This window comes from Shewanella decolorationis, from assembly GCF_004354305.1.
Classification (GTDB): Bacteria; Pseudomonadota; Gammaproteobacteria; order Enterobacterales; family Shewanellaceae; genus Shewanella; species Shewanella decolorationis.
Window position 1 is genome coordinate 2,136,542 of sequence record NZ_CP037898.1, and the last position, 57,671, is coordinate 2,194,212.

General features: G+C 47.9%; 51 protein-coding genes, 1 other RNA gene and 1 riboswitch (2 of these 53 running past the window's edge). Of the genes, 29 read left to right on the forward strand and 23 right to left on the reverse strand.

Annotation, left to right across the window (positions count from 1 at the left end):
• Positions 1-32, reverse strand: partial view of a hypothetical protein gene (locus tag EYR25_RS09780; RefSeq protein ID WP_039978732.1) — the 5' end (the start) only. The gene continues 388 nt to the left of window position 1, outside the view; only the first 32 of its 420 coding nucleotides appear in the window; it begins with the start codon at positions 30-32; its stop codon lies off the left edge, out of view.
• Positions 33-249: 217 nt separating this feature from the next.
• On the opposite strand from EYR25_RS09780, the gene EYR25_RS09785 reads away from it, so the two are divergent.
• The 5 genes from EYR25_RS09785 (at position 250) to EYR25_RS09805 (ending at position 6,996) form a co-directional block, all read left to right on the forward strand.
• On the forward strand, positions 250-1,257 hold the full coding sequence (locus EYR25_RS09785; RefSeq protein WP_133179685.1) for a Fe(3+) ABC transporter substrate-binding protein: 1,008 nt from the start codon (positions 250-252) through the stop codon (positions 1,255-1,257).
• Between the two features lie 58 nt (positions 1,258-1,315).
• Positions 1,316-2,950 carry an ABC transporter permease gene (locus EYR25_RS09790; protein WP_133179687.1) on the forward strand — a complete coding sequence of 545 codons (1,635 nt, stop codon included), beginning with the start codon at positions 1,316-1,318 and terminating at the stop codon, positions 2,948-2,950.
• Positions 2,947-3,996, forward strand: a complete 1,050-nt coding sequence (locus EYR25_RS09795) for an ABC transporter ATP-binding protein (protein ID WP_133179690.1) — start codon at positions 2,947-2,949, stop codon at positions 3,994-3,996. Before EYR25_RS09790 ends, EYR25_RS09795 begins: the two co-directional genes overlap by 4 nt.
• Positions 3,997-4,135: 139 nt before the next feature.
• Positions 4,136-5,848, forward strand: a complete 1,713-nt coding sequence (gene ggt / locus EYR25_RS09800) for a gamma-glutamyltransferase (RefSeq protein WP_133179730.1) — start codon at positions 4,136-4,138, stop codon at positions 5,846-5,848.
• Positions 5,849-6,054: 206 nt separating this feature from the next.
• A complete protein-coding gene (locus tag EYR25_RS09805) occupies positions 6,055-6,996 on the forward strand; it encodes a Dyp-type peroxidase (RefSeq protein ID WP_011624076.1) in 942 nt (313 codons plus the stop codon).
• Between the two features lie 64 nt (positions 6,997-7,060).
• Here the strand turns inward: EYR25_RS09805 and EYR25_RS09810 are convergent, their stop codons facing one another.
• Positions 7,061-7,963: a LysR family transcriptional regulator gene (locus tag EYR25_RS09810; protein WP_023268640.1), complete on the reverse strand. Its 903-nt coding sequence runs from the start codon at positions 7,961-7,963 to the stop codon at positions 7,061-7,063.
• 103 nt (positions 7,964-8,066) lie between these two features.
• Here EYR25_RS09810 and EYR25_RS09815 point away from each other — a divergent pair, with 103 nt between their 5' ends.
• Positions 8,067-8,699 (forward strand): NAD(P)-dependent oxidoreductase, encoded by a 633-nt coding sequence (locus EYR25_RS09815; RefSeq protein WP_133179732.1) that lies wholly within the window; start codon positions 8,067-8,069, stop codon positions 8,697-8,699.
• 183 nt (positions 8,700-8,882) lie between these two features.
• On the opposite strand, the gene argR is transcribed toward EYR25_RS09815, so the two are convergent.
• Positions 8,883-9,353, reverse strand: coding sequence for a transcriptional regulator ArgR (gene argR / locus EYR25_RS09820; protein WP_011624073.1), 471 nt, complete (start codon positions 9,351-9,353; stop codon positions 8,883-8,885).
• 290 nt (positions 9,354-9,643) lie between these two features.
• Here argR and mdh point away from each other — a divergent pair, with 290 nt between their 5' ends.
• Positions 9,644-10,579: a malate dehydrogenase gene (mdh, locus tag EYR25_RS09825; protein ID WP_133179735.1), complete on the forward strand. Its 936-nt coding sequence runs from the start codon at positions 9,644-9,646 to the stop codon at positions 10,577-10,579.
• 359 nt (positions 10,580-10,938) lie between these two features.
• Here mdh and EYR25_RS09830 read toward each other — a convergent pair whose 3' ends face one another.
• Complete coding sequence (locus EYR25_RS09830; RefSeq protein ID WP_133179737.1) at positions 10,939-11,328, reverse strand: thiol-disulfide oxidoreductase DCC family protein; 390 nt, start codon at positions 11,326-11,328, stop codon at positions 10,939-10,941.
• A 210-nt stretch (positions 11,329-11,538) separates the two neighbouring features.
• Between EYR25_RS09830 and folM the strand changes: the two genes are divergently transcribed.
• Entirely contained in the window at positions 11,539-12,258 is a 720-nt protein-coding gene (folM, locus tag EYR25_RS09835; RefSeq protein WP_133179739.1) for a dihydromonapterin reductase, read from the forward strand.
• Between the two features lie 145 nt (positions 12,259-12,403).
• Here folM and EYR25_RS09840 read toward each other — a convergent pair whose 3' ends face one another.
• The 3 genes from EYR25_RS09840 to EYR25_RS09850 form a co-directional block, all read right to left on the reverse strand.
• Positions 12,404-13,090: a 5-formyltetrahydrofolate cyclo-ligase gene (locus EYR25_RS09840; protein ID WP_133179741.1), complete on the reverse strand. Its 687-nt coding sequence runs from the start codon at positions 13,088-13,090 to the stop codon at positions 12,404-12,406.
• A gap of 7 nt (positions 13,091-13,097) precedes the next feature.
• Positions 13,098-13,278: non-coding RNA, 6S RNA (gene ssrS, locus EYR25_RS09845), on the reverse strand.
• Positions 13,279-13,393: 115 nt separating this feature from the next.
• Entirely contained in the window at positions 13,394-13,696 is a 303-nt protein-coding gene (locus EYR25_RS09850) for a cell division protein ZapA (protein WP_011718292.1), read from the reverse strand.
• A 225-nt stretch (positions 13,697-13,921) separates the two neighbouring features.
• Between EYR25_RS09850 and EYR25_RS09855 the strand changes: the two genes are divergently transcribed.
• From EYR25_RS09855 to gcvP, 6 genes are all read left to right on the forward strand, one after another.
• Entirely contained in the window at positions 13,922-14,497 is a 576-nt protein-coding gene (locus EYR25_RS09855) for a UPF0149 family protein (protein WP_011718291.1), read from the forward strand.
• A 104-nt stretch (positions 14,498-14,601) separates the two neighbouring features.
• Complete coding sequence (gene ubiH / locus EYR25_RS09860) at positions 14,602-15,825, forward strand: 2-octaprenyl-6-methoxyphenyl hydroxylase (protein WP_133179743.1); 1,224 nt, start codon at positions 14,602-14,604, stop codon at positions 15,823-15,825.
• Positions 15,826-15,858: 33 nt separating this feature from the next.
• Positions 15,859-17,076, forward strand: coding sequence for an FAD-dependent oxidoreductase (locus tag EYR25_RS09865; RefSeq protein WP_133179745.1), 1,218 nt, complete (start codon positions 15,859-15,861; stop codon positions 17,074-17,076).
• A gap of 400 nt (positions 17,077-17,476) precedes the next feature.
• Positions 17,477-18,571 (forward strand): glycine cleavage system aminomethyltransferase GcvT, encoded by a 1,095-nt coding sequence (gene gcvT, locus EYR25_RS09870; RefSeq protein WP_133179747.1) that lies wholly within the window; start codon positions 17,477-17,479, stop codon positions 18,569-18,571.
• Between the two features lie 25 nt (positions 18,572-18,596).
• Positions 18,597-18,986: a glycine cleavage system protein GcvH gene (gene gcvH, locus EYR25_RS09875; RefSeq protein WP_011071083.1), complete on the forward strand. Its 390-nt coding sequence runs from the start codon at positions 18,597-18,599 to the stop codon at positions 18,984-18,986.
• A 122-nt stretch (positions 18,987-19,108) separates the two neighbouring features.
• Complete coding sequence (gcvP, locus tag EYR25_RS09880) at positions 19,109-21,997, forward strand: aminomethyl-transferring glycine dehydrogenase (protein ID WP_133179750.1); 2,889 nt, start codon at positions 19,109-19,111, stop codon at positions 21,995-21,997.
• A 309-nt stretch (positions 21,998-22,306) separates the two neighbouring features.
• On the opposite strand, the gene EYR25_RS09885 is transcribed toward gcvP, so the two are convergent.
• The 5 genes from EYR25_RS09885 to EYR25_RS09905 form a co-directional block, all read right to left on the reverse strand.
• Positions 22,307-24,583: a DEAD/DEAH box helicase gene (locus EYR25_RS09885; protein WP_133179752.1), complete on the reverse strand. Its 2,277-nt coding sequence runs from the start codon at positions 24,581-24,583 to the stop codon at positions 22,307-22,309.
• Complete coding sequence (locus EYR25_RS09890; RefSeq protein ID WP_133179754.1) at positions 24,577-25,290, reverse strand: hypothetical protein; 714 nt, start codon at positions 25,288-25,290, stop codon at positions 24,577-24,579. The genes EYR25_RS09885 and EYR25_RS09890 overlap by 7 nt, the downstream gene beginning before the upstream one ends.
• A gap of 78 nt (positions 25,291-25,368) precedes the next feature.
• A complete protein-coding gene (locus tag EYR25_RS21285) occupies positions 25,369-26,295 on the reverse strand; it encodes a nuclease-related domain-containing protein (protein WP_207953684.1) in 927 nt (308 codons plus the stop codon).
• 362 nt (positions 26,296-26,657) lie between these two features.
• A complete protein-coding gene (locus EYR25_RS09900) occupies positions 26,658-26,903 on the reverse strand; it encodes a DUF3297 family protein (RefSeq protein WP_133179756.1) in 246 nt (81 codons plus the stop codon).
• A gap of 84 nt (positions 26,904-26,987) precedes the next feature.
• The gene (locus EYR25_RS09905) at positions 26,988-27,608 is read right to left on the reverse strand and encodes a short chain dehydrogenase (RefSeq protein ID WP_133179758.1); all 621 of its coding nucleotides are present in this window, start codon (positions 27,606-27,608) and stop codon (positions 26,988-26,990) included.
• Between the two features lie 99 nt (positions 27,609-27,707).
• Between EYR25_RS09905 and EYR25_RS09910 the strand changes: the two genes are divergently transcribed.
• From EYR25_RS09910 to EYR25_RS09925, 4 genes are all read left to right on the forward strand, one after another.
• On the forward strand, positions 27,708-28,601 hold the full coding sequence (locus EYR25_RS09910; RefSeq protein ID WP_133179760.1) for a LysR family transcriptional regulator: 894 nt from the start codon (positions 27,708-27,710) through the stop codon (positions 28,599-28,601).
• A gap of 205 nt (positions 28,602-28,806) precedes the next feature.
• On the forward strand, positions 28,807-29,196 hold the full coding sequence (locus EYR25_RS09915) for a ribosome recycling factor family protein (RefSeq protein WP_133179762.1): 390 nt from the start codon (positions 28,807-28,809) through the stop codon (positions 29,194-29,196).
• Between the two features lie 102 nt (positions 29,197-29,298).
• A complete protein-coding gene (locus EYR25_RS09920; RefSeq protein WP_133179764.1) occupies positions 29,299-29,538 on the forward strand; it encodes a hypothetical protein in 240 nt (79 codons plus the stop codon).
• Between the two features lie 214 nt (positions 29,539-29,752).
• A complete protein-coding gene (locus tag EYR25_RS09925; protein ID WP_133179766.1) occupies positions 29,753-31,939 on the forward strand; it encodes an OsmC domain/YcaO domain-containing protein in 2,187 nt (728 codons plus the stop codon).
• A gap of 84 nt (positions 31,940-32,023) precedes the next feature.
• Here the strand turns inward: EYR25_RS09925 and EYR25_RS09930 are convergent, their stop codons facing one another.
• The 3 genes from EYR25_RS09930 to EYR25_RS09940 all read right to left on the reverse strand — a co-directional run bounded on the left by EYR25_RS09930 (position 32,024) and on the right by EYR25_RS09940 (position 35,924).
• Positions 32,024-32,932, reverse strand: coding sequence for a GGDEF domain-containing protein (locus EYR25_RS09930; protein WP_133179768.1), 909 nt, complete (start codon positions 32,930-32,932; stop codon positions 32,024-32,026).
• Positions 32,933-33,300: 368 nt separating this feature from the next.
• Positions 33,301-33,762: a TlpA family protein disulfide reductase gene (locus EYR25_RS09935; RefSeq protein WP_133179770.1), complete on the reverse strand. Its 462-nt coding sequence runs from the start codon at positions 33,760-33,762 to the stop codon at positions 33,301-33,303.
• Complete coding sequence (locus EYR25_RS09940; protein ID WP_133179772.1) at positions 33,762-35,924, reverse strand: TonB-dependent receptor plug domain-containing protein; 2,163 nt, start codon at positions 35,922-35,924, stop codon at positions 33,762-33,764. Before EYR25_RS09940 ends, EYR25_RS09935 begins: the two co-directional genes overlap by 1 nt.
• Before the next feature lie 148 nt (positions 35,925-36,072).
• On the opposite strand from EYR25_RS09940, the gene EYR25_RS09945 reads away from it, so the two are divergent.
• Positions 36,073-36,555 carry a cupin domain-containing protein gene (locus tag EYR25_RS09945; RefSeq protein WP_133179774.1) on the forward strand — a complete coding sequence of 161 codons (483 nt, stop codon included), beginning with the start codon at positions 36,073-36,075 and terminating at the stop codon, positions 36,553-36,555.
• Positions 36,556-36,648: 93 nt separating this feature from the next.
• Here the strand turns inward: EYR25_RS09945 and EYR25_RS09950 are convergent, their stop codons facing one another.
• Positions 36,649-37,563, reverse strand: a complete 915-nt coding sequence (locus EYR25_RS09950) for an alpha/beta hydrolase (RefSeq protein WP_133179776.1) — start codon at positions 37,561-37,563, stop codon at positions 36,649-36,651.
• 327 nt (positions 37,564-37,890) lie between these two features.
• On the opposite strand from EYR25_RS09950, the gene EYR25_RS09955 reads away from it, so the two are divergent.
• A complete protein-coding gene (locus EYR25_RS09955) occupies positions 37,891-39,252 on the forward strand; it encodes an MATE family efflux transporter (protein WP_133179778.1) in 1,362 nt (453 codons plus the stop codon).
• A gap of 17 nt (positions 39,253-39,269) precedes the next feature.
• Here the strand turns inward: EYR25_RS09955 and EYR25_RS09960 are convergent, their stop codons facing one another.
• Both EYR25_RS09960 and EYR25_RS09965 read right to left on the reverse strand, forming a co-directional pair.
• Positions 39,270-39,875 carry a DUF4274 domain-containing protein gene (locus EYR25_RS09960; RefSeq protein ID WP_133179780.1) on the reverse strand — a complete coding sequence of 202 codons (606 nt, stop codon included), beginning with the start codon at positions 39,873-39,875 and terminating at the stop codon, positions 39,270-39,272.
• 81 nt (positions 39,876-39,956) lie between these two features.
• Entirely contained in the window at positions 39,957-40,382 is a 426-nt protein-coding gene (locus tag EYR25_RS09965) for a CBS domain-containing protein (protein ID WP_037414382.1), read from the reverse strand.
• Between the two features lie 270 nt (positions 40,383-40,652).
• Between EYR25_RS09965 and EYR25_RS09970 the strand changes: the two genes are divergently transcribed.
• Together EYR25_RS09970 and EYR25_RS09975 are read left to right on the forward strand one after the other, a co-directional pair.
• Positions 40,653-42,419, forward strand: coding sequence for an alkaline phosphatase D family protein (locus EYR25_RS09970; RefSeq protein WP_133179782.1), 1,767 nt, complete (start codon positions 40,653-40,655; stop codon positions 42,417-42,419).
• Between the two features lie 312 nt (positions 42,420-42,731).
• Complete coding sequence (locus tag EYR25_RS09975) at positions 42,732-43,298, forward strand: phosphoribosyltransferase (protein ID WP_011624046.1); 567 nt, start codon at positions 42,732-42,734, stop codon at positions 43,296-43,298.
• Between the two features lie 83 nt (positions 43,299-43,381).
• Here EYR25_RS09975 and EYR25_RS09980 read toward each other — a convergent pair whose 3' ends face one another.
• A complete protein-coding gene (locus EYR25_RS09980; protein WP_133179784.1) occupies positions 43,382-44,647 on the reverse strand; it encodes a glycerophosphodiester phosphodiesterase family protein in 1,266 nt (421 codons plus the stop codon).
• Between the two features lie 352 nt (positions 44,648-44,999).
• Between EYR25_RS09980 and EYR25_RS09985 the strand changes: the two genes are divergently transcribed.
• Positions 45,000-45,305 carry a DUF3622 domain-containing protein gene (locus EYR25_RS09985; RefSeq protein ID WP_133179786.1) on the forward strand — a complete coding sequence of 102 codons (306 nt, stop codon included), beginning with the start codon at positions 45,000-45,002 and terminating at the stop codon, positions 45,303-45,305.
• A 143-nt stretch (positions 45,306-45,448) separates the two neighbouring features.
• On the opposite strand, the gene azu is transcribed toward EYR25_RS09985, so the two are convergent.
• The 3 genes from azu to rihA all read right to left on the reverse strand — a co-directional run bounded on the left by azu (position 45,449) and on the right by rihA (position 47,981).
• The gene (azu, locus tag EYR25_RS09990) at positions 45,449-45,925 is read right to left on the reverse strand and encodes an azurin (RefSeq protein ID WP_023268608.1); all 477 of its coding nucleotides are present in this window, start codon (positions 45,923-45,925) and stop codon (positions 45,449-45,451) included.
• A 168-nt stretch (positions 45,926-46,093) separates the two neighbouring features.
• Positions 46,094-47,005, reverse strand: coding sequence for a ribokinase (rbsK, locus tag EYR25_RS09995; protein WP_133179789.1), 912 nt, complete (start codon positions 47,003-47,005; stop codon positions 46,094-46,096).
• Positions 47,006-47,024: 19 nt separating this feature from the next.
• Positions 47,025-47,981: a pyrimidine-specific ribonucleoside hydrolase RihA gene (gene rihA / locus EYR25_RS10000; RefSeq protein WP_133179791.1), complete on the reverse strand. Its 957-nt coding sequence runs from the start codon at positions 47,979-47,981 to the stop codon at positions 47,025-47,027.
• Between the two features lie 207 nt (positions 47,982-48,188).
• Between rihA and EYR25_RS10005 the strand changes: the two genes are divergently transcribed.
• The 5 genes from EYR25_RS10005 to EYR25_RS10025 all read left to right on the forward strand — a co-directional run bounded on the left by EYR25_RS10005 (position 48,189) and on the right by EYR25_RS10025 (position 55,396).
• Positions 48,189-49,550 (forward strand): hypothetical protein, encoded by a 1,362-nt coding sequence (locus EYR25_RS10005; RefSeq protein ID WP_243729966.1) that lies wholly within the window; start codon positions 48,189-48,191, stop codon positions 49,548-49,550.
• Positions 49,551-49,553: 3 nt separating this feature from the next.
• The gene (locus tag EYR25_RS10010) at positions 49,554-50,990 is read left to right on the forward strand and encodes an RCC1 domain-containing protein (RefSeq protein WP_133179795.1); all 1,437 of its coding nucleotides are present in this window, start codon (positions 49,554-49,556) and stop codon (positions 50,988-50,990) included.
• Positions 50,991-51,283: 293 nt separating this feature from the next.
• The gene (locus tag EYR25_RS10015; protein ID WP_039978718.1) at positions 51,284-51,952 is read left to right on the forward strand and encodes a hypothetical protein; all 669 of its coding nucleotides are present in this window, start codon (positions 51,284-51,286) and stop codon (positions 51,950-51,952) included.
• A 126-nt stretch (positions 51,953-52,078) separates the two neighbouring features.
• Positions 52,079-52,308: riboswitch (cobalamin riboswitch) on the forward strand.
• A gap of 109 nt (positions 52,309-52,417) precedes the next feature.
• On the forward strand, positions 52,418-54,376 hold the full coding sequence (locus EYR25_RS10020) for a TonB-dependent receptor (protein ID WP_133179797.1): 1,959 nt from the start codon (positions 52,418-52,420) through the stop codon (positions 54,374-54,376).
• A 291-nt stretch (positions 54,377-54,667) separates the two neighbouring features.
• Positions 54,668-55,396 carry an HDOD domain-containing protein gene (locus tag EYR25_RS10025; RefSeq protein ID WP_023268601.1) on the forward strand — a complete coding sequence of 243 codons (729 nt, stop codon included), beginning with the start codon at positions 54,668-54,670 and terminating at the stop codon, positions 55,394-55,396.
• 57 nt (positions 55,397-55,453) lie between these two features.
• On the opposite strand, the gene EYR25_RS10030 is transcribed toward EYR25_RS10025, so the two are convergent.
• Positions 55,454-56,359 (reverse strand): LysR family transcriptional regulator, encoded by a 906-nt coding sequence (locus tag EYR25_RS10030; RefSeq protein ID WP_133179799.1) that lies wholly within the window; start codon positions 56,357-56,359, stop codon positions 55,454-55,456.
• A 200-nt stretch (positions 56,360-56,559) separates the two neighbouring features.
• Here EYR25_RS10030 and metE point away from each other — a divergent pair, with 200 nt between their 5' ends.
• Positions 56,560-57,671, forward strand: partial view of a 5-methyltetrahydropteroyltriglutamate--homocysteine S-methyltransferase gene (gene metE, locus EYR25_RS10035; RefSeq protein WP_133179801.1) — the beginning only. 1,159 nt of this gene lie beyond the right edge of the window; the window shows 1,112 of its 2,271 coding nt (coding positions 1-1,112); the start codon lies at positions 56,560-56,562; its stop codon lies off the right edge, out of view.

The following is a 57,671-nucleotide window of genomic DNA, read 5'->3' on the forward strand; positions in this document are numbered from 1 at the left end:
ACGACAATTGCCAGTACAAGCATGCTAAACATAATGCCTCCAATCAATTTTTTAAAAATTAAGATTCAGTTTAGTTTGGTTTGAGATAATCACCAGTTTTAAGTTTAATTTCATTAAAAACAAAAAGTTAATCAATCTATTGCCCTAGTTCATTTGATCTATTACTCTTGCGCAACTGATAACTATTATCATTAATGGTCTTAAGAATTGACTCACGCTTGATGTCATCATTTTGAGGAGAAATCGCTAATGAAATGGGTAACTTGTGCCGCTTTACTTGGGTTAATGTCGGTTGCGCAGTCTGCACATGCGGATGAAAAATTAACGGTTTATTCCTATCGCCAAGCGTTTTTGGTGGAGCCTATTCTGAAGCGTTTCACCGATGAAACTGGCATTGCTGTGAATGTGGTATTTGCGAAAGACGGTATTGCCGAGCGGATCGCCCGTGAAGGACGCTTATCCCCTGCGGATTTAGTGTTAACTTCAGATTTCTCTCGCTTGGTCGAATTAGTCGACAAAGACCTGACTTCTCCCGTGAAAAGTGAGCAGCTCAATAGCAATATCCCCGCGCAATACCGCGATCCCGATGGACAATGGTATGCCTTAACGATGCGTGTGCGTAATCTCTATACGGCAAAAGATCGCCTCGGCCCACAAGCCATCAGCTACGAAGAACTGGCCGATCCTAAATACAAAGGTAAGATTTGTACGCGCAGCGGTAAGCATCCTTACAATATCGCGTTAGTCGCTTCGATGATTGCCCACCACGGTGAAGCTGATACTAAAACTTGGCTACAAGGTGTGAAAACTAACCTTGCACGCAAACCTCAAGGTAACGATCGTGGACAGGTTCAAGCGGTTAAAGAAGGCTTGTGTGATATCGCCATCGGCAATAGCTACTACTACGGCAATATGCTGCAAGATCCAGAGCAAAAGAGCTGGGCTGAAGCCGTGGTAATTAATTTCCCGAATCAGGCTGACCGTGGTGCTCATGTCAACGTTTCTGGTATGGTACTGACCCGCCATGCACCCAATAAAGACAATGCTATCAAACTGATGGAATTCCTCTCTGGTGATGTGGCGCAAAAAGCCTACGCTGAGGTGAATATGGAATACCCTGTTAAAGCCGATGTTGCGCCATCAACCTTAGTGGCTTCTTGGGGCGAGTTTAAATCCGACCAATTACCGATTTTCAAGCTGGCGGAATACCACCAAGCGGCGGTGAAATTGTTAGACGAAGTTCAGTTTGATCTATAGTTACGCAGTTAAATCGATAAGTGCGCCTTAATAGGCGCACTTGCTTTAAAGGATCCACATGATTTTAGGATTAGCCAGAAGCTGGTCGCTTACTGGTTATGCCATAGCCGTGCTACTGGTGTTACCCCTCTTTGCGTTACTTCTTCAAGCGGCTCAGCCCGATGAGGCCGTCTTTGGTCATCTGCTCTCCACCGTACTACCCACCTATATCTCCAACAGCCTATGGTTGATCCTGTGGGTGAGTATTGGCTCACTCTTGTTGGCACTGCCCTGCGCTTGGTTGATGGCGCGTTGTGAGTTTGTCGCTAGGCGTTATCTGCAATGGGCCTTATTGCTGCCCTTGGCCATGCCAGCCTACATAGTCGCCTACGTGTATACCGATTTACTCGATTATGCTGGCCCAGTACAAAGGAGTTTGCGCGCGCTCTTTGGTTGGAGCTCACCGCAGGATTACTTTTTTCCCGATATTCGCACCTTAGGCGGCGCGGCATGCGTGTTGTCGCTGGTGCTCTTTCCCTATATTTATCTGTTAGCGCGCACCGCGTTTATGGAGCAATCCCTAAGCTTGGCCCACGCTTCGAGGATTATGGGGTGTACACCGTGGCAGAGTTTTTGGCGTTTATCCTTACCTATGGCAAGGCCCGCCTTGGCTGTGGGCGTGGCACTAGTGGCGATGGAGACTGCGGCGGATTTTGCCACGGTCAACTACTTTGCCGTACCCACCCTGACCACTGCCGTGTACGACACTTGGCTGGGTTATGGCAATTTGACGGCGGCGGCTAAGCTTTCGGCCATTATCCTCTTGGTGGTGTTTAGCTTGATTGGAATGGAACGCTTTGCTCGCCGTAAACAGCAGTTATTCCAAAAGCAGTCCCGTATTCAAGCGAGCGATTTATATCGGCTCTCACCAATGCAAACCCTGTTTGCCCTCGGCTATTGCATCACCTTGTTATTGCTGGCCTTTATACTACCAAGCGGCATTTTGCTCTCCTATGCCATCGATTATTTTGAGCAGAGCTGGGATCCGATTTTCTGGCAATTGAGTGTGAATAGCTTGAGCCTTGCGCTTATTACTAGCCTAGTGTGCTGCGCGGTTGCATTGATATTGATGTTTATCCGCCGAGTAAGCCCAAGGTCGAGCGATGCGCTGCCATCACGCTTGGCATCGACTGGCTATGCCTTGCCTGGCACTGTGCTGGCGATTGGCGTACTGGTGCCGTTAACCCTGCTCGATTTTGCGATTAACGACATCGCCGATTGGTTGGGAATGACAGGCCCTGGGCTGTTGCTTACGGGCAGTACGGCCGCACTGGTTTTTGCCTTTTGTGTGCGCTTTGTGGCTATCGCTATCGGCAGTGTTGAGACCAGCTATAAACGCATTTCGCCGTCACTGGACATGGTGAGTCTGACTCTGGGGCAGAGCCCAAGACGACTATTGCAAAGAGTGCATTTACCGCTACTCACCAAAGGCTTATTTGCTGGGGCGTTGTTGGTATTTATCGAAAGCATGAAAGAATTACCGGCGGCATTGTTGTTGCGTCCCATAGGGTTTGAGAATCTTGCGACCCATGTCTTCCAGTTTGTCTCAGACGAAAAGCTTGAACATGGCGCCTTGCCCGCTATTGTGATTGTGCTCGTGGGCTTAGTCCCGCTGATTTATTTAAACCGTTCCTTGGAGCAAGATAGCCGATGACCAGCACCCTCAATCTTCATCAAGTCCATAGTGATTATCAGGGCCAACAGGTACTCAAAGGCTTAGATTTAACCCTAGCTCAGGGGGAAATCCTTGCGCTGTTAGGCCCAAGTGGCTGCGGCAAAACCACCTTGCTCAGGGCGGTAGCAGGATTGCAGGCTATCAGCCAAGGTGAGATCCAAATTAATGGCAAGACGGTCAGCGGCGCAGGTCAATTTGTGCCGAGTGAGCAGCGGGGGATCGGGATGATTTTCCAAGACTACGCCTTGTTCCCCCATTTGACCGTTGCCGAGAATATTCTCTTTGGCGTAGCAAAATTAACGGCTACGCAGCGCAAGGCGCGCTTGGATGACATGCTCGCCCTAGTGAAACTCGAAGGCTTAGCCAAGCGTTATCCCCATGAGTTGTCCGGCGGGCAGCAGCAGCGGGTGTCTATTGCCCGCGCGCTTGCCTATGAGCCGCAATTACTGCTACTCGATGAGCCTTTTTCAAATATCGATGCCCAAGTGCGCCACAGCATGATGGCGGAGATCCGCAGCATTCTCAAACAGCGTAATGTCAGCGCGGTATTTGTGACTCACAGTAAGGACGAGGCCTTCGTCTTTGCCGATACCTTGGCCATTTTTAACCAAGGTGTAATAGTGCAGCATGGCCGCGCCGAAGACTTATATTCCGCGCCCAATAGCCGCTATGTGGCTGATTTTCTTGGCAGTGGCAATTACTTACCTGCGGAAGTGCTCGATGGTCATAGTGTTGCCACTCCGATTGGTGAGCTGCGCAGCCTGACGCCCTTATCGCAATCCCACGCCTTTAATGGCCAAGTGTTTTTACGGCCACAACAATTGGCGCTCAGTGCCGATGATGCGGGCGTAGGGATGATTACCGAGCGGCGCTTCCTCGGGGCATTTTGCCATTATTGGGTGAAAGTCGAGGCGGCGTCCCACGCCCATTATGTCGAAGTGCGTAGCCAAATTATGCAGTTGAATGTCGGTCAGCGGGTGGGATTAAGCACAGAGCCACATTCCCTAGTGCTATTTGAATCTTAAGCAGGCCGAACAGTATATGTCATTGCATCAGCATAAAGTACGACATCTTTGCTTACGTTTAACTTGGGCAAAAAAACGCTAGATTGCTGATATTTTCAGCCTTCCTTGTTACCTTAATTCCTCCGGAGTGGGAGGAATTATGATAAAAACAATAAAATCAATTTGTACCTTAGTCACAGTGGCGACAGCAATGTCGTCATCGGGAGTGTTGGCCATGGATAGGATCACGGGTAAAGCCTTTGCGACGCGCTCAGAAGTGTATGCCACCCATGGGATGGCGGCGACCAGCCAACCGCTAGCGACACAGGTGGCGATTGATGTATTAAAACAGGGCGGCAGTGCCGTGGATGCGGCGATTGCCGCCAATGCCATGCTGGGCTTAGTCGAGCCTACTGGTGCTGGGGTTGGTGGCGATTTATTTGCCATCGTCTGGAGTGCTAAAGATAAAAAGCTCTATGGCCTCAATGCATCGGGTCGTAGCCCCAAATCCTTAACCCTAGAGAAGCTTAAATCCCTCGGATTAGATTATTTACCGCCTTTTGGGCCGCTGCCCGTGTCGGTTCCCGGCGCGGTGGATGGATGGTATGAGCTCCACGATAAGTTCGGCAAACTGCCTATGGCCGATAATTTAGCCCCTGCGATTCGTTATGCCCGCGAAGGTTTCCCCGTTTCTGAGCTGATTGCCTATTACCTTAATGGCAGTGGTAAAAAACTCGGTCAATTCCCCGGTTTTAAAGAAACCTATATGCCCAATGGCAAAATGCCTGCGGTAGGGGAAATATTTAAAAATCCTGCATTAGCAAACACCTATGAGAAAATTGCCAAGGGCGGTCGCGATGCATTTTATAAGGGCGATATCGCCAAGAGCATAGATAAATACATGAAGGCGCAAGGCGGTTACCTCAGTTATGAAGACCTCGCCAGCCATACTAGCGACTGGGTTGAACCCGTATCGGCCAACTACCGTGGCTACGATGTGTGGGAGTTGCCGCCCAACGGGCAGGGGATTGCTGCGTTACAGATCTTAAAAACCATGGAGCCCTTCGATGTTGCGGCCATGGGCTTTAACAGCCCCGAATACGTGCATTTATTCGTAGAGGCCAAAAAACTGGCCTTTGCCGACCGCGCGAAATTCTATGCCGATATGGCTTTTAACAAAGTGCCAGTGAAGGAATTGATTTCGCAAAAATACAATTACGATCGCGCCAAACTTATTGACTTAAACAAGGCGGCTAAGAGTGTCGATGCGGGGAATCCTGCGCTGCAACATGGGGATACTGTGTATCTCACTACTGCTGATAAAGACGGCAATATGGTGTCGCTGATCCAGAGTAACTATCGCGGCATGGGCTCAGGTATGACACCGCCGGATCTCGGCTTTGTATTGCAGGATCGCGGGCAGATGTTCGATCTCACCGAAGGTCGTTTCAACACCTACGCGCCGGGTAAGCGTCCCTTCCATACCATTATTCCCGCCTTTGTGACCAAAGACGGTAAACCTTGGTTGAGTTTTGGCGTGATGGGCGGTGCAACGCAGCCGCAAATGCACGCGCAGATCATTGTTAATCTGATTGATTTTAAAATGAACTTGCAAGAAGCGGGCGATGCCCCCAGAATTTTGCACACAGGTTCGACCGAGCCTACGGGCGAGGTGATGAATGACGGTGGCTATGTGAGCTTAGAATCAGGCTTCCCCGTTGAAACTCGCCGTGAGCTAATTAAGAAAGGCCATGTGCTACGAGATGGGCTCGGCGATTTTGGTGGATATCAAGCCATTGGTTTTAATGCCGAAACGGGCGTTTACCGCGGCGCCTCCGAGAGCCGTAAAGATGGTTATGCGGCAGGTTACTAAGGCATAATTCGCCTTTGGCCTAATGAGCGCCGAAGCTTGCGTAAGACGAATTGACGAGGCGTAATGGCCTCGTCAATTTTTATATTCCAGTCTACAAACGTGTTTACATTACAAAGACGGACAAACTGTGCGTTACTTAATGTCATTTTCAGGTAAAGTTGCGGATAATATTGCCGAAAATGAATCGACAAAAGGGTGATAACCAGATGGATATTCAAAATATGCCGCGTGAACAGTTGGGTGTGTGTGCAGAGGGAAACTTACATAGCGTCTATTTGATGTTTAATGCGAGCGACAACGATAACGTTGAATCGCAATTGCGTCCCTGTATTGCCAACGTTGCGCAGTATATTTATGAGTTGACGGATCAATACTCCGACAGCGCATTCAATGGTTTTGTGGGCATAGGCGCCAACTATTGGGACAGCCTCTATCCCGATGCTCGCCCCGAAATGCTCAAACCATTCCCAGCGATGCAAGCGGGTAACCGTGAGGCGCCTGCGATCGAATACGATCTGTTTGTGCATATTCGCTGCGACCGTTATGACATTTTGCATTTAGTCGCCAATGAAATCAGCCAAATGTTCGAAGACTTAGTCGAGTTAGTCGAAGAGGAACGCGGCTTTAGATTTATGGATAGCCGCGATTTAACGGGCTTTGTCGATGGCACAGAAAATCCGAAAGGGCGTCATCGTCAAGAGGTCGCCTTAGTCGGGGATGAAGACCCTGAATTTAAGGGCGGCAGCTATATTCACGTACAAAAGTACGCCCACAACTTGAGTAAATGGCATAGATTACCGCTTAAAAAGCAAGAAGATATTATCGGTCGTACCAAGCAAGACAACATCGAATACGAGTCGGAAGATAAGCCATTAACCAGCCATATCAAGCGGGTAAACCTCAAGGATGACAACGGCAAGTCGATTGAGATTTTGCGCCAGAGCATGCCTTACGGTTCGCTCAAGGAGCAAGGACTGATGTTTATTTCAACCTGCCGCACCCCAGAGCACTTCGAGAAGATGCTCCACAGCATGGTATTTGGCGATGGCGCGGGTAACCACGATCACTTGATGCACTTTACCAGTGCCTTGACGGGGTCTTCTTTCTTTGCCCCAAGCTTAGATTTTTTGATGCAGTTCGATAATTAAGCCTTAGTAAACCGCGACTCAACGCACTGAGCCTTAAAGCCTCAGTGCGTTTTTGTTTGTGGGCTTAACTCGCCGTCGTCCACTTGCTGAGATCCTGCTGCCATTGCTGGGCGGTAAAATCGATAAAGGCGCGCACCAGCGCTTGTTGATAACTGCGGGAGAGATACACAGCCCAAAGGGTTTGCCCTGGCGCCGTGTATTCGGGGAGCACTTCTTGTAGTTGGCCGCTGGCCAGATAGGGATTGGCTAAGTCGCAGGGCAAGTAGGCAATGCCATGCCCGCGCAATGCGGCGCTGACAAGCACTCCCATTTCATTCGCCATCAGATTCCCCATAGGTTTAATCAGCTCACTCTGTTGCTCCTTGAGTAGCTGCCAATGTTGCTGTGAGCTATGGATAAGGCAATTATGGCTGAGCAGATCGTTAGGGACGGTTAGTGGCTCGGCTTGAGCCAAGTAACTGGGCGCGGCGCACAGCACGGCATCAATGCTCATCAGTTTGCGGGCAATCAAATTCTCATCGGGCTGCTCGGTATAGCGCAGTGCCACGTCCACCCGCTCATCCACCAACTGGGCAAAACTGTCCGACATTAACAGCTGAATATTGACCTTAGGGTGCAATTTTATAAAGCGATCGACCACATCAAACAGACTGTGCTGCCCAAGCCCGACGGGCGTGGCAATCCGAATACTGCCAACTAATTCGGTGTTATGACTATGGGCGCGGCTTTCCATTGCGGCGACCTCGCTCAGCACCCGCTGACAATATTGCAGGGCTTCTTCCCCCTGCAGTGTGAGGCTGACGCTGCGGGTCGTGCGGTGCAATAAACGTAAACTCAGCCATTGCTCAATTTCTTGAATATGACGTGATACCTGTAGCCGACTGAGATCGAGGTGTTCTGCGGCCTTGGTAAAGCTGCCACAGTTGGCCACTTCGATAAAGCTACGCATGGCGGCAATTCTATCCATTAGTATCTCAATCTGAAACAATCATGCTCATTTATCGATATTTATCACGTGAAGTGTCGCAAGTAAACTGGTCTCAATTTAAATCAGTAGCGAGACTTATCAAATGAAAATTGCAGTATTAGGTGCATCAGGTTGGATTGGCGGAACCATTTTTAACGAGGCGCTGAGCCGTGGTCATGAAGTGGTTGCCTTAGTGCGTGATCCAAGCAAGCTTGGCGAAACCGTGGCAGAAGTGCGTAGTGTTGACCTGACTCAGCCGTTGGAAGCCGACACCTTTGCTGGTGTGGATGTGTTAATCGCTTCTGTCGGTGGTCGCGCCGAGCAGAATCACGGCTTAGTGGCAAAAACGGTCAATAATCTATTAGCCGTGTTGCCACAGGCAAAAGTCCCTCGTCTGCTTTGGGTTGGTGGTGCAGGTAGTTTAGAAGTGGCACCGGGAGTGACCTTGGTTTCAAGTCCAGATTTCCCGCCTGCCTATAAGGATGAAGCTCTGGCTCAAGGTGAAGCATTAAAGGCATTTCGCGCCGCCAATACTATGGTTAACTGGACTTTTGTTAGCCCAGCAGCAGAAATTTACCCAGGTGCCAGCGAAGGTCCTTACCGTTTAGGCGGCGATAGCTTCTTTACCGATACAAATGGTCATAGCAAGATTTCAGTGGCCGACTACGCCAAAGCCATGCTGGATGAAGCAGAAAACGCGGCGCATCCTAATCAAAGGATCAGTGTGGCTTACTAAGGCTGACGAACTAAGGTTTGTGAGCTCGGGGTGACGAGTCTTTGTCCTAGGTGTGCGTTATCCAAGCCAACAGATAGGTCTTGTGCTGTAACGTAATCGGGACACTAGCCCTGAAACAAGGGCAATGTTGGACTGAAAAGGGTACAGATAAAAGAGAACAGGTCAGCAAGCTGACCTGTTTTTTTATTCTGCGTAGTTGAATAAAGATTTGATGGTTTCCAAGGTATCGGCGATATCTTGGATGCTGGATGGACAAATAAAGATAGTGTCGTCTCCGGCAATGGTCCCCAAAATCCCTTCAGGCTTACCGATGGAATCCAATAAACGGGCAATTAATTGCGCTGCGCCTGGGCTGGTGCGGACGACAATCATCGCTTGGTTATGGTCAACATCGAGTACTAAGTTCTTTAACGGGCTGCCTGCGGTAGGCACGCCTAGTTCAGCGGGCAAGCAATAAACCATCTCCTGCTTAGCGTTGCGGGTGCGTACAGCACCGAACTTGCTGAGCATCCGAGACACTTTCGATTGGTTAATATTGCTAAAGCCTTCTGCTTGTAAAGCGGCGACAATTTCACTCTGGGAGCCAAAACGCTCCTCTTTTAAAATCGCCTTAAAAATTCTAACAAGGTCATCCTGATTCTTGGTCGTTTGCATAGTCTTATTCTTTATTCAAAAAATCAGGCGTATTTTGAATAGTTTTGGTCAAACTGTCAACAAATAACCATTATGACTGAATAAAAATGCAATTTACGGATGGCTAGATAGCCGTATTGTCAGTATTGATATTTGACTAGAGTAAATATTCAACATTGGAATGCTCTGTTTTGCTAAATCTTTGTCTCCACGACTAAGGGATAATTGAAATTAACGTGACATTCCAGTAATGTGACGCCAACGGAAATTAGATCCATGTCACACATATCCGAGAAATAACGGAGATAACTATGAAAGTTGCTGTACTTGGTGCTGCTGGTGGTATCGGCCAGGCTCTCGCCCTACTGTTAAAAACTCAATTACCTGCGGGTTCTCAACTGTCTCTATACGATATCGCACCGGTTACTCCGGGTGTTGCGGTTGACTTGAGCCACATCCCAACTGCGGTTGAAATCAAAGGTTTTGCTGGTGAAGATCCAACGCCTGCACTGGAAGGTGCTGACGTTGTTCTAATTTCTGCTGGTGTTGCGCGTAAGCCTGGTATGGATCGTTCAGATCTGTTCAACATCAACGCAGGTATCGTTCGTAACCTGATCGAAAAAGTGGCAGTGACTTGCCCTAAAGCCTTAGTGGGTATCATCACTAACCCAGTAAACACCACTGTTGCTATCGCGGCAGAAGTGTTGAAGAAAGCCGGTGTTTACGACAAGAACCGTCTGTTCGGTGTGACGACTCTCGACGTTATCCGTTCTGAAACCTTTATCGCTGAATTAAAAGGCTTAAACGTTGCTGACGTTAAAGTGAACGTCATTGGCGGCCACAGCGGCGTGACTATTCTGCCATTACTGTCTCAAGTTGAAGGCGTGACTTTCTCTGATGAAGAAGTCGCTTCTCTGACCAAGCGTATCCAAAACGCGGGTACTGAAGTGGTTGAAGCTAAAGCCGGTGGCGGAAGCGCGACCCTGTCTATGGGTCAAGCGGCTTGCCGTTTCGGTATGTCTCTGGTTCGTGGTCTGCAAGGCGAAGCTAACATCGTTGAATGTGCTTATGTTGACGGCGGCAGCGAGCACGCTGAATTCTTCGCTCAACCAGTGCTGTTAGGCAAAAACGGTATCGAAAAAGTACTGCCTTACGGTGAAGTGAGCGCATTCGAAGCTAACGCCCGTGATTCTATGTTAGATACGCTGAAAGGCGATATCAAACTAGGCGTTGATTTCGTTAAGTAATCCATCTGGATTATGAGAGAACGGAGCCTAATGGCTCCGTTTTTTTATGCGCTAAAATTGAGTCCTTACTTGAGGCTAATACCAATCACATTAAATATCTAATCAGTTCAGAGCCTCACAGGCATTTCAATCCAAGGCGCATTGACGCAGAAATGGTCATTCCCTTTTAAGTCAATGCAACACCGGAGTGGGATGCCTGTGAGGCTCCCGAAGGGCGGCTGATGTTCACTGCATGGCAACGCGCTTTATACTGCGTTTAAGGCTTTCGACAGAGCACCACTATGCCTTCAAGCCTTCGCCTTGTCTCAAGCGCGTTGAACTCCCGCTGAATGAACAGATATTTAATACGATTGGTATAACTACTTAGGCAGTTGGCATTGATTGTCACAGCGCGCCTTGCCCGTCAGTAAGTAAGAGATGCGGTATCTGTGCTTGGCGAATCTCAGGTAGCACCAATCCGCGATAGGTTTGATAAGCGGTAAGCGTAGCACTTGTACCCAAGGGCGAGTGCCAGTTAGTGCCCATGCTTTGCAGGTGACATCGAGCCCTAGCAGCACTTGGCCAGAGGCGGTTTCGCCATGGAGAATGGTATTGGCGTAGTCTTTATCGATATAGCTGAATCTTGAGCTGAAATTTTCAGCATTAAGATCCACAAGTTCGATGCGATCATCGGGATCGCGCGCTTTAAGTTGGCGTATTTCAGCGCTACATAAAGGGCAATTACCGTCGTAAAAAATCCGCAGTTCCATTAGGTCTACCTCTTACTGTCTGTCCCTGAGTATACGCAGATGCTAGGCATTTAGATCGACATGTTTACGGTTTTAATTGTTATACACTCTTGGCTAGAGGTATTAAGCTATTGCGATTAGTGACGTGATTGTGTGATTACGTGATTGTGCGATTAACAATCTGCCAAATGCTTTTGTTTTTATCATTGCTCGGCAAATAACAGGATGAATATGACTGCTCCCATTATTATTACAGGTGTGGGTAAACGCATTGGCTACGCCCTTGCGAAACACTTGCTCGTCCAAGGGCACAAGGTGATTGGCACCTATCGTAGCCATTATCCTAGCATTGATGAATTGCAAGCCTTAGGCGCGACCTTAATCCAATGCGATTTTTACGATAATGCGCAGCTCCAAAACCTGATTGAGCAATTGAGCCAATACCCCAAAATCCGCGCCATTATCCATAACGCTTCTGACTGGCTGCCAGATAACAGCCCAAGCCTTGCCGCCCATGAACTCATGCAACGCATGATGCAGGTGCATGTGAGCGTGCCCTATCAAATGAACTTGGCCTTAGCTTCACAGCTGCGAGCGGGAGCCGAGGGCGAGATTGGCGCCAGCGATATTATCCATTTCACCGATTATGTGGCCGAAAAGGGCAGTGCCAAGCACATGGCCTACGCGGCCAGTAAGGCGGCGCTGGATAACTTAACCTTATCCTTTGCGGCGCAATTGGCGCCCGAGGTTAAAGTGAACGCGATTGCTCCGGCGATGATCCTTTTTAATCCAAGTGATGATGAAGCCTATCGACAAAAGACCTTAGCCAAGGCCATTTTGCCAAAAGAAGCGGGAAATCAGGAGATTATTGCCTTGGTGGATTATCTATTGGCGAGCCGCTACGTCACGGGGCGTAGCCACAATGTCGATGGTGGGCGGCATTTAAGGTAAAAAAGAATCTAGAACGGCCAGCGGCCTCTAGAACGCCACTGCATGACTCTAGAATCTAGATTCGAGAAGAAGCCGTTATGGAGCGCTGCTCTGCTTTTTCTAGCAGCGAAGCGCTCTAGCTTCTATTTTCTAGCACCTTCTTTATTCAAAACTCCCATACTCGACTCGGGGTGATGATAGCGGGCAAGGGCACATCCCAATGTTCGCATTGCAGGTTCGATACTTGCTGACAATCATGGGCGTAACCCATAGGCAGTGGTTTGCCTTTGCTGTGCCAATTGGCTAGCGTTCTGTCGTAATAGCCGCCGCCCATGCCCATACGATTGCCTTTGATATCAAAGGCAACCAGCGGGGTGATCACCACATCCAGTCGCTCAATTGGCATAACGCTACGCACATCCAACTTAGGCTCTAAAATACCAAATTGATTCGGCTGCATTAGTGAGTCGGCGTGATAATGCAAAAACAATAATTGCCCTGCATTAAAGGGGTGGAGCCGTGGCAGATAGGTTTGAATACCCTGTTGCCAAAGCGCTTCGATAAGCGGTGCGGTTGCCAGTTCGCCATCGTGGGTGAGATACAGCGCGACATGCTGGGCATTCAGAGCACTGAGCTTTTCGAGCATTCGCTGACATGCGGCAAGGCTAGCCTCGGTTTGCACCTCAGTCGAAAGCGAGCGGCGCGCCAAACGTATCTGTTTGCGTACTTCGGCTCGGCTAAGAGTTGGGCTTAGATTTAGACTTAGCGACTTGGTATCAATTTCAGGCTGAGTGCCGTGTGGCCCATTGGCTGTTGGGGCGGAAGTGTTCGATACAGGTGAAGTGATAGACATAAATAAGATGCTCCCCAGAATGCCGCTACCGGTGTAGCCCTTGAACCGTAGGTTCAAGGCGGGTAAATGATTACCTCCTAAGGCTTCTCGGTACGAGCCGAGCATGCTCAATGTCAGTAAAGCATTCACCCTGAGATCAAAATTATCGGCACAGGGACATTACCAGTTGGCCTGCACCCCAGGGAGCAAAAACGGTATTGAATCGCTAAAATCTTGGCTTAAAAAGTATAGGCCAGTTTAGCCATTCACTGTGCAACTCTTATCAGATTGATGGTGCGTGGCACCGAGTGGCACAGTCTAAATCTATTTAGTTGAACGCTCAACTAAGGCGTTTTCTAAGGTTGACTGCAACAGGCTGATGCGGTCATCCATTTGTTTCATATAGTGCTTATTCTTTTGCTTTTCTTGGTACAACTCGTGTCCAATATTCAGCGCCGCCATAATGGCAATTTCTTCGCGGCTTAAGCTATTAGTGCGATTTTTTAAGGTGGTTAGCTGTTGCTCAACCCCTTGCGCCACAACACGTAGGGCATCTTCCTGACCTTTCGGGCAGGCGATAGAGTAGGTGCGCCCAAGCAGGGTGATTTCAACTGCACTATTACTCATTCGAAGATGATCCTTTCGTTGGCATCGATAGGGCGGACTATATAGGGCTGATATTAAAAGTGCAAGGTGAGCTGCCGATGGATTGCGCATTCGCCCTTTTGTTTGCTGCTTGTGTGAGCAGTTGCCGGAATTTTTATCTTCCCCCACAAGAATGCAGGTTCAGAGTTGGTTCAAGTCTTTATCTCTGCTAGCATTGCTGCTGGAAAATTCTGATTGGAATCTGATATGGCGACCCCTCCTTCGTTACGCATCGACAGCTTAAAAATCGCCCTCGATGCGGCTGAAATTGGTCAGCATCCCGTGGAAGTACACGGTGCCCTTGTGGGTTTAATCTGCGGTGGCGTAGAGCAAACCGGTGATCTGTGGATTAAACCTTTATTTGACCTGATGAATGATGGTCAGCCTTTACCGGCACCTCTGCATCAATTGGTGTGTGAACTATTCCAAGACTCTGTCGCCCGTTTAGGTGATTTTGAGTTTGGCTTTATGCCACTGCTTCCCGAAGAGGAAGAGCCGTTAAGTCAACGAGTTGAGGCCTTATCCCTGTGGACGCAAAGCTTCTTAACGGGTATTGCAATTATCCAGCCTAAGCTCAATAAAGCCTCGGCCGAAGTGCGTGAAGTGATTAAAGATCTGGCCGAGATCGCTCAGGTCGAATTCGATGTTGCTGATGATGAAGAATCGGAAACGGCTTATATCGAGTTACTGGAATTTGTGCGTATCGCCGCCATTATGTGTTACTCCGAGTTTGGTCCCGAGCCAAGCCACGGTGAAGGCGACGATCCTGCGGTGATCCACTAATCGCTAACGAGAGAGGCGGAATCACTCCGCCTTTGATAAGTTTCAAATCTAACATCCTGATGGCGAAACGCTTTTAGCCATGCCATAGCTTGAATGAGAACCCCATGACGGTAGCAGAGCACATGGATAATTCAGTTCAAAATGTCGATATTGCCATTGTTGGTGGCGCCATGGCGGGGGCGACCCTCGCGCTGGCCTTGGCGCGTTTGCCTAGCACCGAAAAACCTTTATCTATTGCCTTAATCGAGGCGCACCTTCCCGATAACACCCATCCCGGCTTTGACGCTCGCTCCATCGCCATTGCCCATGGTTCCATCTTCGAGTTATCCCGTTTAGGTTTATGGCCGAAACTGGCGCATTTAGGCACGGCAATTAAGGATATCCACGTATCCGATCGCGGCCATTTTGGCATGACGGAACTCAACGCCAGTCAGTTTCACTTAGATGCGCTGGGCCAAGTCGTCGAGCTTGAAAGGGTCGGCCAAGTGCTGTTTAGCGAGCTTCACAAAACTCAGGTTAAGCTCTTTTGCCCTGCAAAACTGTCAGCGTTAATTCCCGATATCGACAGCCACACGCTGGTGCTGGACTCCGGCGAGCGGATTTGTGCCAAGTTGGTGGTTGCCGCCGATGGCTTACAGTCTAAGGTGCGTAGCAATTTTAATCTGCCGATTACCCAAGTGGCGTTCGAGCAAACCGCGATTATCGCTAATCTACAAACCGATAAGCCGCATCAACACTGGGCTTATGAACGATTTACCGAGACTGGTCCATTAGCGCTACTGCCGATGGCAGATAGCCAAGGCCAGCCGCGTTTATCCCTCGTCTGGGCACTCGACGATAGCCGCGCCCAAGCGATGCTTACAGCGCCCAAGGCCGAGTTTTTAACTGCATTGCAGCAAGCCTTTGGCTATCGCGCTGGTCAGTTTATCGACGTTAGCGAGCGCCATGCTTATCCATTAAATCTGTCCTACATGCCAAGGCCGATTCACCATAGATGCGTGTTTATCGGCAATGCGGCGCAAACACTGCACCCGATAGCGGGGCAAGGGTTTAACTTAGGGCTTAGGGATGTCGTCAGTCTGCTCGACGTGCTGCAACGCGCGCTGGCGCAGGGTGAGGATATTGGCGGTGTTGCCGTCACCCATGGCTATTTGCAGGCCCGTGAGGCGGATAGAAACAGCACTATTCGCAATATTGAATTTTTAGTCCGTGGCTTCTCTAACCAATACTGGCCCTTGGCCCTTGGGCGTAATCTGGGATTGCGTCTGTTATCTTGGTTCCCGCCACTGAAAACCCCCGTCGCGCAGAAGGCGATGGGCTGGAAATAATTACTGGTATCGCTACGCGAAAAGGATGTACCCATGTTAAGTTCACAAGCCTATGACATTGCCATTGTGGGTGGCGGCATGGTGGGACTCGCCACCGCGATAGGATTGGCGCAGGCCAACTTGAATGTCGTCGTGATCGATGCACAAAGCACCCAAGCCGTGAGCGGCGAGCCAAGGCTGCGGGTCAGCGCGATCAACAAGGCGAGCCAACGTTTGCTCGAGCATCTTGGCGCTTGGCACTATGTCGATGCCAGCCGCGCGACGCCCTATCAAAAAATGGCGGTATGGGATAAAGACGGCTTTGGCAAAATCGCCTTCGATGCCAGTAGCATCAGTGAACCTAGCCTTGGTGCGATTATCGAAAATGATGCCATCAGTTACGCCCTCGCCAAGCGTGCCAGTGAATTTGACAATATCACCCATATCGAAAACCAACGCATAGAGCGTATCGCCTTTGGTGAGCGTGAAGCTTGGTTGACCCTCGCCAATGGTGCTGAAATAGAAAGTGTCAGCGCCGCACTCGTGATTGCCGCCGATGGTGCCAATTCTTGGGTGCGCGAACAATGCAAGATCCCGTTAACCTTCTGGGATTATGGTCACCATGCGATCGTGGCAACCATTCGCAGCGAAATGCCGCACCTTGCTACTGCCCGCCAAGTGTTTTTGCAGGACGGCCCGCTGGCCTTCCTGCCGTTATATGAAGACAACCTCTGCTCCATCGTCTGGTCTGTGCCGCCTGAGCGCGCCACTGAATTACTGGCAATGGACAAAGTGCAATTTGAGCGCAATCTCACCGCCGCCTTCGACGGTCGCCTTGGCATTTGCAAGCTGGAGAGTGAACGCCAAGCCTTCCCGCTGCGGATGCGCTACGCCCGCCATTTTGCTCGCCACCGTTTAGTGCTCGCGGGGGATGCGGCCCACACCATTCATCCATTAGCAGGCCAAGGGGTAAACTTAGGCTTCCTCGATGCCGCCAGCATTATCGAAGTCATCGGCGAGCTACACGATGCGGGTAAGGATATCGGCGATTATGCCCAGCTGCGCGCCCTTGAGCGTTGGCGCAAGGCCGATGCGATGGAGATGATCGCGGCGATGGAAGGCTTTAAGCGCCTGTTCGAGGGGGCAAACCCAGTTAAAAAGGCCATTCGCGATCTGGGACTCAACCTCGTTGATAATGTCGCTGGGCTGAAAACAGTGTTCATGCAACAGGCCATGGGTAATAAGTCGTCGCTGCCCAAGTTATGTCGCTAGCCTAGGTTGCGCTAATGTGATCAGAATTGCCGCTATTATCAGCATATTGGTGGCAAGCTGTGCAAATCTCGCTTTCGTATGTAAAAAAATTACATGTTGAAGATGAGAAAATCTAATGACACTGGCTTCGGATTAGAAAAATCTCCTGTATACAAATTTGTGACGCAAGGTATAATTTCGCCGCATTTTAGACCCTAGTACTTATACCAATCACGATAAATATCTGATTAATTCAGAGCGAAATCAGGCGTTGCAGTGACAGACGCATTGAGACCGAAAGAACCCCTTTCAAATTGATGCATCGTGGAAGTGAAATGCCGATTAGCCAGATATTTAGCCGGATTTGTATCACCCTACGCTAGGCAGAGACCTGAAAAAGGCCGCAAAAAAAGGGATAACAATGGCTAATAAAACTGTTCTGTTTAACAAGCACTTAGAATCAAACGCTAAGATGGTCGACTTCCACGGTTGGGATATGCCCCTCAACTATGGTTCACAAATCGAAGAACACCACGCCGTGCGTCAAGACGCAGGTATGTTCGACGTGTCCCACATGACTGTGGTTGATGTGACCGGAACCGACGCTTGTGCATTCCTCCGTAAGTTGCTGGCAAACGATGTGGCCAAACTTAAAGTTCCTGGTAAAGCCTTATACGGCGGCATGTTAGATGACAATGCCGGCATCATCGACGACCTGATCACTTACTACCTGACCGACACTTTCTACCGTGTTGTCGTCAACAGCGCGACCCGCGAAAAAGACTTAGCCTGGATCGCCAAACAATCCCAAGGTTTTGATGTCACTGTGACTGAGCGTCCTGAGCTGGCGATGATCGCCGTTCAAGGTCCTAACGCTAAGGCTAAAGCCGCCGCCGTATTCAGTGCCGATCAAAATGCCGCTATCGAAGGCATGAAACCTTTCTTCGGTAAGCAAGCGGGTTCTCTGTTTATTGCCACCACAGGTTACACAGGTGAAGCGGGCTACGAGATCATCGTGCCAGAAGCGGAAGCCGAAGCCCTGTGGCAAGCACTGTTAGATCAAGGCGTTAAGCCATGTGGTTTAGGCGCTCGCGATACATTACGTCTCGAAGCTGGTATGAACCTCTACGGCTTAGATATGGACGAAACCATCAACCCGCTGGCCGCCAACATGGGATGGACCATCGCATGGGAGCCAACTGACCGTGACTTTATCGGTCGTAAGGCGCTTGAAGCTCTGCGCGATGCGGGTACCGACAAATTAGTCGGTCTGGTGATGGAAGAAAAAGGCGTGTTACGCCATGATATGCCAGTATTTTTCACCGATGCAGCGGGTGTTGAGCAGCAAGGCGTGATCACTAGCGGTACTTTCTCGCCAACATTGGGCTATTCTATTGCGATGGCGCGTGTTCCTAACTCGATTGGGGATACGGCGGAAGTCGAAATGCGTAAAAAGCGCGTGGCTGTTAGAGTAGTAGCGCCAAACTTTGTGCGCAACGGTAAACAAGCATTTTAAAAAAACGGAACAAGGAACAAGAACAATGAGCAATATTCCGACAGAACTGAAATACGCCTCTTCACACGAATGGATCCGCAAGGAAGAAGACGGTAGCTACACTGTGGGTATCACTGAGCATGCTCAAGAGCTGTTAGGTGACATGGTTTTCGTTGAGCTGCCAGAAGTGGGCGACACTGTGACTGCGGGCGACGACTGTGCAGTGGCGGAATCAGTGAAAGCGGCTTCTGACATTTACGCGCCAATCTCTGGTGAAGTGATTGCCGTGAACGAAGCACTGGAAGATTCTCCAGAGCTCGTAAACAGCGACGCTTACGGCGAAGGTTGGTTCTTCCGCGTTATGCCTTCTGACGAATCAGAAGTTGACGCGCTGCTCGATGCAGAAGGTTACCAAGCTGTTATCGACGAGGAATAATCGTCGACGCTAACGAAGCCCCAAGGGGCTTCGTTTGTTTTAGCGCAAGTTTGACATAACAATAGCCCGTTTATCAGTACCCTACAGTCCTGAGCGACGGCAAATCTGGAACAAGGTTTATCATGACCAAGCAAACCCTCACTCAGTTAGAACAGCACGATTTATTCTTACGTCGCCATATCGGCCCGGATAGCATCCAACAACAAGAAATGTTGAACTACGTTGGTGCAGAGTCTCTGGACGATCTGACTGCGCAAATCGTGCCTGAGTCGATCCGTTTAAGCCAAGAGTTGAGCATTGGTGATTCCTGCGGCGAAGCCGAAGGTTTGGCCTACATTCGTGGTTTAGCCAAACAAAACCAAGTCTTCAAAAGCTACATTGGTATGGGTTACTACGGTACCCAAGTGCCTAATGTGATTTTACGTAACGTCTTAGAAAATCCAGGTTGGTACACGGCGTATACGCCCTATCAACCAGAAATCGCCCAAGGCCGTTTAGAAGCCATTCTAAACTTCCAACAAGTGTCGATGGATTTAACTGGTTTAGATTTAGCCTCTGCTTCACTGCTGGACGAAGCGACCGCCGCGGCCGAAGCGATGGCGCTGGCTAAGCGTGTATCTAAAGCCAAAAAAGCGAACATTTTCTTCGTAGCCGATGACGTATTCCCACAAACCTTAGACGTAGTGAAGACTCGCGCTGAGTGTTTTGGTTTTGAAGTGGTGGTAGGCCCAGCCCATGAAGCAGTAAACCATGAGCTGTTTGGTGCTTTGTTCCAGTATTCAAACCGTTTCGGTCAAATCACTGACTTCACTGACTTATTCGCCGAATTACGCGCGAAAAACGTGATTGTGACTGTCGCTGCCGACATCATGGCCTTAGTGTTACTTAAGTCACCGGGTGCCATGGGCGCCGACGTGGTCTTTGGTAGCGCCCAGCGTTTCGGTGTGCCGATGGGCTTTGGTGGTCCACACGCGGCCTTCTTCGTCGCCCGTGACGAGCACAAACGCTCTATGCCAGGCCGTATCATCGGTGTGTCAAAGGACACCCGTGGTAACCGCGCCCTGCGTATGGCGATGCAAACTCGCGAGCAACATATCCGCCGCGAAAAAGCCAACTCAAACATTTGTACCGCGCAAATTCTGTTAGCGAACATGGCGTCTTTCTACGCCGTATTCCACGGCCCACAAGGCCTGAAAACCATCGCATCACGCATCAACCGCTTCACCGATATCTTAGCCGCTGGCTTACAAGCTAAAGGCGTGAGCTTAGTGAACACAACTTGGTTCGATACCATCAGCATCAAAGGCTTAGACGTTGCAGCAGTGAATGCTCGCGCGCTGGCCGCTGAAATGAACCTGCGTTTCGATGCTGACGGCATCGTCGGCGTGAGCTTAGATGAAACCACTATCCGCAGCGATATCGAAGCCCTGTTCGATGTGATTTTAGGTGCTGGCCATGGCTTAGACGTTGCTGCGTTAGACGCGCAAATCGTAGCCCAAGGTAGCCAATCGATTCCAGCTTCTTTAGTGCGTCAAGATGCCATCCTGAGCCACCCAACCTTCAATCGCTACCAAAGCGAAACCGAGATGATGCGTTATATCAAGCGTCTCGAAAGCAAAGACTTAGCACTGAACTACTCAATGATTTCATTGGGTTCATGCACCATGAAGTTAAACGCTGCGGTTGAAATGATCCCAGTCAGCTGGCCAGAATTTGCTAACATGCACCCATTCTGCCCACTGGATCAAGCCAAGGGTTACACTCAACTGATTGAAGAACTGTCTTCATGGTTAGTGAATGTCACAGGTTACGATGCCGTGTGTATCCAACCTAACTCAGGCGCACAGGGAGAATACGCGGGTCTGCTGGCGATTCGTAAATACCACGAGTCTCGTGGCGAAGCCCACAGAAACATCTGCTTAATCCCACAATCTGCCCACGGCACTAACCCAGCATCGGCGCAATTAGCCGGTATGCAAGTGGTGGTGACGGCCTGTGATAAGCAAGGTAACGTAGATTTAGAAGATCTGAAGACTAAAGCGGCTGAAGTGGCAGAAAACCTGTCATGTATCATGATCACTTACCCATCGACCCACGGTGTGTACGAAGAATCTATCCGCGAAATCTGCAACATAGTGCACCAGCACGGTGGTCAAGTGTACTTGGACGGCGCCAACATGAACGCCCAAGTTGGCTTAACCTCACCAGGCTTTATCGGTGCCGACGTATCGCACCTTAACCTGCACAAAACCTTCGCAATTCCACACGGCGGTGGTGGTCCAGGTATGGGCCCAATCGGTGTGAAAGCGCACTTAGCACCGTTCGTTGCGGGTCACGTAGTAGTGAAACCAGGCCGCGAAAGCGATAACAACGGTGCAGTTTCTGCCGCGCCATACGGCAGTGCTGGCATTCTGCCAATCAGCTGGATGTACATTAAGCTGCTCGGTTCAAACGGCCTGAAAAAGTCGACTCAAACCGCGCTGTTAAACGCTAACTACGTGATGAAGAAGCTGTCTGAACACTACCCAGTACTGTTCCGTGGCCGTAACGATCGCGTCGCGCACGAATGTATTATCGACCTGCGCCCAATCAAAGAAGCCTCTGGCGTGACCGAAATGGATATCGCTAAGCGTCTGAACGACTACGGTTTCCACGCGCCAACCATGAGCTTCCCTGTTGCGGGCACGCTGATGATTGAGCCAACCGAATCTGAGTCTAAGGTTGAACTGGACCGCTTTATCGACGCTATGGTGTCAATCCGCGCCGAAATCGCTAAGGTTGAAGCGGGCGAGTGGCCAGCGGACAACAACCCGCTGCACAACGCGCCACACACTATGGCCGATATTATGGACCCAGCGTTCGATTCACGCCCATACAGCCGTGAAGTTGCCGTGTTCCCAAGTGCTGCTGTGCGTACTAACAAGTTCTGGCCAACCGTGAACCGTATTGATGACGTGTACGGCGACCGTAATTTGTTCTGTGCGTGTGTGCCGATGGAAGACTACGAATAAGGGCTGAATAGTACGTTATTCAGTTCTAACGGTTGATGAAAAGCGAACCCTTAGCGGTTCGCTTTTTTATTGGTTAGTTTTCATTTTGCCGAGATTGAGCTGCTAATTAGCTTTATAAGTCGCTGATAATGAGGTGTTGCTAATTGCCTGCCGCAGGCTTTAGCACTGTTACACCAGTGACACGCCGTGGATACGTCCCTGTAGGCTCTACTAAAACATCCATGTTTTAGAAGGTCACTGGTGCAACAATGCAGTATTGGGTGCAACCTTTAAGAAACGAGTAGGATTTGTTACTAATAATTAATAAATCTACGGTAAATACCAATCTACAAGTTCTCTTACATTTTCGGAGCTATTTATTAAATCTGGCTTGAAAAGAATGTTTTTTTCTGAAATTGATTCAACATACAATGAAATTTCTTTAATATCTTCAGGTGGAAAACCATAACGTAATAAAAGAGTGTGGACAGTGTCATTAGTCCCATACTTTAATAGTTCTACCATTTTTAATGCATTATTATCTTTAGTATGATTATGATAGATGTTAAAAGCCCCAATAAGTACATCTGATAATGAAAAAGAAATTACCGTATCTAAATAGTCGTAAGTATCGAATACAATAGCATCATAACTCACATCTTTAGATTTTACGCCTTTAAATAGAGAGTATTCATTTTTTAAATTGCTGTCAGGTAATTTGTTTGCTGGTTGAGAAAATTTTGCATAAAGATTCTGGTTTTCATCTCTATTTGAGATTTGATTATACCTGATTCCTACAATCTCTTTAAAACTTCTACCTTGTATTAAATGAAAGAAAATTGTTATTGCAGTATCAAAAACATTTATCTCTCCGAGGTATAATTTTCTTCCTAATGAAATTTCAAATATTTCTCTTAAAAGGTTTTTGGCTAAAAGTCTATTCTCTTTGTTTCTTTGACCAAATAAATTAGTCCCAAAACCATTCTCGTACACAAGATATAAAATTGATTTCATCAGCTCAACAGCTAGTTTTGTTGTTAGTCTATCCACTTTTGATTGAGGAAGGTTTATCTCTTCATTAAATGTTCCTTCAATAATCGAGGATATTAATTCACGTTCATCATCTAAGGCAGCTATATCTTTTTCAAGCAGAGATTCTTCAGATAAAGTAAAAGGAGTATTAATTCTAGAAGCTAGTAAAATAGGATTCTTAGTATACACATATCCATAGTCAAATATTGCATCTTTAGAGAGTCGACCACTACGACCAATTAAATTCTTAAATGCTAATGCTTTGTCTTCACCAGAGTCACCTTGCATTCTCATATTATCTAACCAAACAATATCAAATGGCATATTTATGCCTTGAGCTAATGTACTTGTTGCGAAACAGATTTTTGCATGTCCTTGTCGAATAAACTCTTCAATTAAAAATCTTACTTCAAGAGGTACAGAACCATGATGAATTACTACTCCTTTTCTTAATAAATTTACTAAGTTGGAACGATGGTTATGATCATTTGCACCAATAAGCAACTCAACATCTTGAATGATTTTATTTGCAGAGTCATTATCTATCACCTTGAATCGATCGATGTATTTCTGAAATTCATTTACAAAGTCTCCTCTATAGAGTGAGGCCTTTGAAACAAAAACCATAACTGTATGATTTCCATTAAATGCAAATTTTTCGAATTTTCCATCTAATTGAATACTATTTTTTACGAGATGACCTTTATCTTCATATGGTGAAAAATAGTAATCCTTCTTATTGCTATGACCGAATATAAATACTTTTCCTACAGTATTATGCGGATATGCTCTAGAGTAAGATTGATTCACATCTAGAGAGTGTTTTTTCATTTGCGCTTCAGGATTGTCGACGAAGGGGTGTGCAAAAACAAGTTTTGCATTGGGGTATGTAGCATGAACCCTTCTAACTATAACATCAAAAATCACTCCTCTTTCTGCTTCTTCAGATATTTGAGCTTCATCGAAAAAGAACAATGCAATATTTAATTTATCTTTATGCGAAAAAATATCTCTGGCTCTCTCGGGAGTTAGAACAAAAATTCGTCTTAGATTCCTGCTTGTAAAGACACAATCCACGAACGAACTGATCATTACTTTTTTATCCTTCTTAAAGTGATCTTTTAAGTTGGATATATACTCAGCAATAAGAGCTCTCGATGGAACAATAATTACACAATCTTCAGTTTGTTCAAAAATATAATCCTTCAGTGAGAAGGATTTACCAGCACTTGTAGGTGCGGATATGGAAATATATTGGTTTTTTTCAACAGCTAAACGAACACTGGCCTGAACAGGAGTAAGCCATTCACCAAATACTTTTTTATTTTCCCTACCTATGCCTGATAAAACGAATGAATATAGGTTTGATGGGGATATATCTTTATAGAATAAACCAAGGACAGATAAAATTTTGGCTTCAAATTTATTGAATGTATCGTTGTGAAATAATTTGTAATAAGTTAGTGCTTGTATAACTTTATTGTCTATGGGGCCATTGTTGTGAAGGTTTTCGATTAATTTGCCAATGCTAGATTCTGGAGTCTTATCACTAATTATATTTTTAATTACTAACATACAATTACTCCGACAAGGTAAGCGCATTCTACTTTATTCAATAAATCAGATTTTTTAATGCTTTCTAAAGCATTATCCATTATCGACGTGTAATCTTCAGAATTTATTGAAAAAGCAGCTATAGCACCAAACTTATCATCATCCAGATTATTTATAGATTCTTTTGAAACCAGATTGATTAAATGAACTCGATCTCTAAAGTGTTTGTCTTCATTAATGAAACCTTCTGCTTGTGGTATTGCTTTTCCATGCGGGTTTATAGAGCCTGAAAATTTTGCCTCGCCAAAATTTATTAAACTACCTGTACATACAGTATGAAAATCAAATCCTTCATTTTGTTTTACTTGCGGTTTCCAAATTTCTGCAATAGGTAATGCTATATGTTTAAAAATAACTGATAGTGATCGAGCAGAACTGATCGATACCATAATTTCTCCAAATTCAGCACCTAGTTGATGATCATCTGAAAATTTCTTAAATATTTCAACTAAAGCATTAGCCGTATCTCTTGCGGTATATGTATAACTCCGTTGAGTTGCTGAATCCAAATTTAGCATCCAAGAAGTGTTTAGTACTGACTCAGTTAATTTTTCCGAGATTTTTTCTAAATCTGTAATTTTGACAATACATGCTTTTATGTCGCTTGTGTTGCAATAGTTTTGATGGCTGCAACCCCAATCATTATCAAGTTGATCCAAATTATGCACCTAATTAATTATAAAGATGAAATTTAAGTAAAAATTGAGACATTCTTTTTACAAAATAGAGTGAGTCTAGATTAATCCTTATTTCCCTACCTCGCTTTTACTTAGGCATCTTTGGGCGACTTGGTAGATGATGGAGTCTACTTGTTGCTGGGTAAGGTCTTGGGTCTTCAGTTTTGGGATCGTGCCGACTAATTGCTTGTGGTTAAGGATCGGGAACGGTGGTTTTGATTGGCTTGTGACATACCAGCCGGGGAATACTAGGGCTGGGGTGGCGGCGACGGGGGAGCCTGTGGCTTTGGTTAACCATTGGCTGACCCACTTGGCCTGACGTTCGGCTTGTTCTATGGGTTTAGTTTCAGTCCATGAGGGGAAGTTTAAGCGCCCGTCTTTGTAAAATACTTGATAGCCTTTCTTACCAGAACTAGAGCCAGAGTTTGAGCCGTTGCCATTGGTTTGGCGTAGGTCTTTATTGCGCTTATGGCGGCCTTTGGTTTCAATCGCGAATACGCCATTTTTGCCGATTACGAGGTGGTCGATATTAAAGCCGTCGGCTTGCACATCGTGGAACACTTGATAACCCAAGGCTTGTAGGCCGATCAGTTCATTAGCGGTGGCGATCTCTGCCGTATGCCCTAGGCGTAATTTGGTGAGTTTGGAAAAGTTTTTCCAAGTTTTAATACCGCAATAAGTTAATCCCATTAAACCTGTTAGGGCGTAAACCCAAGGGAATTTCCCGACGGCAATATGTGCTTGAATACTGCTTATTGCAAAGGGGAAACACACTATCATCAGCCCCATCATCATGCTGCCGATTAAATCTAATTGCAGATCTTGGATTTGCTTTTGTAAGCCATAGGCGGGAATACGGCTGAGTTGCTCGCGATCAACGGGTAGGGTGACAGTAGCATCGCGGTACTTGAGCAGCGCGTACATCACTCCAATTGTGACGAACATGCTGGAGAGGATGATCACTATCGATAAAAGATTGTTTGTAAAATCTGCCATTTACATCCTTGAAATAGAAAGGTTTATCGTTAATTCCATAACGCACACATGATGAATGTGCTTGATACCTTGGTGGCAGAGGAGGCTGTTAAGAGTGGGGCGGCATGGTACAGATTGGCTGCTTTGTCCTTAAATAGCGTGCTCGATAGTGGCGTTCGAGTGTGGCTCTGCATTTCCCTTAGTGGTCACACTTTAACCCGCGCTATGCGGTTTAATCAATGCGTTTTATCACAAAAGCTTATTTTAAATAACAACTTGTGAATATTTGGGGAGATGAATTGCTGGGCGTTTTGGGGTTATACAGGGCAAATAAAAACGGCCAATCGAATTGGCCGTTATTATTTTCCGTTAGCCGTGGCTGCTTAACGGTAAAATGCTTCTACTGTGCCTTTGATGGTTAACAGTAGCGGTTGACCGCGACGGTCTAAGGATTTGCTTGGTACTTTAACCCAGCCTTCGCTGATGCAGTATTCTTCAACATCGAAACGTTCTTTACTGTTTACGCGAATACCCACATCGTATTGGAAGATTTCAGCCACATGGTGGCGGCTGCGCGGGTTAACCGAAAGACGATCCGGTAATGCGGGTTGTGAAGTTGTGTCAGTCATGGTCGTTATCTGTAGTGAACAAAAAGTGCGTTATTGTAGGCAATCCCGTCGCCTTGCTCAAGGATCTCAATCAAGAGTCTGGTTTTATACTGCACCCGCATTGGAAAAGGCTTTTAAGGTGCGGCCATTTTCCTTGCCCATAACCGATCTTAAGTAAGTCTTGGCGAGGATATCGGCATCAATGGTACTAAAACCCGCAAAGTAATCTCGATACGAGGTATATGACTCGGTTAATACGGTTGGGCTGACAATATTGATCCGCTGTTGATGGGTGAGTTCATTAGCGACCGCGGCAACAAAATGCTCAAGTGCGCCGTTGATGGTGGCGGCGCTGACGCCATCTTTAACGGGTACATCGGCGATAATGCCGCTGGTTAAGGTAATACTCCCGCCCGCATTTAAAAACTGACTACCAACTTGCACTAGCTGGATTTGGCCTAACAATTTGCTCTGTATGCCTTTTTGCCAATCGGCTTGGTCGAGTTGGTCAAAGGGTTTAAAGGCGACGTCTCCCATTGCAGCGATAATGGCGTCGACTTTACCTAGTTGGTTAAAGCCCTGTTGGAGTGAATTGGGATCGCGAATATCCATCAACAGATCGCCACGGGTTCGCCCGACTTGGATAACTTGATGACCTTCCGCTTTTAGTAATTGCGTGACGGCTTGGCCGATATTGCCTGCTGCACCTACAACGAGTATTTTCATGATTTTCTCCATTATTGAATATAAACACAGCATAACTCGGCGAAATAAACCGAAAAAGCCCATATAATCACCACATTGTTTAGAAAATGGATTTAATCAATGAACCTGACGCATCTTCAATCCTTTATGATGGTTGTAAAAATGCAGAGCTTTAGTGCGGCGTCGGAGCAGCTTGAGGCCTCTAAGGGCTTAGTGTCTCGCCATGTTAAAGCCTTGGAAGATGAGCTGGGCTGCCAGTTGTTGTATCGCACCACGCGCCGGGTCTCGATGACCGAAGCGGGGCAAACCTTGTATTCCAAAGCCTGTGAAATCGACAGATTAGCCGCTGAGGCCGAGCGTTTAGTACAAGATTTAACTGAGGATGATTGTGGCCGTTTAAGATTTACCGCTCCCACAGAGTTGGGGAAAGCCCTATTAGCGCCGCTATTGATCCCATTGATGGCGAATTTTCCTCAGGTTCGGTTTGAATTTTGTTTTGAGCAAGATATTCAAGATGTTGAATTTGGTCAGTTTGACCTTGCCTTAAGAACCACACTCAAACATAGCGATAATTTAGTCGCTAAATACCTAGGGCGCATTAGCCATGTGTTAGTGGCCGCGCCAGGGTATTTACCTGCGACGGACTTAGTGAACCCCGCGGATTTACCCCAATATCCGCTACTTTCGGGCGGTGAAACGCAGTGGACTCTCGAGCATGCCGCTGGCGAGAGTGTAACCCAAGGGTTTGAGCCCGCAGTGATTAGCTCAAATTATGCGACTAATCATCTGTTAACCTTGAGCGGTCAAGGGATTGCCTGTTTACCCTATTACTTAGTGCAGCAGGATATAGCGCAGCAAAAACTACTGCGGTTACTGCCAGAATGGTATTTATATCCTTATGATTTATATATGGTCTATGCAAAACAAAGCCATTACTCCAAGAAGCTGCGGCAGTTACAGCAGGCATTGCTGCAATGGTGCGCGGCTAATCCCGAGTTTATCCGTAAATCATAAAGGAGCTAAAACCTGGCGTGCTGATTTGCGCTGATAATTTAACGCGGCTAAAGTGGCGCTCGAGCTGATGTTGAAGCGTTTTAAGCAGCGGTTGTTATACCGATAACCACTCCGGTATTTAAGCACTTATGTCTCTAATTCATTATGTATCATTCACTTATATATCAATCATTTTTATCGCTAAGCAGGGCTGAATCTAACCACTATGCACGATGATATTAGTATTCCCTTGCCATCACTTATCCATCGCATCGGCCGCGAGGCGGTTAAGCGGGCGCAGGCGATTGCTGTGCAAAAGGGTTGTGAGCTTAAGCGGATTCGCCGCTCCCGTAATTGGAGTATCACAGGGCAGGCAATCGACATTCAAAGCTGCTGCGCCGAGTTAACAGCCCAGAGTGATGCTGCCGAATTTACCTTTATGATCAAAAAGATCGATAGCGGCTTATTACAACACGCCGATAAGCTTGAACCACTCGGCGCAAAATTGGTTCGCCTGATCAACCAAAACCCCGCCATTACCTTGGGCGAACTGATGCAGCAAACCCAATGCACGATGAGCGAGGCACGCCTTGCCCGCTTCGAGGTCGAACTCTAGTGCTTTGCTTGCGAGAGTGAACTGCCTTTGATTTGCATCAACACAGGCGCCTGCTAAAGCGGTCACTATATTAGCCAAATTTTATAAATGGCAGCGTAAACCATGACGGATGTTAGGCTGATCACCCTCTTAAAAATCTGTATTAGCATAGGGCTGTGCCTGATTGTGCTTGGGATTTATCTGCATAACTTTAATGAAACCGTCGAAGCCATGGGTGTTAAGGGCATTATTATCAGCGCCGTTTGCGTTGCCTTTGGCATGGCGTTATCTCTGCCGACCAAGATGTATCTCACTTTTTTACTGGTGAAACGCGAAGCGGATAAGCAAGGCAGTTCTGAGTAACCTTAGCCAAACCTCAGTGAATGTCGCAATAAATCCCACTTTTTGCTTGTTGCTCAAGGCATAAACTCCCGCTGGTACTTTTTTAACATAATTAACCCAAGACTAATGGGCGAAAAACACCGATAATTCCCCCCAGACGATAGCGCCCAAGGGCAATGCTGTGCGGTAACGGATACGATTACCGCGTTTGAGCATATTGAGTGGAAAAATTTTAATGGAAATCAAAGTTAATTTTCTCGACAACCTGAGACTCGAAGCCAAGTTCGATGATTTTACGGTCACGGCCGATCAGCCCATCCGTTATAAGGGCGACGGCTCGGCGCCGAGTCCCTTCGATTATTTCTTAGCTTCTTCGGCGCTGTGTGCGGCCTACTTTGTGAAGGTATATTGTAAATCACGCGATATTCCGACGGACAATATCCGCTTGTCGCAAAACAATATTGTCGACCCAGAAGATCGCTACAACCAAATTTTCCAGATCAATGTCGAATTGCCCGATGATATTTCGGATAAAGATCGCGAAGGTATTTTGCGCTCTATCGACCGCTGCACAGTGAAAAAAGTCGTGCAGACTGGCCCAGAGTTTAGAATCGAAACCGTTGAAAACCTCGATGCCGACGCAAATGCCATGCTGATGGGTCAACCTGGCGGCGATAGTAGCACCTATATTTTGGGTAAAGACTTACCACTAGAGCAGACCATTGCCAATATGACGGGCATTTTGGCTGAGCTGGGGATGAAGATTGAGATCTCCTCGTGGCGGAATATCGTGCCCAATGTGTGGTCGCTGCATATCCGTGATGCCGCATCGCCCATGTGTTTTACCAATGGTAAAGGCGCAACCAAAGAGAGCGCATTGTGCTCGGCCCTCGGTGAGTTTATCGAGCGTTTAAACAATAACTTCTTCTATAACGACCAGTTCTTTGGCGTTGAAATCGCTAACAGCGAGTTTGTGCATTACCCGAATGAAAAATGGTTTGCCCTAGAGGAAGACGACGCCCTGCCAGCGGGCCTGTTAGACGACTACTGCCTCGAGATTTACAATCCCGACGAGGAGCTGTGCGGCTCGCATCTTATCGACACTAACTCGGGCAATCGTGACCGCGGTATTTGTGCGATTCCTTACAAGCGTAAATCCGATGGCGAGACTGTGTACTTTCCATCGAATCTAATTGAAAACCTGTTCTTAAGTAATGGCATGAGCGCGGGTAACAACATCAAAGAAGCCGAAGTCCAGTGTCTATCTGAAATCTTCGAGCGTGCGGTGAAACGCCAAATCATCGAGCAAGAAATCGTTTTGCCAGATGTGCCTATGTCGGTGTTAGAAAAATACCCAAGCATTCTTGCGGGCATTAAGGGTTTAGAAGAACAAGGCTTCCCAGTGGTGGTGAAAGACGCCTCCTTAGGCGGCCAGTTCCCGGTCATGTGTGTGACGCTGATGAACCCGAAAACCGGCGGCGTATTTGCCTCCTTCGGTGCCCACCCAAGCTTTGAAGTGGCATTGGAGCGCAGCCTGACCGAATTACTTCAAGGTCGCAGCTTCGAAGGCTTAAACGATGTGCCAAAACCGACCTTTAACAGCATGGCGGTGAGCGAGCCAGAAAACTTTGTCGAACACTTTATCGACTCAACGGGCGTGATCTCCTGGCGCTTCTTTAGCAGCAAGCATGACTATGAGTTCTGCGAATGGGATTTCTCCGGCACTAACGAAGAGGAAGCGGACCGTTTATTCGGCATTTTAGAAGATCTCGGTAAAGAGGTGTATGTTGCCGAATTTACCGAATTAGGTGCATCGGCTTGCCGTATTTTAGTGCCTGATTACTCTGAAGTTTATCCAGTAGAAGACCTGATTTGGGACAACACCAACAAGGCGCTGGATTACCGTGAAGATATTCTTAATCTGCATTCCTTAAGCACTAAGCAATTGGTTAACCTAGTCAATCGCTTAGAAGAAAGTCAGCTGGATAACTACACCGATATTCGTACCCTTATTGGTATTGTGTTTGATGAAAATACCGTCTGGGGTAAGTTAACGATTATCGAGCTTAAGATCCTGATTTATTTGGCACTGGGTGCGCATGAAGAGGCGCTGGAATTAGTCGGTGAGTTTTTGCAATTTAACGACAACACCGTGAAGCGCAATCTGTTTTACCAAGCCATGAGCGCGGTACTGGAAGTGACGCTGGATGAAGACCTTGAACTCGAAGACTTTAGCCATAACTTTACCCGCATGTTTGGCGCGGAAGTCATGGAACAAGTGGTTGGCAGCGTCACAGGTAAAATCCGCTTTAGCGGCCTAACCAAGACCAGCATGCAACTCGAAGGAATTGAGCCGCATTTACGCTTAATCGAAAGCTATAAAAAACTGCACGCCGCCCGCAAGGCCAAAGCGGCGAACTAATAGCATACAGCTAAGAAGTTGATGTGTAGAAAAAGCGAACCTAGGTTCGCTTTTTTAATGGCCGTTTGCCACGGATATACAGCCTTAAGCACTATTGGCGATAACGCGGTTTTTGCCATCCCGCTTGGCTTGATAGAGCGCGGCATCGGCGCGCTTTAAGGTGTCTTCGTAGGATTTATCGTCTGCCTCTATGGTGGCGACACCTATGCTGACGGTGGCAAAGAGTCCATTTACGGCGTGTTTTTGTAGTGCTTTGAAGCAGCAATCGCAGAGAAATTCTGCAAACACTATGGCTTGATCGTATTCAACGCCGGGTAGGGCGATGACAAACTCATCCCCACCAAAACGGTAGGCACTGTCGGTTTTGCGGAATTGCTGCTTGCAGGTATCGGCGACGGTCACAATGACATTGTCGCCCGCATGGTGGCCAAGCTGATCATTGATCTGTTTTAGATGATCGAGATCCAGCATTAAGATGGAGGCAGGCACATGGTAGCGACTATAGGTATCGAATAGGAGGTTTAAGTCACGCTCTAATCGGCGACGGTTAAATAGTCCTGTGAGTTGGTCTGTATCGCTTAATTGCCGTAGCTGGACTTCAAGCTGATGGCGTTTGGACATATTACTTGCAACCCAAAGGACGACAGGCTCGTTATCAACAAGAAAATCCAGCGCTTGAACGCGTCCCTCAAACCAGATGGGTTCGGATGGACCTTGATCGGATAAGCCTTTGACATCCTTATTACTGAGCTCATATTCTTCAATCTGCAATTTACGGCTGATTAATGCTTGTTCAATAATGCTGAGGTAATAATTGGCTTTTTCTTCGTGTAATACGTCACTGATATATAGGCCGACTAATCCACTTCCATCGTGGTAATAACGATCATCTTTACCACCAAAAACGGCAATATAACGGCCGCTTTGGGTGATCACAAAAGCCGGATCGGGCAAAGAATGCAGAACTAAAGCCATTTGCGCAATATTGATCATCAAACCAACTCCCCCATAGCCGAGGTCTTCAGTGGCAGTGTTAGCATCCCTTCTTCAGTGTTGCTGTGATTCTTTGTGTAAGTGTGCTTTTGGTTACGTATTAGACACTGCGGGATGACAAAATAAGTGTATCTGATGTTTGCTAAATATGGCTTAAATTTGAAGGTGTTTTGTTACGCTATTACAGTGGGATACCAGTGTGGCTCCCGAAGGGCGGCTGATGTTCACTGTATGGCAACGCGCTTTATACCGCGTTTAAGGCTTTCGACAGAGCACCATTATGCCTTCGCCTTGTCTCAAGCGCGTTGAACTACCGCTGAATGAACAGATATTTAATACGATTGGTATTAAGCGTCAAAAACGGAGCATTAGCTTGGGTGACAGAGTTGAGTTTTGAGTTCTTGTTCATCTATAAAGCCTCGATATCCTTTGATTAATTCTCCCTCGGCATTTAGCAGCAGTAAGATTGGCGTGGCGGGAATGCCGCCCATCTCCTTAAGTAAAGCTGGCGGAGCGCGGTAGGCTTCAAAGGGGAAATTGAGCCTAAACAGGGCGCGTTTTAAGGCTAGATTATCCCCATTGACGCCCAAGGCTACTGGCTGAATCGGTTGATTGCAGTTTTGATGCAGTTGTTTGAGTACGTTTGCCTGCTTAATACACCAAGGGCACTCCGGCTCGAAGAACATCAATGCTGAGACATGCCCTTCGAGATGCGACAAATCTGTTACTTGTTGGCTCCGCAAAGCTTGAAACTGATAGTCACGGGTGAGCTGCGCCGCCGATAACGGCAGGGCGCAGCACAATAGTGTAAGGAGAAAAATGTAGCGCATTAGAAGCTAAACTTGATGCCAGCATAGATTTCTCTGCCACGCAGTGGGCCATAGATATAGCCTACGTCGAAAGCGCCCTCTGCATCGTAAAATAGCGGTGTGTCTTCATCTCCTGCTTGAGTGTAGTCAAATAGATTGCTGACCCCAGTGTAGAGTGACAAGGTATCGTTAAGCTGATAACTGACCTTAAGATCCACAGTGACATAAGCGGGTGCATCTGTTGTCTTTTTCGAGCTAGGGTCTACTTGGCCATTGGCGTCTAAACGGTTATAGCCTTCGTAGCCAAATTCAGCGAGATCGCGGCTACCAATCCACACTAGGTTGGCAAAAATTTCCCAGTCATTCACATCCCAATCCATGCTGAGCGTGACGCGTTTTTCAACTGGCGCAATGGCATAGGAGGATTTGAATACCGAGTCATAATCAAAATGTTCGGCGGTAAGGCTTAGGCTCATATCATCGGTTAAGCGATAACCTAAGGCGATATCGCTAGTGATAACCCGCGCTTTTTCATCCAGTTGAGTGAGTAATGGAATGCCATGATCGTTAGTGGTTAACGCCGCTAAATGTTCGACTTCGGTCCAAGCGATCGAGGCGGTCGAGGTGAGACGTTCACCTTCGTAACTCAGGGCGTAGTTAACTGAGTTGGAACGTTCTAGCTCGTCGATATCAATATCAAAGCCGAGTGAGCCGTCTAAAATCCCGTGGTCGGTTTCAAAGAAGGATAATGGCGCGCGATAACCGCGGCCTGCGGATAGGCGTGAGGTCCACTCATCATTATGGCGTAAGCGAATATCAACCCTCGGGGATAGGATCGATTCATCTAATTCTGTGCCGGGTTTATTAGGGTCGGTAAAATCGGCCGTAATAGTATCGTAACGCAGCGCCATAGCGACTTCTAAAGACTCTGTCGCCTGCCAGGTGTCCTGTAAATAAAGACCTTTAACATCATAGTCAAAGGAGTCGGAAACATAGTCAGGGTTGGCACTGCCAGAGCGGGAATGGGAGCGCATTTCTTCTGTGCGTAAGTCGGCGCCGAAGGTGAGTAATTGACTCTCGCTTAGTAAATAGTTAAAGCGTGCATCGAAGAACCACATTTTGTCATCGGCGCTGTAATCAAAGCCTTCATAAAATGAATCTTGTTTATGGTCAGCGTAGCTGGCGGCAAGGTGCATGTTCCAGTCGTCACTAAATTCCCTTAGCCAAGCGAGTGAGGCTTCATTACGTTCGGTTTTAATCCATTCTGTGGTTTCCCAAGCTTTGCCGGTATAGCGTTTACGCACGTCACCGTCTTCAAACAGATTTTGCGTGTCGCTTGGTTGGCCATCATAACCGGATAACACGTTGCCTATGCTGGAGGCTGTGCCATCGGCAAAGGTGCTACCTAACATAGGGCCACCAAAAATTTCCGATTGGATATTGGCAACGCGCAATACCAAGTTATCGGCATCGGTTACGTCGTGGGACACACGGCCAGTCAGACTACGGTTTTCCTGCATCGGTGCTTCGTTGACTTTGTTATTGTCCGCATCGGCTTGATCTCTATCATCATATTGAGCGACAAGCGTGGCGCGGGTGCGGCCATCTTCGGTGACTCCTTTACCGAGGAAACCCAGTTTACGGTAGCCATTTTCGCCGGCGGACAAATCCAGTTCTGCGCCGTTTTCGGTGGGTTCATAACTCACAATATTAATAGTGCCGCCAATGGCTTCGGGGGCGATTAACGATGCGCCCGCACCACGGGCGACTTCAATCCGCTCAACCCCAGTTGTTGGAATTGCATCGACTGCATAATAGCCAGAGATCATGGTGTGTACGGGTAAGCCATCCACCAGAATGGTGGTTTGCTCGCCTTTCATACCGTTGAGCATGATGCGCTTAACACCACACATGGAACATTCGTTGGAGACTTTGACGCCGGGAGAGTTATCAATCGCTTCGGAGAGGTTGACGGCATTTTTGTTTTCAATAACGCTGGCGTCGATAACTTCGGTCTTCATGATAGTGTTAGCCAAGGTTCCCGCTTGCTCTAACCTTTGTCTTACACCAACAACGCTCATGCGTTCGATTTTTTCCAGCTCAGGTTTAGTCACATCTTCTGCGCTGGCCAACTGGGGATGTAGCACTGCGGCTAAAAGGATGGCAAGGTAAGTGGGCTTCACTCTCATTTCTCCGTAAAATAATTTGTGGCAGGATTGTATGTAAATGAGAATGATTTTTATTTGATTTCAATCATGGTTCTAACATCTTTTTAAAAATTGTATTAGCCCGTGTTGAAGCGGTAATTAGGTATGAAATGGAGTTGTAAAGATGCAAAATGCCGATGATTTTATTGAATATTTAGAATTGGAGCAGCATGTTGAGGGCGGTTATTACCGTTCATCTTATCGATCAGAATCGGCTTTTGATCCGAGTCGTCAGCTGTGGAGCAGCATTTATTTCTTATTACGGACAGGCGAAGTGTCGCATTTTCATCGACTCACGGCGGATGAGATGTGGTATTTCCACGCGGGTCAATCACTGACGATTTACATGATTTCCCCCGAGGGCGAGCTAACCACTGCGCAGTTAGGGCTCGATTTAGCCGCGGGTGAAAGGCCACAGTTTTTAGTGCCTAAGGGCTGTATTTTTGGTTCGGCGATGAATCAAGATGGATTCTCGCTGGTGGGCTGTATGGTATCACCTGGCTTTACCTTCGATGACTTTGAGTTGTTTAGCCAAGAAGCCCTGTTGACCATGTATCCGCAGCATAAAGAAATCATCTACAAATTAAGTCGGCCAGAGGTGAAATAGCGCAGTAGATCATTGCGTTATCATGCAATAGGTTATTCGTTGAATGGATTCAATCGCCGCATGTCTTTTATCTAGACATGCGGCTTAGTGAGGTTAAGAGCGAATAATGTGGGTTATCTGCACCATGGCATCCCGCGCCGATTGGCTGACGCCAGCGAGTTGGAAGAAGCCGTGGATCACCCCTAAATAGCGGCGGCAATGGGCATTGACGCCCGCATCTAATAGATTACGGAACAGCTGTTCGCCCTCATCTAACAGGGGATCGAACTCGGCGGTAATAATGTGGGTTTCGGGTAAACCGGCTAAATCTTGGCTGCGCAGTGGGCTGGCTTCGACATCGGTTCTGGGATGCCAGTCGAGGTACATATCAAAGCCCGTGAGCAGCGTATCGCGAGTGATGATGTACTTGTCGCCATTGTCGATATAGCTCTGACTTTTGGCGGTCGCATCCAACATAGGATAGATAAGCACTTGTTTTTTAGGTAACCATTCCCCCTTTGCCTTTAACCGTAGGCAAGTGACTAAGGCTAAATGGCCGCCGGCACTGTCGCCCATCAGAGTGATATTAGTGTTATCGCCGCCCCATTGCTGGCAATGTTGCTGTACGAGATTGGCCGCATTGAAGGCATCGTCATGGGCTGCGGGGTACACATGCTCTGGGGCGAGACGATAGCTGACCGCCACCACTAATGCACCGGAATCATTGGCAATTTTACGCAGTTGCTGATTATGAGTAGCGATGCCGCCGCTGACAAAACAACCGCCGTGATAGTAAATAACCACGGGTAAATTGTTATCTGCCGAGGGCTTAAATAGGGTTAACTCTATGCCCTCAAGGGATAAGGTTTTGACCTCAAACACAGCCTCCGGCTCACCTGCCAATACTGTGCTGGCGATGTAACCTTGGCGGCGTTCCTCAAGGCTTTGCTCGCGGACCGAAGGGCAACCTGCGGCGATAAACTCGCTCACTAATTGTTTAATTCCGTCTTCTAAATAGAGTTGGCTCATGTGCAGTTTCCCTGAATATATTCGGCGAGCGCTTATCGCCCTTTGTGGTCGGCAAAGTGTATCGGCTCAATATCAAAAAGGGTAGTGTATATTGGGTGATATGGTATTAATCCCTGCTATTTCAGTCGATTAAAGATTGTTAATTGAGACGTTGCTGATGTTTTTCGACTTCAATGAATTGAGCTCCACCCAATGAATACGGTTGCAGGGGCTGGTTTTAGGCTTGATGAAGGATTGAGCACAATCTAAAAATGTAAGAAAATTACCGTTCGCCAGCCTTGGCGTGCTATTGCTATTTCACTTGTCTTCCCGCGGTAAGGATCGGACGTGGCCACACCAGCTAAAACCCTGCAACAACGCATGGGCATTGTTGCCCTCACTTGGCCGATTTTTATCGAAACATTGCTGCAATCCTTACTCGGGATCAGCGATATTTTTATGCTGAGCCATTATTCCGATAATGCGGTTGCGGCGGTCGGACTCACCACCCAATTGATGTTTTTTATGATGGTGATGTCCATGATGGTGAGCACGGGCGCCAGCATTCTGATCAGCCAAAATAATGGTGCGGGGCAGACGCAGCAAGCGACCGATATTGGCGTGGCCAGCGTGGCCTTAAGTTTAAGTTTAGCCGTGGTTATGGGGGCATCGATGTTTTTCGGTGCCCACGGCATTATCGGTTTATTTGAGTTAGAGCCTAAGGTTGCGGGCTATGGTTACGATTATCTGCTGATCTGCGGCAGTTTGAGTATCGGGCTGGTAATGAACATCGCCTTTGCCGCCATCTTACGCAGCTACGGCTTTACTCGATCCGCCATGTTAGTCACCTCTAGCACGGGGTTGATGAATGTGCTCGGTAACTATATTGCCCTCTATTCTCCCTTTGGTTTGCCAGTTTATGGGGTAACTGGTGTGGCGATTTCAACTGTCACCAGCCAGATGATTGGTGCCTTGATTATGCTGGCGGTGATCCGCAGTAAGCATATTCCGCTGCCAATGCAGCGACTTAAATTATTGCCGCGCAGCACCTATTGGAGCGTGATGCGCATAGGTTTGCTTAATGCGGGCGAAATGCTGTCCTACAATGTGGCGCAGATGACCATCATCTATTTTATTAGTCAGATGGGCACGCTCTCTTTAACGGCTTATACCTATGGCTTGAATATCAGCCGCTTTATTTACTGTTTTGCGGTGGCGCTCGGGCAGGCGGCGCAAATTCAAACCGGTTACTACGTCGGTAAACAATGGTTCGATGAGATTACTGTACGGGTGCAGAAGTATTGCCTTGTGGGCTTTATTGCCTCCCTCGCCATAGTGTTAGCCTTTTATTGGCAGCGCTTTACCATTGTGGGCTGGCTGAGTGAAAACCCTGAAGTGATTCAACTTACTGCACTTCTGCTATTGGGCTCTATCGCGCTGGAAACCGGCCGAGTCTTTAATCTGGTGATTATTTCGGCATTAAAAGGCGCGGGGGATGTGGCGTTTCCGGTGCGGGTTGGCCTGTTTAGCATGTGGGGAATTGGCGTGTTATTGGCTTGGTTCTTTGGGCTGCACTTAGGTTATGGCGTGCTGGCTGCTTGGCTTGCGGTTGCAGCCGATGAATGGGTGCGAGGCTTGATTATGGTGCTCCGTTGGCGCTCGGGTCGCTGGCAGCGTTTTACCCGTATTCCGCCAGCAACCTCAGCTTAAACCTAAAAGGTCAACCCTTATTGATTGCCCCATTTGCCCGATTTCAGCTGCTCATTTTTAAATTGCAGATACCTTGGATGCCCTTCATCGGTTTCGATTTCCATTGTGCTGTAAGGGGCAAAAAGCGCACCAGGAATTTGATATCCATTGGTGAGGACATCATCCAATGAGGGCATAAAACATTCTTTAATCGGGTCAAAATGGATTTTATAACTGGTATAGCCGCGCGCAACAAACCGTTCGGTGATGGTTTTGAATTGCTGTCCAAAAGGCGTGTCGAGCCTCTGTGGTGTGGAGTAATAAAAGCCTTGTCCGTACCAGTAGAGCAATAAGGCGGTACCCGCATCACAGAGTGGATGTTCGATAATCGCTCTGACCATATCGGGATCATGGTCATCCCAATTTAAGTTGCCCGCGACAAAATGCAATTCCTCCATACTTTGTAAGTCACTGATACAGGTGATTTGTGTCGCCGCTTTGCCAAAGTAAGCGCTGTATTCATGTAAAGCGTCATAATCGGGATCGGCGAGCAATTGGGCGAGTCGTTGTTGATTGGCGATACAGCCTAATTCGGCGCATTCATAGGCGCGGATAAATTGTTCTTGGGTTAATAACTTGGCCACGGGCGTCCTTGGGATTTTTAAATAATGGCTCTCGCCAGCCCTGATAACTGGGCTAGCGAGAAATTGGGAAAATCTTAGGCGTTAAGCTTGCTGTTGCAGCAAGGTACGGCAGAGCTTAATAAAGTCGGATGAGGTGACAATCCCTAATACTTTCTTATCGTTATCCACTACGGGTAAGCAACCGAGTTTATTATCGATAAAGTATTCCACCACCACGGTTAAGGGCTCATCCGCAGTTAACTGCTGGCAGTCTTTGTCCATCACAGTCGCTATGGGGGTATAGCGTTCTTTGCGATCCAATGCGCCTTGGCCGTATTTATTCAACATAGACAATACGCTGGCGATCATCTTTTTATGGGTAAGAATACCGACTAATGTGCCGTCGGTTTCGGATATCACAGGTAAATGACGTACGCCGCGGGTTTGCATTAAGTGGTGGGCATCTTTAAGGCTCGCACCATCGCTGATGCAGATGACCTCTGTGCTCATAATATCGCTGACTTTCATCCTATAAATTCCTTTTTTAACAATGCTCTGGTTTGACTCAGCATGAGCCAAAATCTGAGCGATTTGCCACTGATCCGATGTTAGCAGCTTAATCATAGCTTGTGCCAGTGCTGTACAAATAAAGTACGCTATTCAGTATAAGGCTATGAATTAAAAGAAATCATAAAAGGCTGACAAAGATGTCACAAATGTGTAACAGTGATATCTCACAATCGGGGCCTCATTAGACCTCATACCAGTGAACCCTCATCTTAGAAAGGAATAATAATAATGAAACGAACCGTGACTCGTCGTGATTTTTTAGCAATATCAGCCAAAGGTATTGGTGCCGCAGTGATTTCCTACGGCCTAATGGGGTGTAGTGACAGTGATGATGATAACTCTGTGCCCGCGCAGTTTTTACATGGTGTCGCCAGCGGTGACCCAGCGCAGGATGCGGTGATCCTTTGGACCCGTGTGACGCCAGATTCTGCTGGGGATGTTAAAGTGAGCTGGCAAGTCGCCAGTGACGCGGCATTCTCACAATTAGTGACCACTGGGGAGATGGTCACTAATGCTAACCGTGATTACACGGTCAAAATCGATGCCCGCGGTTTACGTGCGGGACAAACCTATTTTTACCGCTTTATGACAGGCGGAAAAACCTCCGAGGTGGGCAAGACCCGCACTTTACCCGAGGGCGAAGTGAGTTCGGTAAAACTCGCCGTTATGTCCTGCGCTAACTTTCCTGCTGGTTATTTTAACGTGTATGAACTGGCTGCGGCGCAGGATGACCTCGATGCTGTGGTGCATCTGGGTGACTATATCTATGAATATGCCCGTGGCGGCTATGCCAGTGAACATGCGGCAGAGCTTGGCCGTGAAGTGTTACCCGCCAACGAACTGCTGACGCTTAGCGATTACCGTACTCGTTATGGCCAGTATCGTTCAGATACTAGCCTGCAAAAATTGCACGCGAAAGTGCCATTTATTACGGTATGGGATGACCACGAAGTGGCAAACGATACCTGGCGTGATGGCGCCGAGAACCACAACGAAGGCGAAGGGGATTTTGCGGTCCGTAAAGAAGCCGCGCTACAGGCCTACTTCGAGTGGCTGCCAATCCGTCCATGGCGCGAGGGTAACCATGAGGAGATCTACCGCAGCTTCAGTTACGGTAACTTAGTCGACTTACATATGCTGGACACGCGCGTTTTGGCCCGCGATAAGCAGCTCGATTACGCCGATTATATGGATGCCAGCACGGGCGCCTTCGATGGGGAGCGTTTCCTTGCCGATGTGACATCGACCACGCGCACCATGCTAGGCTTAACCCAATTACTCTGGCTGCAGGGTACTTTATTGCAAGCCACGGGCACCTGGCAGGTGTTAGGCCAACAGATCCTGATGGGCAAGATGTCCCTGCCTGCGGCGATCGCTACCCAGCAAATGAGCATTCCGCAATATGCCATGCTTGGGGCGCTGGCGAAGTTAGCCGCTCGCGCGGCAGCAAATGATCCAACCCTAACGGCAGCGGAATTACAGTACTTACAGGCCAATCAAGCCTTGTTAACGCCAGAAGTGATTGCCCTGCTGCAACTGCCATCTATTCCCTATAACTTGGATGCATGGGATGGTTATGCCTATGAAAGGGAAGTGATTTTAGGCACTGCTAAATCGAAAAATCATAACCTAGTGGTGATTGCGGGTGACACCCATAACGCCTGGGCGAATGAGTTAAAAGACGTTAACGGTGATAGTGTGGGGGTGGAGTTTGCCACAAGCTCAGTGTCATCACCTGGTTTGGAATATTACTTAAATCTGCCAGCGGAGCAGATCCCCGCGACCGAGGCGGCGATCGTGGATCTGGTGCCAGATCTTAAATACACCAACCTTAAAGATCGCGGCTTTATGACCTTAACCTTCACTAAAGAAGCGGTGCGTAGCGACTGGCATTATGTCAGCACGATTCTGGCGAAGGAATTTGAAGAGTCGACCAGCCGCAGCTACAGCGCCATGACTAAGGTCGGTGAACACATTATCAACCCTGTGAGCTAACCCAAGCTCCATCTTTTGCTTAGCTCGTTCCTTGTTGGCCACCTTTGGGTGGCCTTTTTTGTACGCTTTTTGTTAGTTCCGTCCTAAAAATGCAAAATAAACGGCCGTTCACCTGCAACTTATGACTATAACTGCAGCACGGCGGTTTTTTTTGGTATAAAATTCGCTCCCAAAATTCGGCGGCTGCCTACACTTGCTAGGACTCTGATGAAGAGAATGCTGTTCTCGTGTTTTGGACGCCGAACAGACCTTACTAGGTAAAAGCGCGAGCTTTAACACCTAAAATCAATAATTAAGATGGGGATCGGTGTCATGTCAGAAAAATATTTCGTTACCGCACAGCAACTGCTCGAAGATTCATTTCTATTAGCTTCACAGGTTTATGAGAGTGGATTTCGTCCGCAGTTTATCGTGGGTATTTGGCGTGGCGGTGCTCCAATCGGGATCGCGGTACAAGAGTTTTTCGACTTTAAGAAGGTTGAAACCGACCATATCGCCGTGCGTACCTCGTCTTACTACGGTATTGGTACCGACAAGCAAAGCAAAGAAATCAAAGTACATGGTCTGCATTACATTGTTGAAAATGCGAATGCTAGCGATAGCTTACTGATTGTGGACGATGTGTTTGACTCTGGCCGTAGCATCCACGCGCTGAAGGAAAAGTTAAGCCAACTGATGCGTTTAAACATGCCGCAGGACATTCGTATCGCTTGCCCTTATTACAAGCCAAAGAATACCGCTGTGCCTTTAAAGCCTGATTACTATATCCATGCCTCTGAAGACTGGTTAGTGTTCCCACACGAAGTGACGGGCTTAACGCCGGAAGAAATTGCCGAAGGTAAGGGCGATTTAAAAAATATTCAGCATCTTTTTAAGTAAAAAGAATCTGTTAAAAAAAGCGTTAGCAGTTTTTGCTAACGCTTTTTTGTTTTCGGTTTTGAAATAGAGCCTATTTATTGGGCCTATAAATCCATGCAGTTGGCATAGTAAGTCACAGTCGCCGGCCAGTCCGAAAACACGCCAATCACGCCCACATCTTTGGCTAGCACATCGAGCAACTCGTAGGTATCACCTTCATTATCAATGGCATCTGTGATGCTTTGATAATACCAACCACCGCCATCTTTCAATAATCCTGAGCGTTCTAAGGTCCAAGTGATAATCTTGAGTCCCGCTGTTTTCGCGGCTTTGGCATATTCCGATGGAATGATTTTTTTATCCGCATCTAAGGTCACCAGCACCCAGAGTGGCGGCGCGATAATCTGCACGCCTTGGGCTTTCAGCTCAGCCATTGAGGGCGACCAAGTGGCGGCGTCCTGTGGGTCAAAGCCCGTGTGAATATCATATCTATCGTCCAGATACACCGCTTGCTTGCCAAACTCGGGAGCGTTAGCAATCCAGTATTTTACATCTTCTAAATTGAAGGATTGGGGGAAGACCTGCGAGGCATCGACGCCTGCCGCAGTATATTCATCGAGCATCTTTTGGGCATACTCCTGCTGAGTAAAGCCATCGAAGGGCATGGCGACGCTGGCGGCTTTTAGCTCTGGCGTCATTTTTACGCCAGCCTTTTTAAACATCTCAATACTCTCGGCGTGGGTCATCAGGGTGCCATTGCCCGCATAGAGATCCGTGCGCCACTTAGGCGTACCATTCATAAACTCTTCGGCAGTGGCGGCCTTGGGGTTCTCGCCCTCCATCTTACCCTTTAACATTTTAAATTCGGCGAGGGTGATATCGCTGGTACAGCAGGTTGCAGTGGCGGCAACGCCATTGGCCGCATCGGCGGGCGTAAAGGGGACTGAACATTTATTGGCAAGTTCGGGAATGGCCAAAATATTGGTCGTGCTAGCGAGATCGCACTGGGAGTGGCGACAGACTAAGGCTTTATCGGCAGTAAAAGTCACATCGCACTCGAGGATTCCCGCGCCAGAGTCAATGGCCGCTTGGTAGGATTCTTTCGTATGTTCAGGGAATTGCATCGCCGCGCCGCGATGACCAATGGCAAAATCGCTACGATAGAAATGGTCGGTTTCGCACTGGGCTAAACGGGTTTTTAAGCTGCTGTCCTGCATTTGACGCACTAAAAACAGTGGTCGCTCACCGACTTGGGCGGGCACCAGTTTGGCGGGCGGTGTGGTGTCGTTATCTTTGTTATCGCTGTTGCAGCCTGCGAGCAGAGCCGTACTGGCGAGCAGTATGCAGAGTGTTACTGAGGAGGTGTTCATCTTCTTTCCTAAATTGAGTTGTTGTAAATGGATTCACCTCACACTCTAAAATTGCTAGATGACTAAATTTGCGCAGTTTTATGACCAAAACAAGAAAAGATACCGTTTGCCCGCCGCTTTTACGCTAGCTTGATACTGAGCTTAGGACTAAGATTAGGGCGAGAAATCATCTAGCATGCCGCGTGATTTTTGGGATTTTTACGGCTGTGTGAAAGTGCTAAGTATGAAAATTTTCTTGCAAGCGATCTTTCTGTGCCGAAATCAAGTAAACTGCGCTCCTTTTGTTTTATGATGGCGTTTGTATCGCTTGATAAGACAAACGTGGCAAGCATCATTTAGGAAATAGAGCAGAATGAGCAAGGGTAAAAAATACGATTTTCGCGTCACTCAAGCTGAAAATGGTTGGAAGACGGAAATCACCCGTCGTATGACGTCGACTAAGACGGTAGTGTCGAAAAGCCATGACGGTTTTGCGACCGAAGCTGAGGCACAAGCTTGGGGTCAAGCCGAGCTGCAAGTGTTTTTAGGCACGCTAGCTGAGCGCAACAAGCGTCGCTCAGAGAAACAGGCTAAGGCCAAATTAGCGGCGGCTTTAGCTGTAGAAGCGGCAACCGATGCCGATGATTTTGATGATGAAGACGAGTTCGGCGAAGAATAACTCGCCCGAAAAATAGATCTCAGAAGACATCTCGAAGGCAAACTGGCTTGTGAGCCATTAGCATTCAACAAAAAGCGGACCAGAGGTCCGCTTTTTGTTGCCTCACTTAAGGTGTTCGCTTAAGTGAGCATTAGGCAATCGGATTAGCCTTGAATTTTAAAGCTGCCTTGCATAATCGCCCAGTGGCCAGGGAAGCTGCAGAAGAACTGGTAAACTTCAGTTGCACTCATGCCTGCGGTGCTAAAGGTCACCGAAGTTGATTCCCCACCACCCACTAATGCAGTATGAGCGATAACACGGGTATCACCGGCTTTAACGTAAGCCGCATCGGCACCAGCGCTCATACCATCGGTCGCAACGGCAGACATATCAGCGGCTTTAGTTAATACCCAGTTGTGGCCCATGGCCGCTTTGGGCAGAGTGCCAGTGTGCGTTAGTGTGAGGGTCACTTCTTTACACGTTGCAGGAACAGACAGCTCTTTAGTGTCAAATTGCATCGCGTCAGTCGCAGCAATCTTGAGTTCACATTCGTTAGCACTCGCTTGGCTGGCGACGAATAATCCTAGGCCGAGTAAGCTAGCGCTAGTCATATTACGTAAAGTGGTGCTTTTCGCTTTCATCTGATACTTCCTTATTCTGAACAAGGTGGCTTGAGCCGATGTGACTCAAGTATGCGCATGTCAGAATAGGCTGAATTTATTAAATGGGAATGAATTCAGTATGTAAATTATGTATATAGCACTTTAGTATGAAAGAGGTTAAGTGCGACAATTTGCCGCACTCATGGGCTAACGTTGGACTTCGTGGCGATAGGGAATCGCGCGCTGGGCGCCTTCACGTGTAACGGTAATGGCCGAGGCGGCATTAGCAAACCCGACGGCCGCGGCAATTGACATACCCTCACTTAAACCCACCACTAAGGCGCCATTAAAGGTATCGCCCGCGGCGACTGTGTCTATCGCTTGCACTTCAAGAGCTGGAATTAACCCGGTAAAACCCGCACTACTGATAAATGCGCCTTTGCTGCCTAAGGTGATCACCACAGTCGTTACGCCCTGTTGGTGAAGCCATTGAGCCGCCAGTGCGGCATTTTCCTCGTCTGTGACTTCTATCCCCGTTAAGGCCTCGGCCTCGGTTTCATTTGGGGTAATAATGTCCACCCACTTGAGATAATCCAGTTCCTGCGTTGCGGCTGGAGCCGGATTCAGTACGGTTGTAATACCGAGTTGTTTGGCGGTTTGCAGTGCGTTTCTGACCGTCTCTGCTGGCGTTTCAAGCTGGATCAGCAGAAATTGCGCATTGGCAAATAGAGCGTAATGCTTCTCTAACTCGCTAGGGGTTAGATGGGCATTGGCTCCCGCGGCGATCCCTATGGCATTTTCACCATTATCGGCGACAAAAATCATCGCCGTGCCTGTGCTCATATTGGCGACTTGGGTGATACCTTCGGCTTTAATGCCATCCTTGAGCCAACTTGCCCGCATCTCGTTACCGATACTGTCTTGACCGAGATGGCAGATAAAGGTGACCTCGGCATCTTCTTGACATAAACGTGCGCAGGCTACCGCCTGATTAGCACCTTTGCCGCCATGTTCCAAGCGATAGGTTCGGCTCATTAAGGTTTGGCCGGGAACGGGCAAATACTCAAAGTTCATCACATGGTCGGCGTTAGCGCTGCCGATAACGAGGATCTGGCTCATGGAAGGTTCACTCTTAAGTTTATCTGCGATTGAGATAGGTTGGTGTGTAGGCCGCTAAGCTGTCAACTAACAAGTCAACAAAACCCTGTCTATCAATGCCAAATAGCACTGTTGCATTCGCGGGTTTGCCCGTCAGTTGATAGCGGTCGACCACCGTCATCCCCAGTGTTAATTCGCTTTGGGTTTCAATGCCGACCCAGCAGTCTTGGGCATCAAACAGCGCGGGGTTGAGTAACCAAGCGATAGTGCAAGGGTCGTGCAGTGGCGCGCCGACAAAGCCCCATTTAGGATCTCTATGGTAAATCATAAAGAAATCCAACAACTCGGCGACACACTTAGCCACGGGATTAGGAATGGCGCGAATACGTTCGATATCTTCATCCATGATTTGTGCCTGATGGGTTACATCGAGGCCGCACATGGTAATAGGAATACCGGATTTAAACACAATATCGGCCGCCTCTGGGTCGACAAAAATATTAAACTCGGCGGCGGGCGTCCAATTGCCGACACCCGCTGCACCGCCCATCAACACAATGCGTTCAATCTTGGCGTGTAACTCGGCGTGGCTGGCGAGCAGCAGCGCGATATTGGTGAGTGGTCCAGTGGGGACTAATGTTACTAGTTTATCGCTTTGGCGGATTTTTTGTGCCATTAGCTCGACAGCACTGATTGCTTGCGGCTCAAAACTCGGTACAGGCAGTGCAGGGCCATCGAGCCCCGTTTCACCGTGAACATTGTCGGCAATGATTAACTCACGGCTTAAGGGTTTAACCGCACCGCCCGCGACCGGAATATCACTGCGATTGAGTAGGGTTAAGATCCGCAGGGCGTTATTGAGGGTTTTATCTGGGGTTTGGTTGCCGGCACTGGTGGTCACGGCCAGAGGGCTTAGCTCTGGATGGGCGAGGGCTAAAATGAGCGCGATAGCGTCGTCATGGCCGGGATCGCAATCCAAAATAATTGGGCGACTCATACTGTTACTCCTTTAAACAGCGGAATGGAGGCTTAGAATAGCACGCTAAAGCTTGAAGGCGGTGAGTCTCATAGTGTCTTTACAATAAACTGTGAGCATTTTCTGATTTCTATCAACAAGCTGCTACAATAGCGCCCCGCTTTAGGCAGAATCAAGTTCTCTAATGCCTTACCGATCATGGAATGATAAGGACGTTCTGGCGTGTTGATGAATCCTAGTCAATTAACTGCGAGTGCCCCAACACGTTTTTTGGGGTGGTTAGAAATATTCTTAATTTGTATCCCTCTTCTGCTTTTTAGTTTAGTCACTTTGTTCCTCTGGGAAGGGGGGCAAAAGTGGTTGTTGGTCAATCAACTTGAAGAGCGTGGCGCTGTCGCCATTGGCCAAGTGATTGAGACCACCTATCGCAGTGAGCGCAGTTCGACGGGCGTCTATCACCAAAGATTGATTTGTTTGGTTGAGTATCGCACCGCCGAAGGCAAGCTCGTCCGTCAATGGGAGCTCGATGGCGTGAATTGCCAAGCGACCTATCAATTACGGCCGCCGCAGGGCGACACCCCTGGCGCATTAGTGCCCAACTACGGGCAAAGTGTTGTGCATTATCTTCCCGAGACGCCAACGCGGGCGAGCGCCGATCTTGAGTTAACCCGCGATCGCGCCAAACTGGATTTTGGTTTTGGCATCGCAGGTTTAATATTTTGCTTGTTTGTCAGTTATTTCTGTTTGAATTTATTAAGAGTTCGTTGGGTCGAGTTTCGTTATCTGCCAAAACTCAAGCGGTTAGGGCAGCAACAGGATTACACCGGGATTATCTGTTTTCTTGAAACCTATCGCCAGCATCCTGCTGCGAATATCCTAGTCTGGGAAGCGGCTGAGCATATAGGTTATTGCCCTGAGCTCTATCCGCGTTTGGTCGATTTATTCGAGCAAATGCAAACTTCACCGAGCAAAAAAAAGCTGGAATCCGTAGATGAATCTATTGCGATGATAAGCTTTTATCGCTTGAGTTCATTAGGATTTCACGAATTGGCGCTGGCGATGCTCGCCCGTAGTAAACAGGCGCTGTCGGCTAAAACTTTAGCCAGTTTTGTTTTGATAACGCGTACTAAGCAGTTGTCCTTTGCGTTGGAATTACCCGCAGAAAAGTTAGCGGCATTGAAGGCGTTGTGTGAGGCCAAAGTGATAAAGTTTGGCCTGGCGGATGAAAAGCAATGCCCCGTCGATTTTACTGTGCGCCTCGATTATTTACTCTACTTAGTGATATTAGTGCTCGACAACACCGAGTTTGATCGCCAAGCGGGGCAGACTATCGGCCCAGTTCAACGGCTAATTTTATCAGCCTTAACACAGGTGAAGGTATTCGACACCCTCAGTCAAGCGAGCGCGCAGGCACTGGATACACAAATTCAAGTGCTTTTAGCTCGCTTAAATACGACTCAGGGTTTTGTGTACGAACTCAAGCCGCTACTCGAGTCGATATCAGACCAATTAGCGCAACCCGTTCAACAATCAGCGTTTTCAGTAACCAAAGTTCCAGTAACCAAAGTTTCAGCAAATACAGGGAAATAAGTAATGCAGTCTTATTCTATCTCACGCCCATTGGCATTGGTGGCCGCCTTAGTGGCGTTGCAATTAACCGCCTGTAGCCAGCCTAAACCCGTAGCTGTAGTCGAAAATGAAAAGGAATCCTTGCTGCAATTTGATAACGGCAAGCTTATCCAGTTTAAGGAAGAGGCAAATCCTAATTATCGCCATATTCCCTGCGATTTAGCTGCAGTCGATGCTGTGGTGACCAATAGCACGGCCTTCGCCGCATTAACTAAGTCGGGTGACGTCATCACTTGGGGCGATAGTTTTGCCGGTGGCGATAGCCGCGAGGTGACAGAACAACTTAAGCAAGTAAAGCAAATCGTCCCAGTTAAGGATGGATTTGCCGCGCTGCGCCAAGATGGCGCAGTGGTGTATTGGGGCAATGCGGGCAAGTTGAGTCTGGACAAGGCATTGCAAGCGCGCATGACCAATATCACTAAGTTATTCGCCAACCGAGAGGCCATAGCCGCACTCGATGCCAATGGTAAGGTGCATACTTGGGGCTACGGGCCTTACGGCGGCAATAGTTTGCAGGTGCAGGATGAGTTAGTCGATGTGGTCGATATCTTTGCTAAAGGGCGCAGTTTTGTCGCCCTTAAAAAAGACGGCAGTGCCGTGGTTTGGGGGCAGGTTGAAGAGTCGACCAATATGAAAAAGTTACTCCCGCAGCTTACGGATGTAGCGAAGCTCGAATATTTTCAACACACCTATGCCGCCTTAAAAAAAGATGGCTCAGTGGTGAGTTGGGGCTGGCGCAGTGATACTTATCCTATCCGCAGCGCCCTTAAGGATGTGGTGAGTCTCACAGCAAATAACTGTGCGTTTGCGATTTTAAGCCCAACAGGTGACGCCCATTTTTGGGGCGATGGCATTAACTGTGGCGTCGATTGGATCAAGAAAACCGATATCACAGGGGTGAAGGAGATTATCAGCGTCGGCACTGGTTTTTTGCTACTGCGTGACAATGCTACGCCACAAATTCTCGCCGACGATACGGATTATGCCTATCTGTTTGGGTTTCATGATGCTCAAGAGATCCTCAATAAATATTGGCAGCAAGGCAGTGTGATTACTCGAGGGTCTGCCTCCTTTGTGTTTACGCGTCCCGACGGCAAAGTGGTACCCGTCGGTTACCGGGCAAACCTTAAAAATGTCGAGCAGCTGATCGAGCGCATTCCGCGCCTCACGTGGTTAGCGCAGGCTAATGACGGTTATGTTGGTATTAGCGAAAAGGGAGAATGGGTCTCTTGGTCGATGAATTTGCCCATGTTCGACAAGTCGCCAGTGCAACCAGCAGATTCCTTGGTGATTAAGCCGCTGGAATTTACCCCCGCTGCCCAATGTGAAACCCCAGAGCAACGGCAGGCGATTTTGAGTCAGGCAAGGCCGCAGCGTAAAATCAATTGGTCATTTGACTAACTCATTGTTGGGCATGTAGGGCATACATCAGCTGGTGAAGATCCATTCACCAGCTTGTTAATCCATCACTGACCCTATCTTTGGCTGCTATTTGCTATTTTACAGTTTTAGTGACTGTATAAGTATCATTTCATTTATCTTTTTAACTGTTATCCTATTTGCATCTTCGCTAGAATGCTGGATGTTTTCTAAGCAGTTTCATAAATCGTTTTAACATACTCAAACAACCTGAAGATTCTTAAATGGTTATTTTCGTGAGTTTGAGGATGGATTCGATGCCAAGGATGATAATCATGAAATGTATTCCCCATAGTCGGATGGGATTATTGCAGGGCGCAGGCATATTAATGCTGTGCGGCTTGATTGGTTCCGAATCCGTTGAGGCGAAATTGGATATGCCCCTTGTTGAAAGTGGTGCCTCGCATACCCATGTGTTGCCTATCTTTAGCCAGAAATTGGGCTTTAGTCTGCCAACGGGTTGGCGCCAAGCGTACCATGAGGAACGTGCGGGTATGTTTATGGCAGAATTTGTGCCAGAGCAGGAGGCACTTAATCAATGGAGTGCACTGTTTTGTGTGCAAGGCTTTAAGGACATGGCCGAAAGCGTAAGCCCAGAGCAGTTTTTAGATGCGATGGCCGAGACATACCAAGCCTCATGTGATGGCGAGGTGATTTATCAAAAGCTGGGGGATACCCAAGTAGATGGTCACAAAGGTTTTCAGGCTATTCTCGGTTGTACCACTATGCCGAATGTCCATGGCGCGACACAGTTTAATTCGAGTGCTTTTACCTCTCATCCCCAAGGTGAGATTGGCTATTACACTGTAGTGAGTGGAAGTAAGGATTTGTATTTGCTGCATAAGTCAATGCGTGGTGAGGTGTTTCTTGCCGATAAACCTCCATTGCAAGTGGCCAACAGTGCCGATTTTATCTCAGCCTTAGCACCCTACACTTTAAAGTAGTTGTCAGTCGAGAGACGGATGTTCATGGACTTTCATCCGTATAGACGTCTATAATGCGCGCGCTCAGGCCTGTTATGCCCTGAGCATTATTGGGTGTTAACTGGTTTTTCGCCCTATGAACCTAATTTTTAGTCAACCTTCTGTGGTGCTTGCGATGTATTCGTCGCGAGATAATCGGGAAGCCAGTGAAATTCTGGCACTGCCCCCGCAACGGTAAAAGGTGAGAGACGACCGCATTCGCTAGGTGAGTTCAAGAAGGACCCGATAAGCAATGTGCAAAGGTCAGTTTCGCGTATATCTCTAGTTGAGATAGACATAGCCTAAGTCCGGAGACCGGCCCTAAAGGTGTTTTTGAGATTTCGGTGGGCAGATCTCAAAATGCGATAGTGACTGTCAGTATTTGTTACTGAATCAACGGTATCGTGGCGTCATTGCCCCGTTTTCCTTGCAGGAGTTAAAGGTAAAATGGGAACACATCCAACAAAAATCGCGCTGCTGATCGGCAGCCTTTGCAGTCTTTCTGTTATCGCGCCTGCCATGGCCGACGATGCAACCAATACCGCCAAAGTCGATGAGCATATCGTCGTGATTGGCCGCTCAGACAAAGCACCCTTAAATATTGCCGCCAATGTGAATGTGATTGATGCCGCTGCGATTGAGCAGAGTGGCGCAACCAGCTTGACCGAAGTGTTACGTGGTCAAAGTGGTATTCAACTATCCGACAATAACATTGGTACTAGCTTTGCGATGCGTGGCTTTAGCGCCAGCTCTGCGGTTAACAACACGCTGATTTTGCTCGATGGTCGCCGCTTAAATAATATCGATATCGCCGCACCTAGCCTGAATGCGATTCCACTCAATTTAATTGAGCGTGTTGAAATTCTATCGGGCAGTGCTGGCGTGCTCTATGGCGACCAAGCGGTAGGCGGGGTGATCAATATTGTGACCAAGTCGCCTGAGAATACGGGCGGCAGCGTGCAATTATCCGGCGGCAGTTTTAATACCTACGAAGGTCGCGGCGATGTGTCTGGCGCCATCAATAAAGATTGGCACTATTTTCTGACTGGTAGCTACAACCAAGGCGATAACTATCGTACGCATAATGCCAATGAAACGGGCTCTATCTTAGGCCGTATTCAATATAAAACCGCCACAGATTCTTTCTTCGTTGAAACTAGCTATTACGATGATGACCGTGAAAATCCTGGTTCACTGACGGTCGATCAATTCAAGTTCGATCCACGTCAGTCTTTTAATAGCAATCAATATGTCCATGAGATGACCACGGCGGCGCGCACGGGATATCAGCATCAGCTTAACCAAAACTGGGCCTTGGCGGCGGATCTGGATTACAGCGATACTTCAGTCAGTTCGCTCAATTGGGGTCAGAGCCATAATACTCGCTCGCTGCTGATGTTCAGCCCTAAAGCGCTCGCCAACTACAGTACCCGTCAAGGCGAGCTAAACCTAGTCACAGGTTTGGATATTAGCCGCGGTAAGGCCGAGTTTGACTCTATGGCGCGTAGCAACGTGCAAGAAATGCAAAGTGCTTACCTGCAAGCCACTGTGCCATTAAGCCACACCTTAAGCTATGTGGTGGGCGGACGTTATGCGCGAGTGACCGACGATCTGGTCGATGGCAATGTCTATCCAAACGGCATCGATTTAGATGAAGATGCCAGAGCATTTGAGTTCGGTTTAAATTACCGTCCGAGCGCCGAACACAGATTTTATCTGCGTGGCGATGAAAACTTCCGCTTTGCTAAGGTCGATGAGCAAGCTTACACCCCGAAAGATGTGTATGGCTTAAAGCCGCAGACAGGTCGCTCCTATGAAGCCGGTTGGGATTGGACTGTCGCGAGCCAAAGCCTACGTGTCAGCCTATATCGCCTCGATTTAGAAGATGAAATCGTCTTCGACCCAAGCGCTGAAAAACCTGTTGGTGGCAGCTTCCAAGGCGCTAACGTTAATGCCGATGCCTCACGCCGTTATGGCGCGAGTGCCGATTGGGATTGGCAGGTGACTCAAGCCCTCACCTTAGGCTTGGAATATAACTATATCGATGCCGAATTTACCGATGGGGTGAATGATGGCAAGCAATTGTCTTGGGTGGCTAAGCATACGGGACGCGGTTATGTCAGTATGGATGTTGCCGAGCATTTCCAAGTATTCGCTGAAGCCATTTACACAGGCGATCGTTTTATCGAAGGCGATAACGCTAACCAAGGCGATAAATTGGCTAGCTATGTGCTTGGTAATCTTGCCCTGAACTATAGCCGTGATGCTTGGTTAGCGAGCCTGCGTATCGATAACTTGTTTGATAAAGAATATGTTAGTGCTGGTTATTATGGTGGTAACTGGGGTGATGGCTATTACTCTGGCCGAGGCCGTGATATTCGCTTGACTGTGGGTTACCGCTTCTAAGCTGAATTCTAACAATTAAGTGATTTAATACCTTTTAAAGCCAGACTCAGTCTGGCTTTGTTATTTCTGTTGTTTGGCTATGCGCAGAGAAAAATCCATTTTCTCGGTGTATTCTTTATAAGTTCAGCCTATTTTGAGATAGTCTAAGTCGTTGCTTGTGCTGTAAATCGGCCTATCTCAAGCATTGTCACAATTATTCTACGACTTAGGGCTGAAATTCTTTGTAGTTTGGGTATGATGTGAGCGGTATTCGAATCATCTTATAGCAATTTAACAGGTGTAAAGTGTCTTATGACAGATCTTGAGCAACAGGTTTTTACTCAAGTGAGAGCCATCATCTCGAATGAAGAGCAAGTAATTGGCCGCCGTGGGATTTTAATTCCACTCAAAAAGGCGATCCTTGCCGAAGGCGATATTCGAAACGTGATCGATATTATTTCGAGCGATCCCGCATTGGCTGCTCATATGTTGATGCGCAGTAATTCGGCGCAGGCTTCAGGCATAGTCGCTCCAAAATCTCGCTCCTTAAAAGACGCCCTGATCCGTTTAGGCCAAGTGAATATTTATCGCTATGCCTTTACCTTCTATTTGAAAGAACGCCTCGATGAATTGCCCCAACCCTATAAGAAGTTGGTACAAGGTTATTGGAAACTCACGGAAAATATCGCTACCGATGCGGTCGACAGCCTAGTAGACATGCCGGATGTTGAAGTCGACCCCGATGAAGTACAAACCTTGGCGTTGTTTAGCGTGTTCGGGCAAATTATTGCCTTAACGGCCTTTGCTTACTTAAATGCCAGCGCTGAGCAATCTTTCCCGTTAAGCGTGATTAAGTCATTGATTGATAATCAGCAGCAGACCTTAACCATCGAAGCCTTTGAGGCTTTAGATCTCGATCAGGATCTGCGCCAAGAGTTTATGATCGCCCATAATCTGCGTCAGACCCGTAATCAAAATTCTCCCGGGTTAATTCTACGCCGCGTGCTATCGATGCGTGGTTTATTGCTTAATCCGCTCTAAAAACCGCTCATAAAACAAAGCCTGCGATTGCAGGCTTTTTGTTATCAGTTTCAATGCTTAATTGGATTTTTGCTGACGCGCTAAGCCTTCGCTTGCCACCAGTTGCAGCCAATTTTGCACTAAGGCCGAGTTCGCGCTGTGGCGGCGATAGGCCCCAAATAGCGGGCGCTTTAAGCCTTCTTGGCCGAGTTTAACTGAAGCTAAACTCAAGCCATGTCCCTCATTGATAGACCAATTTGGTAAGGCGGCGATACCGTCCTTACAGGCAATCCGCTGCAATAACATCATGGTCAAATCGCAGGTCTTTTGTTCGCCCGCCTCAACACCTGCGGGTTCTAAAAAGTGGCGATAAATATCTAAACGCGCCAGTGGCACTGGGTAGCTGATTATGGGTAAACGAGCCAATTGCTTAGGCGTAACATAGGCTTCTTTCGCTAAGGGATGATCCTTGGCAACCACTAACTTCACTTCAAAATCAAACAAATGCTGATAGGCGAGCGAGTGCCCCGGCACGGGATCTGAGGTCAGCACTATATCGAGTTCGCCCATTTCTAAGGCATTGAGCGAATCGAACAGGTGACGGCTCGATAGATCTAACTCGGCCTGCGGATGATCTTGCCTAAATTGCTCCATCACTGGCATTAACCAGCGAAAACAGCTGTGGCATTCAATCCCGACTCTGAGCTGATTGATCTCTGTCTCTAGGCCATTTTTCAGATCCGTTTCCGTCTCTAACACCTTAGGCAGGATCTCTTCGGCGAGGTGCAACAGCCGTGCGCCTTCTTGAGTAAAGGAGAGGGGTTTGCTTTTACGCACAAAAATGGGCGAGTTAATTCGTTGCTCTAACTCCTTAATTTGATGGGAGAGAGCCGATTGAGTGACAAAACGTTTTTTGGCTGCGCCCGCCAAGCTGCCACTTTCCTTCAGTGCCATTAAGGTTCGCAGATGTCTTAGTTCGATCATGATCACTCCAAGTGAATTTCGCTCATGTTGTGCTTGAAATCAATTCGGTTGCTGGCATAGAGACTATCACAATAAACTTCTAGACGTCCAGACGCCCGTTGTGATTTATCTAGGCTTAAATGCGAAAAGTTGCCAAGAAAACACCATCAGCTGGGTGCTAGTGCCGAATATGGCTTATCTCAAATAAAGGAAGATATGGTATGCAATTAAACAGTCTTGGTTTTCCCCGTATCGGGCGTCGTCGTGAACTGAAATTTGCCCTCGAAAAATACTGGCGTGGTGAGAGCACTCAAGCTGAACTGCATGAGGTGGCCAAGGAGTTACGTCGTACCCATTGGCAATGGCAAGTGGCCGCGGGGATCGAGCAGGTACCCGTGGGGGATTTTGCCTTTTACGATCAAGTGTTAACCCTGAGTGCGACCCTAAACGCCATCCCTGATCGTCACCGCGGCGAGGGCGCTATCGATCTTGATACCTTATTCCGCGTTGCCCGTGGTCGTGCGCCAACGGGCACCGATGCGCCAGCCTCGGAAATGACGAAGTATTTCAACACTAACTATCACTACTTAGTGCCAGAGCTTAAGCAAGACCAAGTGTTCTCTATCGCCTATGAGCAGTTTTTTGATGAAGTGGCCGAGGCACAGGCGCTGGGTTATCAAGCCAAGCCCGTGTTGTTAGGTCCTGTGAGTTACTTATATCTGGCCAAAACCGTAGGTCAGGATTTCGATAAACTCAGCCTATTGCCCAATCTGTTAAAGGTCTATGCCGACATTCTTGCGCGTTTTGCCGCGCAGGGCGTGACTTGGGTACAGCTTGAAGAACCGATTCTTGCACTCGAATTAACCGCCGAGTGGCAAGCGGCGATTAGCGAAGCTTATCAAGCGCTTAAAACGGCTCAAGTGAAGATTTTACTCACTAGCTACTATGGCAGCATTAGTCATCATCAGGCGCTGGTTTCCGCGCTGCCAGTCGCTGGTCTGCACCTCGATTTAGTGACAGCTCCTGAACAATTGGCCTTGTTTGCCAATGCCTTAAGAGCAGATCAAATTCTGTCAGCGGGTGTAGTTAATGGCCGTAACGTCTGGGCGGCAGAGGTTGACCTGATTGTCGAGCGTATCGGCAGTGTTGCCAGAGATTTAGGTGCGCGCCTATGGATTGGCACCTCCTGTTCACTGCTTCACAGCCCTGTGGATTTAGAGGTGGAGACAACGCTCACGCCGACGCTGCGCCAGCAGCTTGCGTTTGCTAAGCAAAAGCTGTTGGAACTGGCCAATGTGCGCCAATTGTTGCAGGCCCCTGAGTCTGTCGCCGC

Coding starts and splice junctions, on each gene's coding strand:
- EYR25_RS09925 (WP_133179766.1), top strand. CDS start 29,753: ATGGAAATCAAAGTTAATTTTCTCGACAACCTGAGACTCGAAGCCAAG.
- ggt (WP_133179730.1), top strand. CDS start 4,136: ATGATAAAAACAATAAAATCAATTTGTACCTTAGTCACAGTGGCGACA.
- EYR25_RS10030 (WP_133179799.1), bottom strand. CDS start 56,359: ATGATCGAACTAAGACATCTGCGAACCTTAATGGCACTGAAGGAAAGT.
- gcvP (WP_133179750.1), top strand. CDS start 19,109: ATGACCAAGCAAACCCTCACTCAGTTAGAACAGCACGATTTATTCTTA.
- EYR25_RS10005 (WP_243729966.1), top strand. CDS start 48,189: ATGAATCCTAGTCAATTAACTGCGAGTGCCCCAACACGTTTTTTGGGG.
- EYR25_RS09805 (WP_011624076.1), top strand. CDS start 6,055: ATGGATATTCAAAATATGCCGCGTGAACAGTTGGGTGTGTGTGCAGAG.
- EYR25_RS09830 (WP_133179737.1), bottom strand. CDS start 11,328: ATGGAACTGCGGATTTTTTACGACGGTAATTGCCCTTTATGTAGCGCT.
- argR (WP_011624073.1), bottom strand. CDS start 9,353: ATGCAAACGACCAAGAATCAGGATGACCTTGTTAGAATTTTTAAGGCG.
- EYR25_RS09980 (WP_133179784.1), bottom strand. CDS start 44,647: ATGAACACCTCCTCAGTAACACTCTGCATACTGCTCGCCAGTACGGCT.
- azu (WP_023268608.1), bottom strand. CDS start 45,925: ATGAAAGCGAAAAGCACCACTTTACGTAATATGACTAGCGCTAGCTTA.
- rbsK (WP_133179789.1), bottom strand. CDS start 47,005: ATGAGCCAGATCCTCGTTATCGGCAGCGCTAACGCCGACCATGTGATG.
- EYR25_RS09910 (WP_133179760.1), top strand. CDS start 27,708: ATGAACCTGACGCATCTTCAATCCTTTATGATGGTTGTAAAAATGCAG.
- EYR25_RS09950 (WP_133179776.1), bottom strand. CDS start 37,563: ATGAGCCAACTCTATTTAGAAGACGGAATTAAACAATTAGTGAGCGAG.
- EYR25_RS09915 (WP_133179762.1), top strand. CDS start 28,807: ATGCACGATGATATTAGTATTCCCTTGCCATCACTTATCCATCGCATC.
- EYR25_RS10010 (WP_133179795.1), top strand. CDS start 49,554: ATGCAGTCTTATTCTATCTCACGCCCATTGGCATTGGTGGCCGCCTTA.
- EYR25_RS09790 (WP_133179687.1), top strand. CDS start 1,316: ATGATTTTAGGATTAGCCAGAAGCTGGTCGCTTACTGGTTATGCCATA.
- mdh (WP_133179735.1), top strand. CDS start 9,644: ATGAAAGTTGCTGTACTTGGTGCTGCTGGTGGTATCGGCCAGGCTCTC.
- EYR25_RS09850 (WP_011718292.1), bottom strand. CDS start 13,696: ATGAGTAATAGTGCAGTTGAAATCACCCTGCTTGGGCGCACCTACTCT.
- EYR25_RS09815 (WP_133179732.1), top strand. CDS start 8,067: ATGAAAATTGCAGTATTAGGTGCATCAGGTTGGATTGGCGGAACCATT.
- EYR25_RS09865 (WP_133179745.1), top strand. CDS start 15,859: ATGTTAAGTTCACAAGCCTATGACATTGCCATTGTGGGTGGCGGCATG.
- EYR25_RS09930 (WP_133179768.1), bottom strand. CDS start 32,932: ATGATCAATATTGCGCAAATGGCTTTAGTTCTGCATTCTTTGCCCGAT.
- EYR25_RS10015 (WP_039978718.1), top strand. CDS start 51,284: ATGAAATGTATTCCCCATAGTCGGATGGGATTATTGCAGGGCGCAGGC.
- EYR25_RS09900 (WP_133179756.1), bottom strand. CDS start 26,903: ATGACTGACACAACTTCACAACCCGCATTACCGGATCGTCTTTCGGTT.
- rihA (WP_133179791.1), bottom strand. CDS start 47,981: ATGAGTCGCCCAATTATTTTGGATTGCGATCCCGGCCATGACGACGCT.
- EYR25_RS09970 (WP_133179782.1), top strand. CDS start 40,653: ATGAAACGAACCGTGACTCGTCGTGATTTTTTAGCAATATCAGCCAAA.
- EYR25_RS09840 (WP_133179741.1), bottom strand. CDS start 13,090: ATGTCTATCACTTCACCTGTATCGAACACTTCCGCCCCAACAGCCAAT.
- gcvT (WP_133179747.1), top strand. CDS start 17,477: ATGGCTAATAAAACTGTTCTGTTTAACAAGCACTTAGAATCAAACGCT.
- EYR25_RS09935 (WP_133179770.1), bottom strand. CDS start 33,762: ATGCGCTACATTTTTCTCCTTACACTATTGTGCTGCGCCCTGCCGTTA.
- ubiH (WP_133179743.1), top strand. CDS start 14,602: ATGACGGTAGCAGAGCACATGGATAATTCAGTTCAAAATGTCGATATT.
- EYR25_RS21285 (WP_207953684.1), bottom strand. CDS start 26,295: ATGGCAGATTTTACAAACAATCTTTTATCGATAGTGATCATCCTCTCC.
- gcvH (WP_011071083.1), top strand. CDS start 18,597: ATGAGCAATATTCCGACAGAACTGAAATACGCCTCTTCACACGAATGG.
- EYR25_RS09905 (WP_133179758.1), bottom strand. CDS start 27,608: ATGAAAATACTCGTTGTAGGTGCAGCAGGCAATATCGGCCAAGCCGTC.
- EYR25_RS10025 (WP_023268601.1), top strand. CDS start 54,668: ATGACAGATCTTGAGCAACAGGTTTTTACTCAAGTGAGAGCCATCATC.
- EYR25_RS10020 (WP_133179797.1), top strand. CDS start 52,418: ATGGGAACACATCCAACAAAAATCGCGCTGCTGATCGGCAGCCTTTGC.
- EYR25_RS09965 (WP_037414382.1), bottom strand. CDS start 40,382: ATGAAAGTCAGCGATATTATGAGCACAGAGGTCATCTGCATCAGCGAT.
- folM (WP_133179739.1), top strand. CDS start 11,539: ATGACTGCTCCCATTATTATTACAGGTGTGGGTAAACGCATTGGCTAC.
- EYR25_RS09795 (WP_133179690.1), top strand. CDS start 2,947: ATGACCAGCACCCTCAATCTTCATCAAGTCCATAGTGATTATCAGGGC.
- EYR25_RS09985 (WP_133179786.1), top strand. CDS start 45,000: ATGAGCAAGGGTAAAAAATACGATTTTCGCGTCACTCAAGCTGAAAAT.
- EYR25_RS09920 (WP_133179764.1), top strand. CDS start 29,299: ATGACGGATGTTAGGCTGATCACCCTCTTAAAAATCTGTATTAGCATA.
- EYR25_RS09945 (WP_133179774.1), top strand. CDS start 36,073: ATGCAAAATGCCGATGATTTTATTGAATATTTAGAATTGGAGCAGCAT.
- EYR25_RS09975 (WP_011624046.1), top strand. CDS start 42,732: ATGTCAGAAAAATATTTCGTTACCGCACAGCAACTGCTCGAAGATTCA.
- EYR25_RS09785 (WP_133179685.1), top strand. CDS start 250: ATGAAATGGGTAACTTGTGCCGCTTTACTTGGGTTAATGTCGGTTGCG.
- EYR25_RS09810 (WP_023268640.1), bottom strand. CDS start 7,963: ATGGATAGAATTGCCGCCATGCGTAGCTTTATCGAAGTGGCCAACTGT.
- EYR25_RS09855 (WP_011718291.1), top strand. CDS start 13,922: ATGGCGACCCCTCCTTCGTTACGCATCGACAGCTTAAAAATCGCCCTC.
- EYR25_RS09885 (WP_133179752.1), bottom strand. CDS start 24,583: ATGTTAGTAATTAAAAATATAATTAGTGATAAGACTCCAGAATCTAGC.